The organism is Flavilitoribacter nigricans DSM 23189 = NBRC 102662 (assembly GCF_002646595.1).
GTDB classification, from domain to species: Bacteria; Bacteroidota; Bacteroidia; order Chitinophagales; family Saprospiraceae; genus Flavilitoribacter; species Flavilitoribacter nigricans.
This window is the reverse complement of sequence record NZ_PDUD01000038.1, coordinates 1-57,671: the sequence shown is the minus strand read 5'-3', so window position 1 is coordinate 57,671 and position 57,671 is coordinate 1. Positions and strand designations below refer to the sequence as shown.

The following is a 57,671-nucleotide window of genomic DNA, read 5'->3' as shown; positions in this document are numbered from 1 at the left end:
TGTACGACGAAGAACGCTCATGCTGTTGCCCCATGTCGCAAAGCCGGAGCATTATCCCCGTCTGCTGCGGGAAACCGAAAGTGAGGACGCAGTGTGGCGGGCCGCGGCTTTTCGGTCCATCCGGGTACTGCTCCAACGGTACTTTATTCCCAATGCGGTTGCGCCGCTGATCCAAAGAATGGAAAAGGCCGATGCCAGTCTGCAGGCAGCCTGTATCCAAACGATGAAACCGGCTCTCGGCAAGGAGAACTACCAGTATGTGATCAGGCCCCTGTTGAGCGCCCTGCAGCACCCGGCTCCGGAAGTCCGGGTGGCGGCCATCCATGCGCTGGGGGTATTTCGGTACGAAGAGATCGAGGAGGAGATCGAAAAGTTGAAGGCGGATCCGGAACCGGTGGTCAGTCAGGCCGCCCGGGCGGTCAGAAACAGGCAGAAAGCAAATCCGAAAGTGATTTATGAGGAGGGGCTTTCTCTTTTTATCACCTTTATTTACATTTTTGTGATGGTGCTGGCGGTGAAAGGATGTCTGCTGGCAAGCGGTAGTGGATAGTCTCCCGCTGACGGTAGCTGTAATCCAGTAGAAAGAAAGTTTAATCATTGAATATATGCAACAATACCCAAACGGCGCGCACGCTCTGATGATCGCATTACAAACGCCGGGGCCCAAAGGACAGATGGGCGTTCCGGTACTGCTCTGGGGACGACCCGGGGTTGGTAAATCCAGTTTTCTGGAAAGCCTGGCCCGGCCCGAATTCCCCGTGTTGACCCTGATCGCTTCCATTCACGATCCGACGGATTTTTCGGGTCTGCCGATCCACCACGAAGGGAAGGTCCATTACGCTATTCCCGAATGGGTGAACCGTTTTGAAGCCGGTGGTGTGGGGCTGTTGTTCCTGGACGAACTGACCACCGCACCGCCTTCCGTGCAGGCCGCACTGCTGCGGGTCGTACTGGAACGAAAAGTAGGTTTTCATCCGCTTCCACCCGCCGTGCGGATCGTGGCCGCCGCCAATCCGCCGGATCTGATGACCGGCGGCTGGGAATTGTCTCCACCTTTGCGCAATCGCTTCGTTCACCTGCAGTGGGATCTTATCACCGAGACTTATCTGAATGCCCTGGAGTCGGGTTTCCCGACAGCGGAGATGCCCGGGATCGACCCGGTGGCCCACGCGAACCTGCTCCCGGAATGGAAGCTGCGGATCGGCGCTTTCCTGAAGCGGTCGCCCAATTTGCTGCACACCACGCCCGACAGTGATCCCTATGCTTTCGCGAGCCCCCGTTCCTGGGATTTTGCGGCCGCCCTGCTCACTTCCTGCGAACTACTGGGAGAAGCTCCCGTACAGGGGCAGGCCGGCAGTAAGGATTGTCTGGAACTACTGAAGGGCTGTCTGGGAGAAGGTGTGGCCATTCCGTTCCTGGAATTTCTCAAAAATCTAAAGTTGCCGGATCCGGATGAAGTACTGGATGGAAAGATCCGGGTCAAGGTAAGCGATCTGAATGACGGAGAGGTTTACGTCCTTTTCGGCGGATTGAACCGGGCACTCCAGCGTCGCTTCGATCAGGACGATCTGATCGATGCTACCCTGACCTATTTTGACCTGACGCAGGATATTTTCAACGACGGCCGGCGGGATCTCATCTATGTATCCCTCAAGCAGATCAGCCGGGAGGGCTTGCTCATGAAAGCCATGGCCGCCGCCCAGCGGGAAGGGCCGAATGTTTCGAAAAGGATCATGGACGCGATACAGTCCCTCTTTTCGGACGAAGGGCTGAAGGAGTTCATCCATGTTTTCGAACGTTGATCCTATTTAACCGTCTTAACGTCCAAATATCCGACAATACATGACTCCCGAAGCACTCATCCGTTTTGCCCGGGCCTATTGCGCCCAGAAATTGCCGTGGTTTGCGCCGGCCCTGTTCCAGTGCCGGATCCACCTGACGGAACAGGTGAAGATCGCGGCTATTGATCCTAATTTCAATATTTATTTTAATCCCCGGGCGATCGAGGCTATTGACGGATCTACCGACCGGGACGGAAGCCTGGCCCAGATCGGCTTTTTGTGGATCCACGAAATATCGCACGTACTGCGGGAACACTATCTGCGGTCTAAGGAAAGGAACGCCCGGCCTTACCTCTGGAACGTCGCCGCTGATCTGGAGATCAACGACAGCGACTGGAAGGGTCTGACGATGCCCAGGCGGTTCCCGGGACTCCTGCCGTCCCGTTTTCAAATGCGGAACGGCCAACTGACGGAATATTATTACCAGATGCTGGGGGGTAAAGGAGAGGCCGTAGTGGCCAGTTTGGCGGGAATACAGGAGGTCGATGGCAATTGGGATTGGCCGGATGAAGGAAGTGGGGTGCACGGGCACTCGCGCCCCTGGGAAGTCCGGCATACAGACGGTCAGCAACTGGATGAAATGGAAGTGGATATGGTACGCCGTTCGGTAGCCATGGAAATGAAAAAGAGTTCGGGTATGGGCAGTATGCCCGGCAACTGGAGCCGCTGGGTAGAAGATAAACTGCAACCCCGGGTCGACTGGCGGCAGGTGCTCCGTCACCGGATGAGCGTGGCCATTAATCAGGGCGTCGGCAGCCGCATCGATTACTCCTACCGCCGACCCAGTCGCCGGCAGGCTGTTTATCACCCCATTTTGCCTCCCTCACTCGGCGGCGATATGAGCGCCCGGATCACCTGTGTGGTGGATACGTCCGGTTCCATGGGGCCGGAGGAACTGGGCCAGGCGGTGGGAGAGGTCTGTGCGGTACTGGAAGCTTTTCAGATACCGGTGACGATCATCCCCTGCGACGCCCGGGCTTACGAACCCATTATGATCGCGACGCCTTCGGATTCTTTCAAACTAAAGACCCTCAAAGGCGGTGGCGGAACGAATATAATCGTGGGCATCGAGGCGGCGCTGGCCGGCAAACCGGCACCCGATAGTGTACTGGTGCTGACGGACGGTTACACGCCCTATCCGAAGCAGCTGTATAAGACCCCGGTGGTCTTCGGGATCTTCACCCGGGGCCGGCAGGCCAGTGTTCCCAAACCGCCCAATCCACCCTGGAAACCGGATACGGTGGTAGAAATACCCCTGAATGGAAATTAATGTTATTTTAGGCATCAAATTTCCTTACATGACTTCCAATCGCACCTTTTGCCTGACCCTCTTTTTTGCCCTTGGCATCATTAATCTGTTTTCCCAAAGCGCACCGCCCAATATCCTGTTGATCATGACGGATGATCAGGGATACGGAGACCTGGCGTACCACGGTAATCCGCAGATCCATACACCGGCCCTGGATAAACTTGCCGCCGAAAGTGTCCGTTTCACCAATTTCTACGTGAGCCCGGTTTGCGCACCTACCCGTTCGAGCCTGATGACCGGCCGGTACAACATTCGCACCGGCATTTTCGATACCTACTGCGGCGGCGCGATCATGGCTCCGGAAGAAAACACCATGGCCGAGATCTTCCGCGATGCGGGTTACGCCACGGGGCATTTTGGGAAGTGGCACCTCGGAGACAATTACCCTTCCCGTCCCCACGATCAGGGTTTTATGACTTCCGTCTGGCACCAGTCGGGTGGTTTGGCCCAGGTAGGGGATGTGCCGAATTACCACCGTCGGGACAGTGCTTACTTTGATCCCATCCTGTGGAAGAACAGTGAAAAATATCCAACCAAAGGTTATTGTTCCGATGTCTTTACGGACGAAGCGATCCAATTTATGCAGGCGCACCGGGACGGCCCTTTCCTGGCCTATCTGGCGTTCAATGCACCGCATACGCCCCTGCAGGTGCCGCAAGAATATTACGATCGCTATAAGGATATGGAAATTGATCCCGAGGTCTTCCGGAATAAGGGAGAGTACGTGCACGATATTTCCGCCAACCACCAGGAAGCGGCCAGAGGCGTATACGCCATGGTCACCAATATCGATGACAATATCCAACGACTGATGGACGCCCTGGAGGAACTCGATCTGGCCGAAAATACCATTGTGATCTTCCTGACGGATAACGGTCCCCAGCAGTATCGCTATGTCGGCGGCTTCCGGGGAACGAAAGGGACCGTGCGCGAGGGCGGCATTCACGTACCCTTCTACATGCGACTGCCGGAGGGCATGGCGCAGGTGAATACCGTGGAGCAGACAGCGGCTCACATCGATGTCTTGCCCACTTTGGCGTCCCTCTGTAAACTGGATCTCCCGGAAAATACCCCGCTGGACGGACGGAATCTGTCTGCTTTCCTGCAATCCGCCGAAACGCCCGCGCTCGAACGATCCCTGTTTTTCGAATGGCAACGCTCTTATCCTGAATTGTACCGCAATATGGCCGTCATCCGGGATGGTTATAAACTGATGGGGTTTGTCGGCGGAGATGCCGACATCAGTGAGTTTGAGCTTTACAACCTGGAAGAAGATCCCTACGAGGCCCGGAATATCGTCGAAGAAAAGCCGGTCATTGCCCGCTGGCTGAAAGCCGAACTGGATCGTTGGCACGCAGATATCATGGCGAGCCCCCATATCAATGATCTACCGCGGATCGTGGTCGGCAGCCCGCACGAAAATCCAAGTCTGCTCAATCGCAACGATGCCCGCGGCCTCCAGATCATCTGGGCCCAGCCGGACGTGTACGTGAGTTGGGATGTCACGGTTGCCCGGGCGGGAGCCTACCGGGCGAAAGTACATTTTACTGAAACCCTGCCGGAACGGGGGCGCTTCATTCTTCGTATCGGCAACCGCACTTTTACCAAAGAGCATTCCGGTGGCGAGGTGAACGAACTGGTCTACGAAAGTCTCCCGCTCGTAACGGGCGATTTTAAGATCGACGGCTGGTTTACCGCACCGGGCGGTAAACTGCTGACGCCCTTCTATCTGGAACTGGAACGACTGGAACATGAATGATACCCTCTACGATGCGGTGATTATCGGTTCGGGACCGAACGGACTGGCGGCGGCCGTAGAGTTGGCCCGCAATCAGCAAAAAGTACTGGTGCTGGAAGCTTCCGATCAGATCGGTGGTGGTACGCGCACCGCGGAACTGACCCTCCCCGGATTTCAGCACGATTATTGTTCGGCCGTGCATCCGCTGGGCGTATTGTCTCCCTTCTTCAGCAGTCTGCCGCTGGAGGATTACGGTTTGGAATGGATCTACCCGGAAGCCTCCGTGGCGCATCCGGTAGACGACGGGCCAGCGGTCCTCTTTTACCGGGATCTGGCCCGGACGATGGATAACCTCGGTTCGGATGGGAAGGCCTGGGAAAAGCTGGTGCGCCCCTTTTTGCGGGATCCCGATAGCCTGCTGCGGGATATTCTCGGTCCTCTGGGCTTACCCGAAAGCCCGCTGCAACTGGCGCGCTTTGGTATGAAGGCCATCTGGCCCGCCGAACAACTGGCCCGCTACCTGTTTCGGGAAGAACGCACCCGGGGATTTTTCGCCGGGCTGGCGGCGCACAGTGTACTGCCCCTGGACAAGGTATTCACCTCGGCGATCGGGCTCGTTTTTGCTGTGAGCGGCCACGTGGTCGAGTGGCCGGTAGCCGCCGGTGGTTCGGCGCGTATCAGTCGGGCGCTGGCGGATTATCTGATCGATCTCGGAGGGGATATTCGCACCGGGAGCTGGGTCCGGGAACTAGAAGATCTGCCGGAAGCCCGGGTTTATCTTTTCGATACGGACCCCATGCAATTGGCGGAGATCGCCGGCCCCGTACTGCCGCCCGCTTATGTCCGGCGTTTACAAAAATACAATTATGGTCCGGGGTCCTTCAAACTGGACTGGGCACTGGACGGGCCTATCCCCTGGAAAGATAAACGCTGTCTGGAAGCTTCGACTGTGCATCTTGGCGGTACGCTGGCGGAGATCGCTACCAGTGAACGCGACGCCTGGCTGGGGCGGCACAGCGAACAACCGTTCGTATTGCTGTGTCAGCAGAGTCAGATTGACCCGCTCCGGGCACCGCAGGGCCAGCACACCGGATACGCCTATTGCCACGTGCCTTTCGGGTCCACGGTAGATATGACCGAAGCCATCGAGCGGCAGGTGGAGCGTTTTGCTCCTGGCTTCCGGGACCTCATCCTGGATCGCCACACGATCAATACCCGGGAACTGGCTTCCTACAATCCAAATTATTTCGGCGGTTCCATTTCCGGCGGCAGCAATGATATCACCCAGCTGTTTACGCGTCCGGTAGCCCGTTTCGATCCCTATACCACCCCCAATCCGCGGATCTTCATCTGCTCGGCATCCACCCCTCCCGGCGGCGGCGTGCACGGGATGTGTGGTTACCATGCGGCGCAAAGCGCTCTGAAGCGGCTGGCGCGTAGTTCTACCTGACGCGAAGTGGATTAGTACTGACGTGCTTATAAACGTCAGGATTCCCAAATTGCTTCGATCAGCACAGATCATTGGGATCGGGAATGTTAAGGTCCTTTCTCCGACGAACACACCACTTTATATATAGGTTTTATTAATAAATCCAATGCGCGATATCTGAATGGCGTGTGGAAAAGAATGGAGTGGAATACGCTGCCTGCGGCAGGGATATTCGCCAGGTTTTATTGTGGACCTTTGGGGTCGACCGATGTGCCATTCGGAAACCATCGACGCATATTTTCAAATTGTAGAATTATAAAATAGAGCATTAGTATGTCAACCAAATTAGAAGGAAAAAAAGTAGCATTTTTAGCAACTGACGGTTTTGAACAAGTAGAATTCACCAAGCCCTGGGCGGCAATGAAAGATGCCGGGGCGACCGTAGAACTCATTTCTTTAAAAAAAGGAAAGATCCAAGGTTATAATCATACCGAAAAAGGTGATCAGTTTACTGTCGATAAATCGATCGATGAAGTGAAAGCTTCCGATTATCACGGGCTGGTACTGCCCGGAGGTGTCCACAACCCGGATACCCTGCGTACCAACAAAAAGGCCGTGCAGTTTACTAAAGATTTCTTTGAACAACACAAACCGGTAGCTGCTATCTGCCACGGTCCCTGGATCCTCGTGGAAGCAGGTGTCGTTCGCGGCCGCAAAATGACCTCCTGGCCCAGTCTGAAAACCGATATTGAAAATGCCGGCGGACAATGGGTAGATCAGGAAGTTGTAGTGGACGAAGGACTGACCACCAGCCGGAAACCCGAAGACCTGGATGCCTTCTGCTCCAAAGCAGTAGAAGAGCTGGCGGAAGGAAAACACGCCGGGCAGGTAGCCTGATCCGAGTGGATCACTACCATTGCGATCTGATCGCAATTGATTCCCCAAGCTGTTAAATTTAGTATTGTTTTCTCAGCATTTGACCTTTTCCGGTTTAACCTGGAGAAGGTCATTTTTTTTGAGATGCTGAGCCGGGAGCTTTGCCGGCCAGTAACAGGACGGCCTCGTAGGGTAAGTCGATAGATCCGCCAAAATCCCTGATCGCTGATTCCACTTCCCGAAACAACTGTTCCTTAATGCCGGTCGGTAGATTGTGCTGGTAGGAAAAAGTGTCCATCAGCCGGATATAATCCGCAGCGGCCAGTCGGTGAGTGTGTGGATAGGCGAAAGCCCGCACGGGGCCGAAGTGAGGCGATGCGGCAAAAGAATCTTCCAGGCTACCACTTTTGGATTCGAGCGACACGTACTGTCGGCCGATCTCCGGTGGGATGACCCGGTCGTAGATATCATCCAGTGTTTTGCGCAGGGTATTATTCTGGTCGCGGTGTTTGCTCACATTTTTAATGATGGCCAGGGTGCCGCCGGCCCGCAGTAGAGCCGCTGCCCGTTCGAAACGGGTAGCCGGATCCAGCCAGTGAAAGGAAGTAGCACATACCAGGGAGTCGTATCCGGTTTCCGGAAGCGGCAGCGCTTCGAAGGCGATCTGTTCGAAGGAAACGTGAGGAAAAGTCCGGCAGTGTTGCCGGGCGATCCGGATGAGGTCCGCTCCGATGTCGACGGCGTGCAGCGCGGCACCCAGGGGAGCCAGTGCCCGCGTGAGCTGCCCGGTACCGCAACCGACTTCCAGAATGCGGGCGGTAGGGGAGAGCGGCGCTTCGCGAATATAAGTGGAGATCAATTCCGGTGGATAGAGCGGTCGGAAACGATCGTAATCAGCGGCAACTTTGGAGAAGGTCAGTTTTCCGGATTCGTTGAGGAGCATAGTGCAGGATTTGTTTTAAGGCCAGGGTTGGTGGCAAAACATCTGCTTCGGAAAAATAGTTTCCGCGGCGACCTCTTCCGGTAATATTTGGGGAAAGAAAAGTCTCCGCTGGCCGCAAATAAATTAGCCACAAACCGGCACGATATCCTGCTGCAAAGGTGAGACCCTTTTGGCGGCTTGGAAGCTTGTGCGGTCCGTGGCTAAAAGCAACCTCAGTTGCCTTATCGTTTAGGGAAGACTAATGGGTTTCCTCCCGGCCAGGAGACTAATCTCTGAATTCTTCTTTAGCCTCTACCTGACGGAGTGCTGCCTGTACGGCGTTTTTCTGTCTGGTCAGCAGGCTGCGGGTTGATTCGGGCAGGCCACTTTCTTCCAGAATGTCATCATACTCATTGATGCAGTTTCTCTCACCGGTGATGCAGGTTTCCAGGACGGACTCTTCCTTATCAAAGGACAGTGCCGTTTTGAAGTCGATCCAAGCGCGGTGCATAGTACCTTTGAAGGTACCTTCCGCTTTGGGCGTGCCGCCCAGGTTTCTCACTTCATTCTGCAATTCGCGGATGAAGCCTTCACGTTCGGTGACCTGATGATTGAAAAAACTAATCAGCCGGCTTTCGCGAACGTTTTCGGCCGCTTTCCGGTAGCCGCGTACGGCGTCGTGGTTCTTTTCGATTACATCATTGAGTTCTTCGATGATCTCATTGTGGTTTTGCATAGGAAAAAATTATTTGGTTAAAGAATGGTTGAATTTGATGGGGCTCTCAATGATGGTTTATGGCAGCGTAATACGGATTACACTGCTTTTTTGTTGATCCCGTATACTGCGAGATCGTTCAGTTCTTCGTTGCAGTTGCTTTCCTGATCGAGGATCTCGTCCAGCATGACCGCGATCTTTTCGTGACCCAGGGTCTTGGCGTATTGCACGGAAGTACCGTAACCGGAGATCTCATAGTGTTCGATACGCTGAGCGCACGCAATGAGACCGGCATCCTTAACGGCTGCTTTCGCATCTTCGCTGATCAGGCCTTCACACTCCTTGATCAGTCCCTCCATGGCGTCGCATTTCGTATTGCCGGGATTGATATCCATCTGATCGCAGATATCTTTCAGGGTAGCGAATTGCTGTTTGGTCTCATCCAGATGGCGGGAAAATGCCTTTTTGAGTTTGGAATCACTGGCGGTTTTTACCATTTTCGGTAAAGCTTCGATAAGCTGTTTTTCAGCTGAGTATAAGTCCTTGATCTCATGGACGAACAACTCCTGTAAGTTTTTCATAAAGATTTTAATTGAAATTAGTAAGGGTATTTCAATTGGGGCGGGAAAACCGGAGCAGACGACAGTACGTCACCGGGTAGAAATGGTGCGGGCAAACCCGTCCAAACAGCCGGTCGGCAGCATTATCGGTCTCCGGTATTTACGAAAGGAATAGTTCTGCAGAATATTTTTTCGTCTCTCTATATACCTCAATACGGAGCGTCGTGTTTGTTTTTATGCTTTATTTCATACCCGGGAATACGTTAAAGTTTGGCGCAATCTCGCATTTAGATCACTCCCGGACCAGGCGGTACGGGGCTTTAGAGCCGGTTTCCAGGGTACCCGAATTATTCTTAAATTGCGGATATACAGCAGGTGAGGAAAAATTATAAATCACCAAAATTTACTGTTATGTATGCGATTTATCACGACCTTTGGATCGAAGCATCTGCACCGGCTGTATACGACGCCGTCACTTCCCCGGATCATCTGGTCAATTGGTGGCCGCTCCGCTGTAGCGGTAAACCGCAACCGGAAGCCGAATACAATTTTTACTTTACTCCGGAATACGATTGGTACGGTGAGGTGATCAAGTGTACGCCCGACCGGGCTTTCCACATCAAAATGACCCGATCCGATGAAGACTGGGATCCGACTGCTTTCGGTTTCGATCTGGAACCGGCAGGAGCCGGAGTGCAGCTCCAATTCTGGCACAAAGACTGGCCGGCCTGCAACCACCATTTTCGTCGCTCTTCCTATTGCTGGGCAATCCTCCTGCAGGGGCTGAAGCAATATGTTGAAAAAGGTATCATCGTTCCCTTCGAAAACCGCGAATAAACACAAAACTTCACCCCAACACATTAACACATCAACACTTTCACACGTCAAAACGTCAAAACATCAAAACATTTCAATGAAAATGCCTAACTATCGCCAAATTATCCTACTACTCACCCTGCTGCTCAGCAGTCAGGTATTTCTCGGCGCACAGGACAACATCCGCGAACAACTGGAGGCCATCGCTATTATCGATCAGAAGGTCATGATGCCCATGCGCGACGGGATCCGACTGGCCACGGATATCTACCGGCCCAAAACGGACCAGCCCGTACCCATTATCTTTTCCAAAACACCTTACAATTTCAATTCCTGGGGCGACGGAGAAGAACGGACCCGCACTTACCAGCGCGCCATCGAGGCCGTGAAGCGCGGATATGCCTATGTGGTACAGAACGAACGGGGCCGCTATTTCTCGGAAGGCAAATGGGACATCCTCGGGCCACCCACAACGGACGGCTACGATGCGTTCAGCTGGATGAAAAACCAGGAATGGTCCAACGGTAAGATCGCCACGCTTGGGTGCTCCTCCACCGCCGAATGGCAGATGGCGGTTGCGGCCCTCGATCATCCCGCCCACGCGGCCATGGTACCGCAAGGTTACGGAGCCGGAGTCGGTCGCGTAGGCCGTTTCCACGAACAGGGCAACTGGTACCGCGGCGGTGCCCAGCAGATGTTATTTACCGCCTGGCTGTACGGCGTACAGAACGATGAGTTCCGGCCCCGCATTCCGGAAGGCGCTACCCAGGAAGACCTGATCCGGATCTCCCGTTTCTTTGATCTGGCTCCGGAAATGCCGCGGGTCGACTGGTCCGAAGGACTGGCCCACCTGCCCGTGCAGGACATCATCAAGAACCAGCACGGTTCCAAGGGCATCTATTTCGATATGATCCGCCGCAAACCCAACGACCCGGCTTGGTACAAGGGAGGATTGTACCACGACGATATGCCCTTCGGCGTACCCAGCTTCTGGTTCGCTTCCTGGTACGATGTCTCTACCGGTCCCAACCTGGAACTCTATAACCACGTGCGCAATAATGCCAAGGATCCCGAAGTGGCCAACAACCAGTACCTGGTGATCGCGCCTACGCTGCACTGCGCGTATACGCGGGCTACGGAAAATACCATTGTCGGCGAACGCAGTGTGGGAGATGCCCGCCTCAATTACGACGAACAGATCTACGCCTGGTTCGACTACTGGCTGAAGGGCGAGAAGAACGGTTTCCTGGAGGAAACGCCCAAGGTGCAGTACTATACCATGGGCAGCAATAAATGGCAACACGCGGACACCTGGCCGCCCGAATCGGCCAAGATGACGACCTATTATTTCAGTAGCGGAGGCCAGGCCAACAGCCTCTACGGTGACGGCCGGCTGAGCCTGCAACCTACCAAAGGCAGCAAGCCGGATAAATTTGCCTACGATCCCATGAATCCGGTACCGTCTTACGGCGGTAACGTCTGTTGCACGGGCAACGCCGTCCAGGGCGGTGCTTTTGATCAGCAGGTCATGGAGACCCGGCACGATATCCTGGTCTATACCAGCGAGCCGCTCGAAGAAGGGATCGAGGTGAGCGGATTCATTGAGAGCACGCTCTACGTTTCTTCCGATGCCAAAGACACGGATTTCACCATCAAGATTATTGACGTCTATCCCGACGGAACGGCCTACAATCTGGATGAGACCATCCAGCGGGCCCGCTACCGCGAAGGCTACGATCAGGAAGTTTTTATGAAAGACGGCGAAGTGTACAAACTGGAAATGACGCCGATGTCGACCAGCAATTACTTTGCCAAGGGGCACCGCATCCGCGTCGAGATCTCCAGTAGTAATTTTCCGCGTTTCGAGCGAAACCTGAATACGGGCGGCAATAATTACGATGAATCCAAGGGCGTGATCGCTCACAATACGATCCATCATTCGGCGGACCATCCTACGCAGATCCGTCTGCCGATCGTACAATCGAGTGCAGCTTCCCCGACTTCCAGCCGGCGGGACTGATCCGGAAGGTTTATGCTTTCGATGGCTATTGCTATTGCCATTGCCATTGCCATTGCCATTGAAATTGCTATTGCCATTGCCATTGCCATTTGTAGTGTAGCCATCCGACAGGATAAGAGCTTTCAAAACGTTTTATAAAATTTAATCCGGCAGCTCGCCGGCACCAATTGATTATGACTATTGTATCTGCACCTAAACTGGAAAAACTCCGGGCCCGGGCCCGGCAGCACATAAATCTGCCTTACCTCCTGTATGGGCTCATCGGTCTGTTCGGGTTCGCAGCCTGTGCGCCGGAGGCTGAAGAAACGGACGGCAACCCGCCCGCCCGGCCGAACATCGTGTTCATCATGACGGATGACCACGGTTACCAGGCGATGAGCGCCTACGATGACCGGTACATCCAGACGCCGAATCTGGATCGCATCGCGGAGGAAGGCGTGTTGTTCACCAATAGCTTTGTGACCAATTCCATTTGTGCGCCCAGCCGGGCGGTGTTGCTGACCGGTAAACACAGCCACCTCAACGGACAGATCGACAACCGAGTGCGCTTCGACAGTTCGCAGGCTACTTTCCCGAAATATCTGCAGGCTGCCGGCTATCAGACCGCTCTGGTCGGAAAATGGCACCTGCGGAGCGAACCCACCGGTTTTGATCACTACGAGCGGCTCATCGGACAGGGCAATTATTACAATTCGGATTTTATTGAGAACGGAGAACGCAAACAGTCTGCGGGTTACGTCACGGATGTGATCACGGATAAAAGCATCAACTGGCTGGACAAGCGGGATCCCAACAAACCCTTCTGTCTGCTGGTGCACCACAAGGCGACCCACCGCATCTGGATGCCGGACACCGCACTGCTGAATGATTTTGCCGGGGTGGAATTCCCCGTGCCGGACAATTACTTCGACGCCTACGAAGGCCGGGAAGCGGCCACCTACCACGAAATGGGGGTGTTTAAGGACATGGACATTGTCTATGACCTGAAGATGCTGGATAAGGAAGGTGAGTTCAAGACCCGCTACCGCGCGGCCTACGAGCGCATGTACGGACGTATGAACGACGAACAGCGGGCCGCCTGGGACGCCTTCTACGACCCGGTCATCAAGGATTTTATGGCAGCAAAACTGGAAGGAAAAGACCTGGCGCTCTGGAAATACCAGCGCTACATGCAGGATTATCTGAAGTGCGTGCGCTCGGTGGATAACAATGTCGGTCGACTGCTGGATTATCTGGATGACAACGGACTGGCCGAAAACACGCTGGTGGTCTACACTTCGGACCAGGGATTTTACCTGGGAGAGCACGGCTGGTTTGACAAACGCTACATGTACGAGGAATCCCTGCGCACCCCGCTGGCAATGCGTTTCCCCCAGAGCCTGAATATCAGTGGTAAAAGCCCGGCGCTGGTTCAGAATATCGACTACGCGCCCACCTTTATGGACCTGGCCGGACTGGACGTACCGGAAGACATGCAGGGAAAATCGCTGATCCCGCTGCTGCAGGGCGACTCAACCGAGTGGCGGCAGGCCATCTATTACCACTACTACGAATACCCGAATGAACACGGTGTGAAGAAGCATTACGGCGTGCGGACCGACCGCTATAAGCTCATCCATTTCTACGGCGATATCGATACCTGGGAGTTGTACGACCTCCGGGAAGATCCCCACGAAATGAATAACCTTTACGGAGAGCCGGCCTACGAATCGGTAGTGACGGACCTCAAATTGCGGATCGATGATCTACAGGAAACCTACGCCGTGGATCTGATGTAGGCTAAAAAAACAACTCCCCGGCCAGGAAGGGGCCAGGGAGCCATGGTTGATGGAAAGTCAACGGAAGAAGTAAAACCGGGTGAGGAGTGGTGATCTCCGTATGGAGGCCACTCCTCGTTTATTTCCGAAAGTGTGGATGATCCGGGGTGCGCAGATGCAGGCCCGGGCGGATCGTGATCCGCATAGCAAAAAGTAGTTTAACCCATCCGTGGTGGCGGATGGGTGCTGTGAATTGCTTGGGTGCTGTGTTGACTGAGGTGGGGTTCGGATGGGGTGGATTGTATGTTCCGATTACTGAAGTTGTTGTGCGGATAAAGTTGAAAAAAAAGCAGGAGGACCATTCCCCTGTAAAAAGTCGTCCCCCTACTTTGTAAAATGTCTCGAAACGACTTACCGTTTCGATTTCAACAGTCCCTATTTCTTTACTGGTGTTTGATCTGTTTATTTGGGAGGCGATAAAAAGGTTACCTAGAGGCGCTTAAAAAAACTTAAAAAATCCGTTTTTCGGCTTCGGCTCAGGGGTAATTGTGAGCCGTCTTTAAGTTTTACACTCGCGCTGTCGCCATTACAGAAACCAGCCAGATATTTCAAATTCAGAGCGTATGAATGATGAATACGGACAAAATAATCTGCGTTCAGGATCTTCAGGGCCAGCTTTAATTTCTTGCTGATCCTGCATTTTTGCCCGTCAGCCAGGTAGATATCGGTATAACTACCTTTTGCTTCCAGATACATGATCTCCTCGATTTGAACAAAGATCTGTTCACCGGCAACCGTTAGCAGAATTTCCGGATAGTTGATCTGAGGAGGCATGGTATTCATTTTCTTTTCATAACACCTGCAAGATATTCCATACTTGACCCTTTTTCATGGACAAATAAAGCATCTTGTCTGAAAAAAAATACCCGATTGATTTCCTAAGTGTTTGATTAATAGTGTTTTAAATAGGGAGTGTTGTCTGGATAAAAATTGAGAAAAAAAGAGGGGGGACCTTTAAAAAGAATCTTAATTTTAGAAAAAGTAGTTTTGTTTCATGCAGAGGAGGTTTGGGTTCATAACTCGTCGTTTGGGTTAGAAACGATCTTTTGTCAGAGTTTTCAAAGAACAACCCTGACAAAAGTGGGAAATCCTCCGGGCAATCATCTGGACAAATTTTGCATACTACTGGATAAATTTTGCATCCGGCTAATTTTTATACCCGGAAGAGGCTTACAATTTAATAAAAAGCCCGGAACTTTCGGGTTTTACGGTCAGGTGTTTTCAAATTGTGCAGAACTTTTTCCGGCACAGCTGACTAAGGGAGACCATTCCGGCGGAGATGGCGGGAATGCTCCCGGGGAGGGTGGCCAAAGTACTGCTGAAACGCCCGGGAAAAATAGTTTGGATCACTGAAGCCGACGGCATAGGCCACTTCGGCTACAGACAGGCCTTCCGTGGAAAGCAAGCCCGAAGCCCGGTCCAGTCTGATCTTTTTCAGGAACTGCAGCGGCGTCAGCCCGGTCAGTGCTTTTAGTTTTCGGTACAGCTGGGAATGTCCCAAATGCACAGCGGCTGCGAGATCCTGCACATTCAGTTCCGTATTATCAATTTGCTCCATCACCGTTCCCTTCAGTCGGCTGAGGAACAAAGCTTCCTCGTTTTCCTCCGCAGGGGACTGGACCTGATCCAGTAAGCCCGAGCGTAAAAAGTGTTGTTGCAGATTTTTACGCGATTCCAGCAACTGCTCGATCCGGATCAGCAATTCCTGTTCGTCAAAAGGTTTGGTGAGGTATACGTCTGCTCCCCGGTTCAGCCCGTCCAGCCGGAATTCCCGATCGGCTTTAGCGGTAAGGATGATGATTGGGATATGACTGGACCGGTGATCGGATTTCAGTTGCTGGCAGAGATCGTAACCGTTCATTTCGGGCATCATGACGTCACTGATGATCAGATCAGGGATGCTCGACAGGGCTAATTCGAGGCCCTTTTTACCGTTGGATGCCTTCGTGATCTGGTAACGCCCCTCCAGGCAGGTCTGCAAATACGTGATCACATCCTTATTGTCCTCTACGATGAGGATCTGGGGCAGTTCCTCCCGGCCTTTTGCTCGATTGATCTCCGGTGTTACTGCTGTCGCTTTCCCTGAAAGATCGATCCGGTCGGGTGTTTCCCGGGCGGCCTCCCGGCGTATCGGTAGAATTACCCGAAAGGTGGTGCCTTTTCCGGGAGTGCTGGTCACTTCGATCCGTCCGTCCATGAGGTGAACCAACTGTTTGGTCAGGGCCAGGCCAATGCCGCTGCCGCCGTATTGCTGGTGGTAATGGATCTGAGACTGGTAAAAACGATCAAAAATATGGGGCAACTCATCCCTGGGGATCCCCCGGCCGGTATCAGCTACTTTCAGCACGAGCCAGTTATCTGCTTCCTGTTCCCGGGTGCTGATGCTGAATTGGATGCTACCGCCTTCGGGCGTAAACTTAATGGCATTGGACAGCAGATTGTAAATGATCTGCTGCAGTTTTTCACTGTCAAAATCCATCAACAACTGATCCGGGATCGTTTGAAAGATCAGGTCGATATTTTTACTTTCCGCACTGGAGTCAAAGGACTCGGAGAGGTAGCGTGCAAAATGAATGACGTCGGCCTGTACCAGCTGTAATTCCATCTTGCCGGCCTCCAGGTGGGAGAGGTCCATGACGTGATTAACCAGACGCAACAGACTGTGTATATTCCGGTTGATCAGTTCTTTTTCCCGTTCGTGCCCGCGGATCTGGTCGCTCATGCCCTTGATCACCGTCAGGGGCGTGCGCAGTTCGTGGGTGATATTGGTGTACAGTTCGCTTTTTAAATGGTGCAGTTCCCGTTGCCTTTCCACTTCGGCGTGTTCCTGTTCCTGGATGAGCTGACTTTTTTCCAACTCAAATTGGGCCCGCTGTTTTTCCCGGCGGATCACAGCCTGCCGGTAGGCCAGGCCGATGGAAAAGACCACCAGCTCAAAGGTCGCCCCGATCTCGAAACTGCGGATCGAAAAATCGACGTTCTGCAGCCGGTCGATAGCGGTGATCAGAATGCCGAGGCCCATAAAGATCAGACCGGCCACTACGAAATATCCTTTCCGGTCGCGGGTCCGGTACAGAAAGAAGGTAAACACCAGGCTGGTCCCGACGAAGGCAAAAATGTAGGGAAGGGTCACCCGGTCCGACACGAGATAACTAAAATCAGTGCTGATGATCAGATACAGGTCCAGCAGCAGTACCGGCAGCGCCAGCCAGCTGAGCAGACGAAAGAAACGGTCCCAGAAGGGGAGGAGTTGCTGCAGATCGAGGAACGACCGGAAGAAACTCATGTAGCCGACCAACGCGCCGTAGAGGCTCAATTTGACCAGGTAAACATATTCCGGATGATCGGGGATCAGGGTCGGGATCACCAGATCGTGGATATCGCCGTTTGCGTAGGCCACGTAGATCCCGATACTGACCAAATAAACGGCGTAGTGGGCATAGGTTCGATCCCCGGAATACACATTCAGGATCAGGGTATAGATCAGCATCATCAGGCAAAAGCCGAGGAAAAGCGCATTGGATTGTTTCTTTTGCTGCAGCGCGTGAAAAAAGCTCACGGCGGATTCCAGACGCAGTTCCGGATCCGGCGGTACGGAACTACGGTCACTGCGCAAACGGATCAGCATAGTACGGCTGCTTCCCGGAGGGAGATCAAATTTGACAAGATTAGCCTTAAGGATGGGCGCAAAATCTCGTTGTTCAACGGGGATAAAAAAGCCGGTCAGGAAGGTATCAACCACCGATTGCCCGTCCAGGACAAATACCTCGGCCCGACTGATGGAGATGGTTAGCCGGAGAACCCATTCTTCCAGACGCCGGTCCGGTACCTGATTGGTGATATCGAATTTAAGCCAGTAGTATTCCTGTCCGCGCAGGCTGTCGCGGAAGGCCGAAAGCGGAACGAAGTCGTCCCTGCCCGTTACCTGCGCGGGTGATAACGGCTGTTTATCCTCAGGCATTACCCAAACTTCATTGGAAATAAGCTGAGGATCCGGGTGTAGAACGGGATACACTTCACTTCTTACCAACTGGGCCCACAGTGTTAATACCAGGGTCAGCCGGAACAACATGACGTTCTTCAAATTGTTAGAATTGCGCTCAGAATATGGTCTTAATGCCTAGGGAAAGGACTTTATGCAAATGTGATGCTTAATATTCGGCCTGGTTCAAAATACTTAGCGGACAATAATTGGAGGGACGGAGATTTGATAGTAGTTTTATACCAAAGCCATTTTTCAAACTACTCATGCAAGATAGTAAAATTATCGGACTGCTTAAGAATCTGGAGCCCAAAGAGTTCAGGCTACTCCATAAATACTTGCGATCTCCTTTCTTCAATTACAGTCCGTCTCTGGTCGCCCTGTACGAATATATCCGCAAGTATTATCCGGATTTCGATCATCCGGCGGTGGATCGGCGCAAGGCCTTTTCCCGCCTGTTCCCGGAAGAGACGTATAACGATAAGAAGATGCGGAATCTGCTGCACGAATTTTTCGGACATCTCGAAAACTTCCTGGTGCAACTGCACGTCCGGGATGAACCGCTTACCCGCAAGAAATTGCTGGTCGAATCCCTGGAAAAAAGAGGATCCTACGAAACCTTTGCCGGTAAGAACCGGGAATTGATCCGGGAGATCAGCGATCGGCCTTACCGGGATGTGAATACCTACTGGGAGTTGTTGAACCTGGAGGAACAATACTATTTTCATCCGGCAACGGACAAGGTGAAAAACGGAGAGGAAAGCCTGGTAGCGATCCTGGAAAACATGGATCATTACTTTATGGCCAATAAACTGCGACTGGCCAACGAGGTGCAGGCCCGCCGGAAAGTAGTCCGCCAAAAGATCCCGATGCAGTTTGTGGATGAGGTATTGAAGGTGTCCGGAGCAGACCGTGGAGCCAATTCGGTTATCCATTTTCACGCGCTGCTGTATCACCTCAATGAGACCGAAGCGGAGGAACAGTTTTACGCCCTGAAAAAAATGTTCCTGGAAAGTATGGAAGCGCTGGGGTTCAACGACCGGCAGGTTATTCTGTTCCAGTTGCTGAATTACGCCATCCGGAACGGCAACCAGGGCAAAACGGATCTGCTGCGGGAAGCATTCGATCTGTACTGGTTCGGTCTGCAGCATAAGCTGTTGTTCGAGAACGGCAAGTTGACGGACAGTTCCTACACCAACATTGTGTTTCTGGGGGGTAAGTTCGGCCTACTGGATAAAGTGGAGCGCTTCATCAAAGAGCATTCGCAGGATCTGGATGAGAAGGTGCGGAGTGATGCCGAAAATCTGGCTATGGCCAATCTGCTGTTCCTGAAAAAGGCCTATACCCGGATCGACGATCTGATCGGCAATGCGCGTTTCGATTCGATCTTTTACCAACTCCGGGCAAAACTCATTCTGCTGCGGGCGCTGTACGAATCCTTTGTGACGGACGACAGCTTTTTCGATCTGCTCCAGGCGCGCATCGATGCGTTCGATAAGTTTTTGCGCCGCAATACGCAGTTGAGCGGCATCCAGCGGGAATCCTACCTGGCTTTCATCCGGCAGTTAAAAGCAGTCGTGAAGGTGAATATGATGCCCTCCAATCAGGCAGAACGGGAGGATCTCAAAAACAAGATACTACAGATCGAACTTATTCCCAACAAGGAATGGCTGCTGGAAAAGCTCAACGCTTAAAGGATAGGTGAAAAATGACTACGGGCCCGGTTTTAAAAACCAGGCCCGCAACTATTTGGACCTTTACGGATCTTTATCTTTAAAACAGAACGGCACCGATATCGGGGTAAATCGCGGGGCCGATCTGCCACTGGTCCGTATCAGGATATGCGCGGAAGTTACGGAATCACGATATCCTCGATACCGATCACCCCGTCACCGTCATCGGGGGGCGTATCGCCGTCTCCACCTTTGATACGGATGAGTTGTCCTTTTTTAATTTTGGCATTTTGAAAGTCCTTCAGTGAGGTTTTGGGGGTAGTGATGCTGATCTGGGTTTTCATCAGGCAAAAGGTTTTTAGGGGCTGTCTCGAACGACTCAAGACAGTCCTGGGTTGATAAATGGAAAATGATGGTAATCGGTAGTTGATTGAAGGTGAGTAAATTGGGAAGCTATCCCGGCTGTCTACCGCCAGCCTCTTTGTCAACCTTCACCATCTAGATTTGAAGGTCTTGGGAAAGGTTACCCCCGATTAGGAAAAAATCTAGTAACTTCATCCATAGAAACATGCCCAATAATATTAGCGTATGAATAGTACCCAACCTGACTTTCTCTCCATTGTGCGAAGTGGTGACGCAGCGGGGCTGCGATCCATTTATCAGGAATTCTTACCAAGGGTGGCCAGACACATAATGAATAAAGGTGGAAGTTTCGATGATGCCAAAGACGTTTTTCAGGACGCCATCATCGTGTTGTACGAAAAGGCCCGCCAACCCGATTTCGAACTTACCAGTGGATTCTATACCTTTCTTTTTGGCGTTTGTCGAAATATTTGGGGCAATCGTCTACAAAAAAAGTCGCGTACCGAGGTAACTATACCCGACGATGCCAAATACAAAAGCGACACGGATACCGAGGAATTGATCTTCCAGGCCGAGGAAAACCGCCTCTTCTGGGATGCATTTAAAAAACTCGGAGATGATTGTCAGCGGCTTATGCGACTGTTTTTTGAAAAGACCAAGATGGAGGAGATCACTTCATTGATGGGCTACGGAAGTGTTAATTACACCAAGAAAAGAAAGTTCGTATGCAAGGAACAACTGGTTCGCTTCGTTAAAGAGGACGAACGCTTCGAAGAACTCGCACATAAGACCGGTTAAATTGACTTTGTCATTTCCCTCCCGCTGGCAAGAATACGAACTAGTATCTGACGACGACCATTATCATTTTCTTTTGTCTACACACCAAGCTTTTATCTGCTTTAGTCCCTAAAAGATTATAGGATGGAAAAGGAACAATTATATGAGACCATTGAGGCTTACCTGGAGGGTGAGCTGACTGGTGAGGAGTTAGCCGCTTTCGAGCGGGAACTCACTACCGATCAGTCCCTGGCCAGGGAAGTGGCCCTGCACCGCAGCCTCCAGAATCAATTGGGCGATCAGCCCAAGATGGCGCTCCGAACCACCCTGGATGCTATTGCTAAAGATTTTCCCGAATCGGATCTGGATGCCGGCGATCAACCCCAATCGCCCAACGGCACCGGAGGAAGTACCGGCGGCTTACCCTTCTGGATGTGGGGCCTGGCTTTCTTCCTGGTCATCGGCGGCGGGGTTACCTGGTACCTGCTGACCATGGAGGATGAGACGGTCAGTACCCTGTCTACGGAGGACCCTCCCGCGGAGGAAGATCCGGCAACGACGGATGCTGAGACCAATACTGCTTTATCCGAAGCGGGAACGGAAGAGGAAACGCCCGCTGAAGAACCGGCCGCCAGTGCGGCCACGCCGGCCACGCAGGGTGCTGCTGCCCGGCCCGATGCCTACGGCACCAACCGGGAGCTGGAACTGCTCATTTCCGATGAGCCGCCTTCCCGGCGTTACTCCTTCACCGAAGGCGATCTTACGTACAATCCGGGCTTCATTACCTTTAGTGGTAAACTGACTACTTCCCGGTCGGTTGAGGAGGGTTTTTACCTGAATCTCTATTCGAACCAATATCCGGATAACCGTCTGCTCCGCGGAAAAATGACTTTCTCCGAAGTGAAGGAGAATGTTCCGCAGGCCTTCGCCGGACCGAAGGACTACATAGCCGCGTATACCGGCGAAACGAACTTATCTCCGGCCCTGTATTACGGGGTGATCACTACCGGTGACAGCAGCATCGCGCTCTGGGTCGGTAAAGTACGGGTAGAATAAAAAATAGGGGAGACGAGCGCCGGGGGTAATTGCCTCCGGCCCGTCTCCTCCATCGTTTATCTTACGACCATGACCTGTCGGCTCACCAATTCCGCATCTACTCTTAACATCACAAAATACATTCCGGCGGGAAGACCCTGCGCGGAGAGTTTGCTTTCCTGCCAGCCTCCGGTGTGCTGACCGGGTTGATCCAGGCGGCGCATTTCCCGGCCGTTCACATCCAGTAGACTCAGACTCACGATCTCTGCCGACTCGGGCAGGTAGTATCGCACGGTACTTTCCTGCACTACCGGATTGGGGGCGATCTGCAGATCGACGGGGGCGTGTTCCGGCGCCGGAGCAAGTTGTTGATCCGTAAGCGTACGCGCCGCGTATCCAGCTTCATCCTGCCCGGTAGTGGTCGCATTGCTTCCGGCGGAGCAGTTTTGCAGGGAGGCGATCATACTGCTGCCCTTACCGGCGGAAAAACCCGGCAGGAAGCTGATCCCCTGGGAGGCGTGTAACACCACCTGCCCGCCCGTAGTAACGGAACCGGAAGCAAAAATGGTCTCCGCGTTTTCGTAGACGCCGGACATGATCTCCTGGTCCATCAGCATCAGTTCTTCTTCCGTGCATCCTCCGGGATCACTTCCGTTGGGATTGGGAGAAGTGACCCCGTCGGCCTGACAACCCGGTGAGGTCAGCAATTGACTGCGGACTTCCGTCAACGCGGATCGCATGCGGTCCGCCTGGCCCTGGGTAAAGGTATTCTGACAGGTATTGGAGGTATAGTCCATGTAGTTCTCGTAAAGGTCATCCTGATCCGTCTGGAACGGATTATTGGCGCTGGTATCATCGGCATCGGTGAAACAGCTGTTGTCCGGTTCTCCGCAGGCTCCGAAGCTGGTGCGGCTGTCCGGTGGCGTATCGCAGACCCGGTCGCCGTTCAGCAGGCAGTCGCCGTTGGGGCAGCCTCCCTGAAAGGTGTGGTAGAGCCCGAGATAGTGGCCGAATTCGTGGATGTGGTTTTTGGAGCCCATTTCCGAGGTACCCCACAGATAAGAGAGTGATACGACCCCGTTGTGGACCTGCTGGTAGGTGGCCGGGTAGTACGCATATCCGCCGTTGTTGCAGTTCACGGGATCCTGAGCGGTCCCTGTGCCGCGGCAGATCTTGCTGACCAGCCAGACGTGGGCGTAGTGGGTTACCGGAAAGGCCTGCCCGTCCTGCATATCCGTCCATTGCTGCATTTCCGGATCTTCCAGATCGGCATTGAGCTCCGAGTATTCGTCGCTTTCGTAGCGCAGGATGCCGGTGGTCGGCTGTCCGTAAATGTCGGTTTGAGCCAGGCAGAACTCGATGCCGACGTCTACGCTTTGTACGGCCGGATGGTCGTTATGACCGCTAGCCTGGAAATTTCCGGAATTGCGAAATGCCTGGTTGAGGTGGCTCAATCCCGCCAGGATCTGTTCATCCTTTGGGTTGGAGATCCCGTCGCCCGGATTGGGTTCGGAAGACCGGTGCAGCACGTGGATGACCACCGGAATGGTCAGGATCTCCTGCACGGCGGCCGCCGTACTACGGGACCGTTTGCGCACACGGGCGATCTCACGAACTTGCTCGTATAGTTTTCGTTCGACTAATTCCTGCTGGGTGGCAAAAGCCGGTTCCCGCAGCTGGCGCTCGTGGATGGGATCGAAGGCACAGTTCCCGGAGATGGTATTGGAAGGATGTGGGGTAGTACCCACAGGCGTAGGCTCCACGGGCTGAGCCCATAGAGGGTCTGCAGATAGCATAACAATGGCTATCAGCAGAGATAAAAATCTGGCTGTCATGTGTAAGTGTTGTTCTTGTGTTTGCTTGGTTTAGAAAATGGGGAATAGCCTAATTACCCATCCCGCAGGATGAGTAATTACTCTTTGTCGTTCCAATTCCAGTTCAATACTGAAAAGCGTTACCTATGCAGGGCTACTGCATGGCAGATAGTAGAATAAGGGAACATATCCTCATCACGGTTCAAAATGAGGAGGTAGGCTCTGATCGGTAAGTATCAAAACCCAGCACCAGGTAAAAAGTGCTGTTTAGGAAGGGGTAAAATGTTCGTACCTTTAGTAATGACTATGAATATCTAAGTGTATGGTTCAGCTAACAAATATACGCGAACATTGCTCCCGGAGATAATAAATGGCCAAGTAAAAGCAAAAAATGACCGTTTATTACACTTCTGTGATCTCCTCCGGGAAAATTTGCCCTATTTCTTATGCAAACGGTTGCAATCTGGCCCTCCCGGGTGAGGCAGTGCTTTCCGAAACGCAAAATTTCGATCGGACGCGGAGCCGGTAAGCCGAGCCCGGCATCCGATCGAAAGGGACTTTATTCGCCAACCACCATGAGTTTTTTGGTGATCTGACGTCCCTGATAGCGCAACATCAGAAAGTACATTCCGGCCGGGAGATCGTCCCGGTTCAGGTATAACTGTTGTTGATGGGTTTCCTGGGAATTTGGAAGAGAGAATTTACGTAACTGCTTACCATTTAAATCGAGCAGCATCAGGTCTGCCGAGGAGGCGTTTTCCGGTAATTGATAACTTATTTGGGTTTGAGCACTAAAGGGGTTAGGTGCGATATTCAAATTCATAACGCCTAAATGATCGGCGGTGTTCGCCCGATCCTCCAAAAGTCCGGATTCGGCAACGGGCTCTTCCTCCACGATCGCTCCGGTCTGACAGTCTCCGATCGTCGCCTGGAATTGCGTACCGCGATCCACTTTAAAACCAGGCAGCAGCACCACCATCTCGGAAGCCCGGAAAGTGACGTCCGCATTATTGGCTACGGCTTCGCCCGCGTAGATCATGCCGACATTATCGTAGTTGCCGGAGGTAATGGTCCCGTTGATGAGCTCGAGTTCTTCGGAGGTGCAGTCGCCGGTGCCCGTGTTGCCTCCTCCGTTCGGATCACTTCCACCGCCATTGTTGCCTCCGGAATTGGTGCCCGACAGGCAGAGATTATCCAGATACAAATTGTTACCCCAGTAGAATCCGTAAGTGCTATTGGTCAGATCTGCCGTTTTTGCCCGGATGCGGATCAGAATGTTCTGCCCCAGAAACTGGTCCAGCGCAATACTTTCGGACCGCCACTCACTGCAATCGGAGGGGATGAAAAAAGCATTGAGGTCACTGGCCCCGCTGGCTACCCGCTGGGCGGTCGACAGATCACGACCGGTCTTACTGTAGACGTCCGTGTAATTCAGTCCGCAATCCGTAGAAACGGCAACTTCCAGGACGGTATTGAAATTGGAGTAGTAGGTGGCGTAGGCCACGTCGAACTGAAAAGCCGCCGAGCTGGCGTTCTTCAGGTCGATGGTCTGGGTGAGGATATCCTCCGTAGTGGTCTGGCTGGGGAAAGCCCCCCAGGTCTGCAGCCCCAGTACAAAATTACCTCCGTCGGAGCAGGTATTGATCGGGAAGGACTCGAATCCTACACCGTTGTCCGGATTGCTGATCACCCAGTCCGGCGTTAGTTGCCCGGATTCCAGATCCACGCAGAACGGCAGGCTGGTCAACGGTTCGGCGTACTGGAAGCGCTGGACCTGTACATTGTTATTGGTAAATGGATCGGGCCCGCCATTGGAGGACAGGATCTGGATCTTCAATTCATGTACACCGGAACCGCTGAATCCGATCTGGTCCAGAGTGATGCGGGCCGTCTGATCGGGCTGGATATTACCGGACCAGTTTACATTCGGCTGGGGGAATCCGTCCAGGCTAACACCCAGTACCAGACTGGTAATTGGCTGATTGCCGTTACTTTCCACTTCCACCACGGGTGCAAAATCAGTTGAACACAAACTTTGAGCAGGGTAGAGGATACTGACGAGTCCGGCTTCCGCGCCGTCCACGGGAATACAGGCCTGCGAGTTCAGCAGACTGCCGCGGGCGCCGAGCAGCGCCGACCGCATCCGTTCCTTTTGCCCCTGAGTGAAGGTGTTCTGGCAATTGTTGGAACTGTAATCCATGTAGTTTTCGTAGAGATCGCCGACATCGGTCTGGAACGGGCTGTTCGGACTATCCGCATCGGTGGAGCAGCTGTTCACATCCGAACCGCAGGCATTGTAGGAGGTGGAAGCGTCCGGCGGCGTATCGCAAACACGGTCCCCGTCGGCCAGGCAATCGTTGTTGGAACAACTGCCCTGGAAGGTATGGTAGAGGTTGAGATAGTGCCCAAACTCGTGGATATGGACCTTGGAGTTGTCCTCCGAACTTCCCCAGTAGCGGGCGCGATTGATCACTCCGTTACTGACGCTGCCGTGGTTGCCCGGAAAGTACGCATATCCCGCCACACTACAGGAACTGCTACCCGAGGAACAGATCTCATTGACCAGCCAGACATTCGCATAGTCCGAACCCGGATAGGCGTTGCCGGACTGATCGGCCACCCACTGCTGCATCTGCGGATCATCCGCCTCCATATCCATATTGGAAAAACCATCATTGGCGTAGCGCAGGATACCCGTGCTCGGATTGCCGTTAATGTCGCGTTGGGCGAGGCAGAACTCGATACCCACATCTACACTTTGCAGCGCGGCGTGGGACTGGCGACCGTTCCCGGCGTAGGCACCGATGTTGCGGTACGCCTTGTTCAGGTGCTCGATACCGGCGATGATCTGCTCGTCGGTCGGGTTGGAAGGTCCGTCTCCCGGATTGGGTTCGGATGCCAGGTGCACAATGTGGACCACGACCGGAATGGTCAGGATCTCCTCGGCGGCGCTACTCCGGCCCGCTCCGCGGTTTTCCAGGATATCCCGGGCGTTGTTGTAGAGTAGTTTTTCAATGGCCTCCTGGCGGAGCCGGAAAGGCTCCTGTTGCATTTTTTGTTCGTAGGCCCGCGTAAAACCGCAGGAAGAAATGGAGGCCGGAGCAGTTTCCGGATCCGGTGCGACGACCGGACCGGAACGTTGCGCAAAAGTTGAATTAAAACATAGGGATGCCAGTACTGTTATTACCAGCTGTAATAAAAGTGTAGATTTGGAATCTGTCATTTCCAAACATCAGTTTTGTCGTTCTCATTAACCGTCTTTTTGTGGACCGGGGAGGGACATAGGTGTTTCAGCTAAATTAATCGGGGCATTATATAGGGATGATCTGAGAACCTATACGATTAATTATTCACCAAACTTATTGCGACGGTTTACCTATCAAACAAGACCGATAAAACGATGCTGGATCGGATTTATTGTTTTATGAATCGGCCCTGGTAGATCCCCCCTTCGGAACGCACCTGTAGGAGGTAAGCGCCGGCCGGCAGATCCCCAACAAAAACGGGCATTTCCGGCGTCCATTCGACGGAACGAATAAATTGACCGTTCAGGCTGTGCAGCGAAAGCCGGCCGGAAAACCCGGGAAGATCGCGTAAGTTCAGCAGGTCCCGTACCGGATTGGGGAATACCCGTACGGTACCGACCGGTACCGGCTCGTGCGTATCGGTACTCAGACTGTACTTGAGGATCAGGCCGTTACCCCCCGTAGCGTACAGGACCTCAGACTCCTCCAGCGTGATCTCGAAGATACTGGTATCGCCATCGTAAGCCGTGGTCCAGGTTTCTCCACCGTCCATGGTTTCGTAAAGGTCCCCCGCCGCACTACCGGCGAAACCCCGGCTGCCGTCGAGGAAAAGCGAACTGATCATGAGGCCGGGCATATTGTCATTTACGATCTCGGCCGTGAACCGCCAGCTGTTCCGTTCCTGGTCGTCATCGAAATAGAAATCGGTAAGCCGTACGAGCTGATTTTCACTGGCCGGCACGTAATTTTCAAAGCGGTTATTGAAGAGGAAAGTGGTATCCGGATGCGGCGCGGCGAAACTGGTATGAGCATTATTATTGGGCAGGTCGAATACCCAAAACGGCGCCCAGCCGGCACCACCGTCTACGGTGCGATATCCGTAAAAGGAATAGGTGGTGAAGCCGGAAACGTTGCCGGTCAGATAGCCGGTATCGGGATGGGCAAACTGCAGGTCTTCCATCAGCACGGTGCTGCCGATCTCCAGATCGGTTGTGTCCCAGGTGTCGCCGTGATCGGGAGAATAGTAGACAGTTTCATCGTCGAAACCGACCGTACCGGCCCCGCCGGCAGCGATCTCGGGAACTGCGAAGATCGCCTCCCAGTCCTGACCGCCATTGATACTGCGGTACAGGCGACCTTCAAAAATGGTGCCGGCTCCGGCGAGGATGGTATCGGCACTGACCATCAGTACCGAACGGAAATCTTCCTTGATCTCGCCGGTATTGGCGGCCGTCCAGCTGCTACCACCATCGGTGGTGAGCAGGATGGTACTGTTGTTGCCGACGGCTGCGCCGCGCATGGCGTCCAGAAAATCGATAGCGTAGAGGTCTTCGTTGGTATTGGTAGGTAATGGGGTCCACTGAGCCATAGCAAAATGGGTGAAAAACAGGCCTGATAACAGCAAGATGATCTTTGGGTTGAACATTTGAAATGGGTTGATTGGTATTTGATAGAAATACGGAAAGCAAGACCGGGCCTGCACCTCGGGTGTCCAGGCCGGATTGACTATCCGACTTGCGTCTGCTAGACCAATGGGAGTGGGGAAAGGGTTGGGTGGTCGCTTGCCGCTTACCGACCAACGGTAAGCGACAGGCGACGGAAAGGGGCTAACCGACGGTCAAAGCCGACCGATTGCGGTTAGCGAGGTTTTACTTCAGCGAGCCGATCATATCTTCCGGACGTACCCATTCATCGAATTCTTCGGAAGTGAGCAGCCCGAGTTCAATGGCGGCTGCCTTGAGGGTAGAATCATCCGCGTAGGCCTTTTTGGCGATCTTGGCGGCATTGTCGTAACCGATCTTGGTATTCAGGGCCGTTACCAGCATCAGGGAGTTATTCAGGTGTTCCTTGATGCGTTTGCGGTTGGGCTCGATACCCACGGCGCAGTTGTCGTTGAAGCTGACGCAGGCATCTCCGATTAGCCGGGCCGACATCAGGAAATTAAAGATCATGACCGGCTTGAATACATTTAGCTCGAAATGTCCGGTCATGCCGCCCACGTTGATCGCAACGTCATTACCGACCACCTGGGCCATGGCCATGGTGAGCGCTTCGGACTGCGTCGGATTGACCTTGCCGGGCATGATGGAAGAGCCCGGTTCGTTGGCCGGAATGATGATCTCTCCGATGCCGCTGCGCGGGCCGCTGGACAACATCCGGATATCGTTGCCGATCTTCATCAGGGAACAGGCTACCGTTTTCAGAGCGCCGTGCGCTTCCACAATGGCATCGTGGGCCGCCAGGGCTTCAAACTTGTTCTCGGCAGTCACGAAAGGAAGACCGGATATTTCGGCGATCTTGGCCGCTACCTGCTCCGAATAACCTTCCGGCGTATTGAGACCGGTACCTACGGCTGTACCGCCCAGAGCCAGTTCGCTCAGGTGGGCCAGCGTGTTGTTGATGGCGCGCAGCCCGTGATCCAGCTGGCTGACGTAGCCGCTGAACTCCTGACCCAGCGTCAGTGGCGTAGCGTCCATGAAGTGTGTGCGGCCGATCTTGACCACTTCCATCAGTTCTTTGGATTTAGCGGCCAGGGTATCCCGCAGTTTTTCGATGCCGGGGATAGTAGTCTCTACGAGTATCTGATAGGCCGCAATGTGCATGGCGGTGGGGAAGGTATCGTTGGAAGACTGGCTTTTATTGACATCGTCATTGGGGTGCAGCACCTTCTTTTCGTCGGTGAGCTCGCCGCCCTGCAGTACGTGTCCGCGGTTGGCCACGACTTCGTTGACGTTCATATTCGATTGGGTACCGGATCCGGTTTGCCATACGACCAGTGGGAACTCTCCGTCCAGTTTACCCGCCAGGATCTCATCGCACACTTTCGCAATGAGCTGGGCTTTATCCTGGGACAAAACACCCAGATCGTGATTAGTCAGGGCGGCCGCCTTTTTCAGGATAGCGAAAGCGCGGATCACCTCCTTGGGCATTTTCTGGCCGCCGATTTTGAAGTTTTCGGATGAGCGTTGGGTCTGGGCGCCCCAGTACTTATCGGCCGGTACATCTACATAACCGATACTGTCTTTTTCTTTTCTAAAAGCCATAATTTTATTTTTTGTGACCGAAGTGATCGCCACCCGCCAGGCTGGACTGGAGCCGTAAGCATAAAAGGTTTCAACCACTGCATCCTTTTGCTCGGAAAGGTCGAATAGGAATATACGGTTTTTCGCAGCGCGAATCTACCGGATTTGGTAGATAGCTCCGAAGAAAACGGGAACTTTCTGGTGATAGTACCCGAAAAATAAACGCCCGAAGGGGCCCGGTGTTTCAAACGATCGGCGGAAATCGTTCCCCAGGGAGAAAATTTGGGACCAGTCCGTTTTTGGTAGCGCAACCTTGTTTTACTCCAAGAGCGGGAAAATGGACATGATCCCGATCAACAGCAGCACCGGATAATTGAAACGGAATCGATACCGTAGCAGTAGAAAGGAAAAAGAAGGGAATTGTTTGTGTTGTCTTGGCTAAAATTTCGATCTTGCCTCAATTCGAAAGTAACTGATTTTTATACCAAAATATACCATTTTGCATCGATCCACCACTGGCCTGCTCCTGCTTTTCTGCCTGCTGATCTTTTCCCAATGCGCCGATCCGGCGGAAACTCCGGCTACTTCCGGGCCGCCCAATATCATTCTGGTAGTAGTCGATGACCTGGGCTGGCGGGATGTCGGCTTTATGGGATCCACCTACTACGAAACACCCCACCTGGACTCTCTGAGCCAGCGCAGTCTGGTGTTCACCAACGGCTACGCCGGTGCGGCCAATTGTGCGCCCAGTCGGGCCTGTCTGCTGTCCGGGCAAAATACGCCCCGGCACGGGATCTACACCGTCAGCCCTTCGGACCGGGGGAATAAGAAAACGCGGAAGCTGATCCCAACGCCCAACACCAAAACCCTGGCGGACTCAGTACTGACCCTCGCCGAAGTATTGCAATCCAACGGCTATGCCACCTGTTCGATCGGGAAATGGCATGTAGGGGACGATCCGACCACGCAGGGTTTTGACATCAATGTCGGGGGAACGCACGCCGGGCACCCGAAAACCTATTTCAGCCCGTACCAGAATCCCAATCTGAAGGACGGACCGGAAGGAGAGTACCTCACGGAACGGCTGTCTTCGGAAGCGGTACACTTCATCCGCAATCACCGCGAAGAACCCTTCTTCCTGTACCTGCCGTACTTCACCATCCATACGCCGCTGCAGGGCAAACCGGGACTGGTCGATAAATACGAGGGCAAGAAGATGAGTGGCGGTCAGGGCCGCAATCCGCACTACGCGGCCATGATCGAGACCATGGACTCAGGCATCGGCTTCATCATGCGTACCCTGAAGAGCCTGCAGCTGGAGGAAAATACCATCATCATTTTCACTTCGGACAATGGCGGCATTTCTTATCTGTCCCGTCAATCGCCTTTGCGGGCCGGAAAGGGCAGCTACTACGAAGGCGGTATCCGGGTGCCCTTCATGGTCACCTGGCCCGGTCGGGTAGAAGGCGGCCGGAAGTCCGATGCTCCGGTTACCCTGATGGACGTATATCCGACCGTGCTGGATCTGCTGGATCTGGAAAAACCGGCGGATAAATTACTGGACGGGATCAGCCTGAAAGACCACATCCTGGAGGGCGATGCAATCGCCGAGCGACCGCTGTACTGGCACTTTCCGATCTACCTGCAGGCTTACCGCAAGGGCGAGGACCAAAGCCGGGATTCGCTGTTTCGGACGCGCCCCGGCACGGTCATGCGCCTGGGCAACTGGAAACTGCACGAATATTTCGAAGATGGCGCCCTGGAACTGTACAACCTGGAGGACGACCTCGGAGAAACCAACGACCTTTCCGCCACCAATCCGGAAAAAGCCGCCGAATTGCACCAGATGATGCAGACCTGGCGGGAAAGTACCCAGGCTCCGGTACCAACGGAGCTCAATCCGGATTACGATGCGGATTTTCGGCCGCAGGGCAGGCGATAGAGGATTCTCCGCAGGCAAAATCCGGGTGTGAATTGCGCGGAAAGAAGGGATCGGAACTTTTTTTTGCTCCCGCAACTTCCGGGCGAAACCTTATTGCCCGATACCTTAAAGGCTTAAAATAAATTATTAAATTGTGCCCTCTAGATCAGAAGATATGCAGGGATTACAAAAGATAGTCGATGGGATCAACCGGATCAACGAACGGATCGGAAGAGCCGTTTCCTGGCTGACCACCGGACTGGTGGTGCTGGTGGTGACGGACGTTATCTTCCGTTATCTTTTCAATACGACCAAAGCCTGGACCATCGAACTGGAATGGCATCTGTTCGCGCTGATCTTCCTGCTGGGTTCGGGATATGCGTTTAAGCACGACCGGCACGTAAGAGTTGACCTCTTTTATTCCCGCTTCGGAAAACGGGATCAGGCGATGGTCAACCTGGTCGGCGGTCTGATCTTTCTGGTTCCCTGGTGTATACTGGTGATCTACAGTTCCTGGGGTTACGCCATGCAATCTTTCCGGATCGGGGAAGGATCTCCCGACCCGGGAGGTCTGCCGGCTCTGTACGTGATCAAATTCGGGATCACCGTGGGTGTGTTCCTGCTGTTGCTGCAGGGGATAGCCAATATCCTGCAATCCTATCTCGAAATCAAGGAAGCGTCTTCCGAAACGACCGAATAAGAAAAACCATCCATGGCAATACTTGCTATTATCCTGTTTATCAGCATTTTCCTCCTGATCCTTTACGGTTATCCCGTAGCGCTTACCTTGGGCGGGCTTTCGGTGATCTACGCCTTGTGCTTTCTGGATCCGGCTGCTTTTTCCGCACTGCCTCCGCGCATCATGGGGGTCATGAGCAACTATGTGCTGCTGGCAGTACCCCTGTTCATCTACATGGGGATCATGCTCGAACGATCGGGGCTGGCGGAAAGCCTGTTGGAGACCATGGCCATTCTTTTCGGCAAGATCAAGGGAGGCCTGGCGATCTCGGTGCTGATCGTGGGTACGATGCTGGCGGCCTCTACGGGAATTGTGGGAGCGACGGTGATCACTATGGGACTGATCAGCCTGCCGGTTATGCTCAAGCGGGGCTACCAGCCGGAACTGGCTACGGGGACGATTGCCTCATCGGGTACGCTGGGGCAGATCATTCCGCCCTCGATCGTATTGGTCCTGCTGGGTAGTGTGCTGAACGTTTCGGTTGGTAAACTATTTGCGGCGGCGCTGGTACCGGGTATGATCCTGGTGGTGGCTTACATCATCTACACCCTGATCTTTGCGCATCTGCGCCCGGAACTCGCTCCGAGTATCCCGCCGGAGGAGATCGAACAATTTAAGAGCAAGGATTTCGGTAAGAAGGTAGTTAAGGCTTTTGTATTGCCCATCCTGTTGATCGTGGCCGTGCTGGGATCGATCTTTGCCGGTATCGCTTCGCCGACGGAAGCCGCGGCCGTGGGGGCGCTCGGTGCTTCCATCCTAACGATGATCCAGGGCAAATTCAACCTGGAAACCCTACAGTCCGTCATGCGGGAAACTACGCATCTGACCAGTATGGTATTCCTGATCCTGCTGGGCGCAACGACCTTTTCGTTTGTCTTTCGCGAGATGCAGGGCGATATTTTCCTGGTGGACCTCATCCGGAATTCCAATCTTTCGCCGATGATCTTCCTGTTGCTGGTGATGGCGATCGTATTTGTGGCCGGATTTTTCATTGATTTTATTGAGATCATTTTTATAATCGTACCGGTAGTGAGCCCGATCTTTGTGGAACTCAATATCGATCTGATCTGGATCGGAATTCTTCTGGCCCTCAATTTGCAGACCTCCTTCCTGACACCTCCATTTGGCTTCTCGCTTTTCTATCTGAAGGGCGTCGCCCCGCCGGGAGTGACTACGGGACATCTGTACCGGGGGATCATTCCCTTTCTGGTGATCCAGTTGCTGGTGCTACTGCTGGTCGTCTTTTTCCCGGATATTGCACTGATCCTGGTTCAGTAATTTCCCGATCCAAACCCAAAACAACTGAGGATGTCCAAGCCGCTGATCATGGTTATCGATACGCGTACGGGAACGCTTTCCGACGCAGCATCTACTTATGCGCTGTTCCAGGAATCCGCGGCGGACCTGTCCGTTACCCTGGACATCCATCGTGCTGCTGCCGACGCCATTATACCCATCGTCGCCTTGGCGGCTTCCCACCGCGAACTGCTGGGGGTGATCCTGTTGCGATCCCCGGAGGATCCAGTCCCTTCCCGGGAGCTGGAGCATTATTTCGAAAAGACCGATTTCCCCGTGGTAGAGTTGTTCCTGAACAGCCGGGGCCAACACCGGCGCATCGATAAACCCGAAGCGGACCGGAAGATCATCCGGACGATCTACGGCCGCCGCGAACGCGGGGTATTCTGGTCGATTCATTTCCTGTTGCACGCCAATGACTATCCCTACGAAACCCTTGCTTACGGTACGCTGGATTCGCAGATCGGTGATCTGATGCTCCCCGCCGGGGCTGGTCCGCATCCGGTCGTGATGCTGATCCACGGCGGTTTCTGGCGGGACGGCTATTACCGGGACAGTATGCACGGCATTGCGGCGGATCTGGCCAAAAAGGGCATCGCGGTCTGGAATATCGAGTACCGACGGGTAGGAGAGAGCGGCGGCGGTTTCCCGGAATCCCACCGGGATGTGTTGCTGGCCCTCAACCAGTTGCAGGAACTGGCCAAAGCCCATCCGCTCGATCTGGAGCGGGTAGCGGTGGTTGGCCATTCAGCGGGAGGGTATTTGTCGGTTTGGGCCAGTAGTATTCCGCAGGGATCACTGGCGGAAATTATGCCCGAACCGCAGGTGCCGGTTCGTCTGGGCATTTCACTGGCCGGGGTGACGGACCTGGATGAAGCTTACAAACACGGGGGCGGAGAAGAGGCCGCAACCCATTTTTTGAAATCTGCCGCTGAAGACCCATCTCTCCGGCAGGCGCTGTCCGTCGGGTATCTGCACTACGCAGCGGATACGGAACTGATCCTGGCCCACGGCAGTCTCGATGTCTACGTCCCGGTAGAACTCAGCGAATATACCTACGAGATCCTGCAGCAACGCGGCATCCCGGCCGAACTACTGATCTTCCCCGATACGGACCACAATGAGTTCGTCGATCCGGCTTCCAAAGAATGGCAAACGATCGCGGACCGGGTGGTCGGGGCATTAAAAAAACGGTAGACAGGATTTGGATCCCATCTACCGTTTTCCGGTAGTGCATATTGGAGGCCCAAGTAAGGTCCGGATCACTCCATCCTTAACACACTCTTACCGTCCACCTTCTCCGGTATCGTGGCCGTATTTATCCGAATACTTTTTGTACAACCACTGCTGGCGAGCGTCCATCTGGATCTTGCGACCCTGGATGTAAGCCTGCTCCACTTTGCTGGTGCGCATGTCCAGCAGGTCGCCTTCCACAATGAGGATCATGGCGTCTTTCCCCGTTTCCAGGCTACCCGCACGATCGGCAATGCCCAGCGCTTTAGCGGGATTCAGCGTCATGGCTTTGATCGCTTCTTCGTAATCCAGACCGTAGGCAACCGCCGTACCCGCATAGAAAGGCATGTTCCGGGCCGCATAACCCGCACCGCCGCTGATGATGATCTCAATACCCGCATCGGAAAACTCCTTCGCCATCTTGTAGGGAAAGATGGTGTCTTCATGATCGTAAGAGGGCAGACCGTGGATATCGCTCAGGATGACGGGGATCTTGTTTTCCACCAGGAAATCCTTGATGAGCAGGGCTTCGTAACCGCCGTCCACCACGATGCGCTGGACACCGTGCTTCCTGGCCATTTTCACCGCCGAAATGATCGCTTTAGCGTCATTCGTCCCGATGAACAGCGCTTTGGATCCGTCGAATAAGCCCTGCATTGCTTTCAGCTTCAGGTTGATGATGTCCGGATTGCCGATCCGACCGTAGGCGGCAGCATCGGTGAACAGCTGGTCCACCTCACTTACCGTCTTGTCGTAATTGGGATTGGGTCTGCTGTTGGTCTCACCCATCCACCAGCGGGGACTGAATTCCTTATTGGGCCAACCCATGTGGATGGCGTCATCCGTGTGGTAGGCGGCGTCTTCCCAGTTCCAGGCATCCAGTTGTACCACGGAGGAAGAACCGGAGATCACTCCGGATCTCGGCGCCGTCTGGGCCAGCAGAATACCGTTGAAACGGAAGGTCGGGATCAATTCGGAATCGGTATTGTACGCGACGATCGAGCGAACGTTTGGGTTGATATCTCCCTGTTCGGCAAAGTCGGCCGTAGCGCGTACGGAACTGACTTCCACCAGGCCCAGATCAGAAGAGGTGAGTACCAGTCCGGGATAAATGTGTTTGCCGCTGACGTCCATGACTTCGTAATTGCCCTGATCGGTCACGCTGGTGCCGGCGGGGCCGACAGCGGTGATCTTCCCGTCGGCAAAGGCAACGATCCCGTTTTCGATTACGTCACCGGTGCCGGTGTGGATGGTTGCACCCTGCAGCAAAATGGGTGTGTCCTGGGCCGGTGCGGGAACCACCCGGGTTTGAGCCGTCCCGTTCTTACCCAGGAACAGCGCAATGATGATCAAAAATGATATATGGAATTTTTTCATAGTTATTTCTTTCCAAAATTTAAGATTGGGAAATTAGGATAAAGGAAATTGGGACGTTTGTACATTCCATTCTCCGTACTAATTTCCTTCGTAAACGTGTACATCGTCACATTCCCAGTGGTGGCGGTACGTGGCCCGAGCCGGACGGGTGCTGCCACCTTTGGATTTGGCATCCCTCATTTTCTGTACCAGACGGGCCCGCTCTTCGCGGATCTCCTTTTTCATTTCCTGATCTTTCTCCATATCGTAGAAGACGGTGCCGTCTACGATGGTTTTTTCCGCCTGGGCGTAGATGGACAAGGGGTTGTCCGACCACAGCACCACATCCGCGTCTTTACCCACTTTGATACTGCCCATCCGATCGTCGAGGTGGAGCAGGGTAGCGGGGTTGATGGTTGCCATTTTGAAGGCTTCGTAGGGATCGAGATCCCCGTACTTGACCGCTTTGGCCGCTTCCTGGTTCAGACGGCGCATCAGAGAGGCATTATCCGAGTTAACGGCGGTAACCACGCCTTCGCGCATCATGATGGTCGAGTTGTAGGGGATGGCGTAACGCACCTCCCATTTGTAGGCCCACCAGTCGGAGAAGGTGGAGGCACCCACGCCGTGTTCCGCCATCTTGTCGGCTACTTTGTAACCTTCCAGGATGTGGGTGAAGGTATTGATGCGGAAGTCGAACTGCTCGGCAACCTTCATCAGCATGTTGATCTCCGATTGTACATATGAGTGGCAGGTAATGAAGCGCTCTTTATTCAGGATCTCCAGCATGGTTTCCATGGCCAGGTCCTTTCGTGGCTTTTCGGCTTTAGCTTTGGCGCTGGCCGAAAGCGCATTGTAGGTTTTCCATTTCTTTTCGTAGTCCCGGGCGCTCTGAAAAGCATCCACGTACACCTGCTCAACCCCCATCCGGGTCTGCGGGTAACGAATGGAGTTGTCGCTGCGGGAGCGTTTCACGTTCTCACCGAGCGCAAACTTGATGAATCCATCGGCATTGTCGATCTTCATCGATTCGGGAGCATGGCCCCAGCGCAGTTTGATCAGGGCGGACTGTCCGCCGATCGGGTTGGCCGATCCGTGCAGGATCTGAATGGCCGTCACGCCACCGGACAAAGCCCGGTAGATCTCCTGATCTTCGGAATCAACTACGTCCCCGATGCGCACCATGGAGGAGTTGGTCGCCCGGTCGTTGATGGAGCTGGCACCGATGTGAGAGTGTTCGTCGATGATGCCCGGGCTCAGGTGTTTGCCGGTACCATCGATCACGCGGGCACCGCGGGCAGCCAGGTTTTTGCCGATCTGAGTGATCTTGCCGTTTTCCAGCAATACGTCGGTATTTTCGAGCATGCCGGCTTCTTCCATGGTCCAGACGGTAGCATTTTTGATCAGGATATTTTCCTGTTGGGGGACTTCCTTATTGCCGTAGGCCACAAAGGGATAAATGACCTCACCCAGTTCGGGAGCCTTATCGCTGCCGCCGCGACCACCGCGTTCGCCTTTGGCTTCCAGCGGGTCAGCGTAGTTGGCCGACCAGTCTACCCAGGCACCGTTGGACATTTGTCCAGTACCCGCCAGGGATTTGTCCTGGATCCAGCCGGAAAGCGAGATCATGCCGCCTTCCTTATCCTTGGGATCAGGATTAAAGCTCAGGCTCACCATTTCTTCGTCGAGTGAGAGATTGACCTTTACATCGGTGGTGTCGTTGACGACGATCTTAGCCTGCGGGCGACCGGGTTTGCCGGAAATTTCCAGGTCATAGCTGTCTCCGCCCAGAGCCAGAACGTACTGTCCGCTCAGATCGGGAGCTACCATATCGTTGAGCTTGTAAGGCTTACCCTGGATCCAGTTCTCGTAGATGGTGGCATCCTCGTCGAATACGTTGCCCGAGGTAATGATGAAGTTGGCCACCATGCCTTCTTTCAGGCTGCCCACCATATCGGCTACACCCATTAGTTTGGCGGGTACTTCGGTCAGGGCCTTCAAAGCGGCATCTTCGGACAGACCGTAATCGATCGCTTTTCTCAGATTACTCCAGAAATCAGATTTTTTGGAAAGGCCATCTACGGTCAGGGCAAAGTCGATGCCCGCTTTTTCCAGGTAGCTCAGGTTGGCCGGAGCGAGTTCCCAGTGCTTCATGTTTTCCAGACTGACCTTGTACGCATCGATGGGATCGTCCACATTGTAGGCATCCGGGAAGTTCAGGGGAACGATCAGGGAGGCTCCGGTGGCTTTTACCTCATCCAGGCGCTGGTAGCTGTCGCCACCGGAACGCATGATGTATTGTACCCCGAATTCATCTCCGAGTTTGTCCGCCCGCAGAATGTTCACCCAGTTGTTGGCTTCAAAGATCTGCGGCATAGACTGGGTGTTGTTCCAGGCCTGAAGCGAGAGATCCGTAAAGGGTTGTACGGCGAAACTGCCGTACCATTCGGCATCCAGGTAAGTTTGTTTCAGAAGCGAAATATACCCCATGGCCGAAGAGGGATAATTCTGCCGGGAAGAACCCTTATTGAAGGAGTAGTGGGCGGCCGTTTTCGGGTCCAGTACGACCTGGTTGGGCGTATTGTCCGCCAGGGTAACCAGGGTAGAAGTACCCCGGGCCAGACCGTCGGAACGGAAACTCAGCACCGAACCGAAACCCAGATCGCGCCAGCCCTTGGCATCACGGTCGTTAACGGTGAAGACCTCCGCTGCGTTGAATTCGGACTTGATGGCCTCATTGCCATTGTAGGCACCGGCGGTATTGGATTGTATCTGCTCGGCACCACCGAATCCGCCACCGCGCGAGCGCTCGGCTTCGGGCATACCGTAATTCGTATACATGTCAATGAAGGAAGGGTAAATGAATTTTCCTCCAAGATCGACAGTCGTATAACCCTGAGGCACGCTCAGGCCCTTGCCGACCCCTTCGATCTTTCCGTTGCGGATGAGTAAGGTGGCTCCTTCTACTTTGGTATCGGAGCTGGTAAAAACGGTTGCATTGGTAAAAGCGTAGGCTTTTGACCGGACGTCCTGTACATCATTTACCGGAAATGTTTCCTGCGCCTGCAACAGGCCGGACATCCCCACTAAATAAAGCAGGAGTAGAGTGAGTTTTTTCATACTAGAAAATGTTAAGTGTTTAGAGCAACAAAAAATGAACTAAGAGCCTATCCAAAAACCATCCTTTGGTCTTAAAATAACCATTTATGGAACCTCATTTCGTCATTCCCTCCTTCCGTAGCGCTGCTACGAAACTCGAAAATGACTTCGTGAGCACCCAAATCTGGTCATTTTCGACAGCAAAAACGGTTTCTGGATAGGCTCTAAGAGCCAACCGGAACGGCGCAAGCCGACTAATTGGGGATCATAACAGATAAACCAGAAAAACTAAAAACGATACGTGTAAGGTTACCCTGCGATCAGGCAACCAGGCTTTCCTCTTTAAGGCATTCAAAAACCAGCTTGTAGAATTCGGGGTGGGACTGCCAGGTCTGACCGGTCACCAGTCTGCCGTCCTTGATGGCCTGGTGCTGGCCAATGAAAGTGCCTCCGCAGGATTCTACTTCAAACTTGACGTGTTCGTAACAGGTGATCTGCTTTCCGTCCACCAGGCCGGCCGTCACCAGCAACTGGATGCCGTGGCAGATGGCAAAGATAAATTTACCCGCTTCGGCAAATTCCTGGACGATCCGGATCAGACGCTTATCATTGCGCAGATATTCCGGAGCGCGACCACCGGGGATCATCACCGCGTGGTAGTCGGCGGTATCGACCTGGTCAAAACTAATATCCGATTCCACCAGGTAGCCCTGGCGTTCTACGTAGGTATCCCAACCCGGCTCAAAATCGTGGATCACCAGGTTCATGCGCTTCTTGCTGGGGGCGGCGATCACGGGCTGGTACCCGGATTCCCGGAAACGGTGGGAGGCGTACAGTACCTCGAAACTCTCTCCGGCGTCGCCGGTAATGATGAGTATTTTTTTACTTGGCATTGGTTTTCGTTTTATTAAATGTGTTGAAGTGTTGAGGTTGTAATGTGTTAATGTTGGTGGTCGGCTAGGGTTGATCTGAAAATTGTACTGACGTCCTTTCTGGTGCTGATGGATCAATGGTTTTACTCAATTGTTTTGCCGGATGCTAGGGATAGGAATACCTTCCAAATCAACCTTAAAACATTTCCACTTTAGCACGTTCACACTTTCTAAAGTCAACACCCTAACACCTCAAAACATCAACACATAATAACATTTCCACCTTAGCACTTTCACACCTTCTAACATCAAGTCAGAGAATCATAATACATCCGTTCCGACAGGTTCGCCCAATTGTTGGACTGTTGCTGAAACGTCTTGTATGATTCATACACCCGTTTGGTAAACGGATCCTGATCGGTCATTTCCTTAATAACTTGCTTCGTTTGATTACGCAATTCGCTGATGACATCCTCGGGGAAAGGGCGAATATCTACACCGGTTTCGATCATAGCGGCCAGCGTTGTTGCATTTCTCGCTTCCATGGTGGAAAGCACCCAGATATTCATCTGGGCCGCAGCGGTACGCAGGATGGCCTGCAGATCAGCGGGTAAGGCTTCGAATTTTTCCTTATTAAAGAGCAGTTCCAGAACCGTGCCCGGTTCGTGCCAGCCAGGATAGTAATAATATTTAGCAATTTCCTGGAAACCCATCAAATTGTCATGAAAAGGACAAAGCCATTCGGTGGCGTCGATCACGCCGCGTTCCAGGTTGGTATATAGTTCGCTGCCGGCCATCAGTACCGGCGAACCGCCGATCCGTTCGAATACTTTACCGCCCAGGCCAGGAATCCGCATTTTCAGGCCCTTGAGATCGGCCAGACTGTTGATCTCCCGGTTGAACCAGCCGCCCATTTGCACGCCGGTATTGCCGCCGGGCATGGGGAGCAGATTGTAGGGCGCGTACAGCTCTTCCCACAATTGCAGCCCACCGCCGGAGATCATCCAGGCGTTGGCCTGTTGGGCGTTCATTCCGAAAGGTACGGTGGAAAAGAACGGAGCGGACGGCAACTTTCCGGCCCAGTAATAGGCCGAGCCGCTGGCCATTTCCGCACCTCCGGTACGTACTGCGTCGAAAGCTTCCAGGGGAGGAACAAGCTCACCGCCGCCGTACACCTGGATGTGCAGGCGGCCACCGGACATCGCTTCCACCGAATCGGCAAACAACTGGCAGGCCTCCCCGATGATCGGAAAGTTCGGTGGCCAGGTGGTCACCATTTTCCAGTTGTGCCGCTGGCCGTCGATCGCGCCCACCTGTTGCCGGGACTGGGCGAAGTTCTTACCTAAAAAAGTACGCAGGAATACGGGCAGGCCGATAGTGCCGATGGCCAGACTCTTAAAGAAGGATTTCCGGTTGATTTTCATGGAGGAAATTTAAGAAAATTTGTTATTCCAAAGTTAGGGAAAGCCGGCCAAATAAAAAAAGCGGGACCAAAGGCCCCGCTCCTTAAAAACTCAAATCATTAATGTTATTCTAAAAACTCAACTCTAGTCGATATCGGTATTCGGTTTCCGGTGCACGGCACCGGACCCGCTTAAATGATCGTTGAGATCCCCTCGTTCACCTGATCATCCTTGATCATGAAGTCGGGTTCGGCGATCATATGAGCGATGGTGTCACCGATCTGCGTTGTTCCGTAAGTGATGCGTGGAGAAAGTTCGGGGGTACCGATACCTTTTTCCAGCAGGGTGGTTACTGCGGCGCGGATCACTTTAGCTTCTTCGAACAGCTCCAGACTATCCAACAGCATGGCTGCGGACAGAATAGCCGCCATGGGGTTGGCAATATCACTGCCGGCCGCCTGCGGGTACGAACCGTGGATCGGCTCGAACATAGAGGTGTGCAAACCGATGGAAGCGGAAGGCAGCAGGCCCATCGAGCCCGCAATCACACTCGCTTCGTCGGAAAGAATATCTCCGAACATATTGGAGGTAAGTACTACGTCAAACTGCTTGGGCCACTGGATCAGCTGCATAGCCGCGTTGTCCACAAACATGTAGTCCAGTTCGATATCCGGATAGCCGGTGCTCAGTTCCTGCACCACGTGGCGCCACAGCCGGGAGTTTTCCAGCACATTGGCTTTGTCTACCAGCGTTACCTTTTTGCGTCTTTGACGGGCGTGCTGGAAGGACAGATGGGTAATGCGTTCGATCTCTTCCCGCTTGTACAGGCAGGTATCGAATGCCGAGCTGTTGTCTTCGGCCCGTCCCTTTTCTCCGAAATAGATACCACCGGTCAGTTCGCGGAAGATAACGAGGTCCACATCCTTCACTTTGTTCTCCTTCAGCGGAGAAAGGTGGAGGAGGTTGGAATAAGTAGTTACCGGCCGGATATTGGCGTACAGTCCCAGTCCCTTACGCAGGGCCAGCAGGCCTTGCTCCGGACGTACCTTGGCGTTGGGATCATTGTCGTACTTGGGATCACCGATGGCGCCGAACAGTACCGCGTCGGCGTTCATACAGGCTTCCAGCGTCAGGTCGGGTAGGGGAGAGCCGGTCTTATCGATGGCGGTCGCACCTACATCCGCAAAACAGTATTCGAAATAATGATCGAAGCGGTCTCCGACGGCATCCAGGGCTTTGATGGCTTGCCAGGTAACTTCCGGTCCAATCCCGTCGCCGGGCAATACGGCTATCTTCTTTTTCATAATTGTTGGTGGTTATGCTCTTTGGGCTTCGTAAGCCTTAATCTCATCTTCTAAGCTCAGTAAATAATCGATATCGTCGTAGCCATTGATCAGGCACATTTTCTTGTAGGGATCGATCTCGAAAGAGGTCGACTGGCCGGTAGCTGCAATGGTGAAAGTCTGAGCTTCCAGGTCTACAACAAACTCAGCCTGGGGGGCGTTCTCTATGGCCGTAAAGATATCGTGCAGGAATGCTTCCGATACCTGTACCGGCAACAGGCCGTTATTCAGGGCGTTCCCGCGGAAAATATCCGCAAAGAAGCTGGATACCACTACCTTGAAGCCGTAGTCGTACAGCGCCCAGGCGGCGTGTTCGCGACTGGATCCGCAGCCGAAGTTCTTACCGGCTACCAGGATGGTCCCGCTGTAGGTCGGATTGTTCAGAATGAAATCCTCCTTGGGCGAGTCATCGGAATTGTAGCGCCAGTCGCGGAAGAGGTTGTCACCGAATCCATCGCGGGTGGTCGCTTTCAGAAAACGGGCGGGAATGATCTGATCCGTATCCACTTCTTCGATGGGGATCGGCACCGCCGTTGAATTTATCTTTTTGAACTTGTCCATGATATTTTTTGCTGGGGAGCGGGCGGGTAACCGTATCGACAGCTATCTGCCCCCTCCAATTTTTTAATTTAGTGCTTCCCGTACGTCAACGATACGGCCTTCGATGGCGGTAGCGGCCGCTACCAGCGGACTGGCCAGGATGGTGCGTGCACCCGGTCCCTGACGCCCTTCGAAGTTCCGGTTGGAAGTAGAGACACAGTATTTGCCTTTGGGCACTTTATCCTCGTTCATGCCCAGACAGGCCGAACAACCCGGCTCGCGGAAGTCAAATCCCGCTTCGCGGAAGATCTGATCCAGTCCCTCTTCCTGTACCTGGGCCATTACCTGCTGCGATCCCGGTACGATCATGGCGTTGACGTGTTCGGCTTTTTTCTTGCCGCGTACGTAGTCGGCCACCAGTCGCAGGTCTTCGATGCGGGAGTTGGTACAGCTGCCGATGAATACGTAGTCGATGGATTTACCCAGCAGTTGTTCGCCGGCTTTGAGGCCCATGTACTCCAGGGATTTGGCGAAAGTGGTCGGATTGTCCACGTCCTCCATTTTCGGGATATTACCGGTGATCTTAATACCCATACCCGGGTTGGTCCCGTAGGTGACCATGGGTTCGATGTCTTCGGCCGGGAAGTTGAACTCCTTGTCGAAAACGGCGTCCTCGTCGGTAAACAGCGTTTCCCAGTAGGCTTTTTTCTGATCGAACGCTTCGCCTTTAGGCGCAAATTTGCGTCCCTTCACGTATTCGAAGGTCTTTTCATCCGGTGCGATCAGACCGCCGCGGGCACCCATTTCGATGCTCATGTTGCAGATGGTCATCCGGCCTTCCATAGACAGTTCGCGGATAGCCGAGCCGGCGTATTCCACGAAGTACCCGGTTCCACCGCTGGCGGTCAGCTTGGAAATGATGTACAGGATGATATCTTTCGCCAGTACACCTTTGGACAATTTACCGTCCACGGTGATGCGCATCCGCTTCGGACGCTTTTGCAGCAGACACTGGGTAGCGAGTACCTGCTCTACCTGGCTGGTACCGATGCCGAAAGCGATGGTGCCGAAAGCGCCGTGCGTAGAGGTGTGACTATCGCCGCAAACGATGGTCATACCCGGCTGGGTGATACCCAGCTCCGGCCCGATCACGTGTACAATACCGTTGTGGTGGTGCCCCAGTCCGTAATAGTCTACGCCGAACTTTTCGCAGTTCTCGGCCAGTTTGTTGACCTGGAAGCGGGAGAGTTCTTCATTGATGGGCAGGTGTTGATTCTTGGTCGGTACGTTGTGGTCGGCGGTGGCTACGGTCTGTTGGGGCCGTGCTACCTGAATACCGCGCTTTTCCAGGCCCGCGAAAGCCTGCGGACTGGTTACCTCATGGATGAACTGCTGGTCGATATACAACACTTCGGTTCCACCCTCCACCTGGGCCACTACGTGGGCATCCCAGATCTTATCAAAAAGTGTCTTGCTCATGATTGTGATCAAATAATGAAATTGACAAAATAAATATATAGGTAGACGGTTGAAGGCCGACGGTTGAAGGTCGACGGTCAACGGTAAATTCTGGTGAAATTTGGTTAGTAAGGATTGGTATAAAAAGAAGCCGTACAAATATAATGACTATATCAATGACAATAAAAACGAAAGTATTACGAATACCGGATTTTTATCGCCATCGATACGGTCACTCTTACTAGTATGTTATACTGCTTAAAATTAGCCTTACGCAGTAGCACTACTCAATTTGGAGTTGATCAGTTTGCTCAGATCGTCATCCGAAACTTCTTTCTGGCGATCGGCGATCTCCAGAAATCCGGAATAGACTACATCGAGTTCTTCCTTGGTGAGGTTGTGCCCGATGTTTTTGGCGCGGTAGGCGATTGCCGCCCGACCGGAACGTGCCGTCAGTACGATCTTGGAATGATCTACTCCTACCTCTAACGGATCGATGATCTCGTAGGTTTCACGCTTTTTGATCACGCCGTCCTGGTGGATACCGGAAGAGTGGGCAAAAGCATTCGCGCCGACGATCGCTTTGTTCGGCTGTACTGGCATGCCCATACGCTCGGATACCAAACGACTGATCGGATTGAGCAGTGGAGTATTTATCTGATTCACCAAATTCAGGTGCTGGTGTTGTTTCATGATCATGACCACCTCTTCCAGGGAAGTGTTGCCGGCCCGCTCGCCGATACCGTTGATGGTACATTCGATCTGGCGGGCTCCGTTCTGAGCGCCGGCGATGGAGTTGGCGGTAGCCAGTCCCAGGTCGTTGTGGCAGTGGGTGGAAAGGATCGCCTTGTGGATGCCTTTCACGTTCTCCCGCAGGTAGCGGATCTTGGCGCCGTATTCTTCCGGCAGGCAGTACCCGGTCGTATCCGGAATGTTGAGCACGGTAGCTCCCGCCGCCACTACGGCCTCGATCACCCGGGCGAGGAACTCGTTGTCGGTGCGTCCGGCATCTTCCGCGTAGAATTCCACATCCTCTACAAAGCGCTTGGCGTGTTTGACCGCCATGACCGCCTTTTCAATGATCTTTTCGGGCGTGGTCTGTAGTTTGAATTTTATGTGGGATTCCGAGGTGCCGATCCCGGTATGGATCCGTGGGCGTTTAGCGTTCTTTACGGCGTCGGCAGCTACTTCAATATCTTTGGCAACGGCCCGGGACAGGCCGCACACTACCGGTTCGTTCACCGCTTTGGCAATCTCTACCACCGATCGGAAATCCCCCGGGCTGGATATCGGAAAACCAGCCTCGATTACATCTACTCCCAGTCGCTCTAGTTCTCTGGCTATTTCTACTTTCTGTTCGGTGTTCAGTTTGCAGCCCGGCACTTGTTCTCCGTCGCGCAGGGTCGTATCAAAAATGTAAATCCTATTGTCGGCCATGAATGGATTTTTTTAAAAAAGCTTATGTTTGTTTGCCACTTTGTGGAGTCACAAGTAAGTTAGTCGCAGGTCACAGGTCAGGTTTGGAGTGGACTTACGACTGAAGACTCACAACTTACGACTTTAGTATCTCAAATATATTCAGGACAGAGGGAGATCTAAAAACTAAAATTAGAATTACTCCAAAGTTTCAGCCGAATACAGTTTTTGCAAATGGCTGAACAACAGGGTTTTAAAAAATATAGAACTACAATGCCTAAACAGAAGACAGATGATCTCATCCAGTTGATAAGGTCGCTCACTCGCGCGGAAAAACGGCATTTTCGCCTCTTTGTGCGCCGCAACCAGTCTTCCGATGAGATCCTTTTCCTGCAGTTGTTTGATGTCATGGACCGGCATAAGGAATACGATGAAGCATTGATCCTACGCAAACTGCCCGCAATAAAGAAGAGTCAGTTATCCAATTTAAAGGCCCATTTATACAAGCAGCTGCTCACCAGTCTGCGCCTGTTGAACAAAAATTACAACGAGGATATTCAGATCCGGGAGACGATCGACTACGCCCGGGTGCTGTATAATAAAGGTCTGTACCGACAGAGCCTGGATATTCTGGATAAAGCCAAGGCGCGGGCCCTGAAGTTCAAGTTCAGCAGCCAGGCACTGGAGATCGTCGAGTTTGAAAAACTGATCGAAGGCCAGTACATTACCCGCAGCATTGAAGGCCGGGCCGAAGAACTGACGGAAAGCTCCATCCACCTCAACCGCGTCAACGAACAGACCCACTTGTTTTCCAATCTGGCGCTGCAACTCTACAGCCTGTATATAAAGGTGGGCTATGTCCGTAACGAAAAGGATCACTTTTTTGTCAAGGAGTTCTTCCAGTCGCATCTGCCCGCCGTGGGTTACGATGATCTGGAGTTTTGGGGAAAGGTCTACTTCTGCCAGTCTTACGTCTGGCTGTACCACATGACCCACGATTTTCGAATGAGTTACCGCTACGCCCAGAAGTGGGTCGATCTTTTCGACGACAACCAGGATATGATCACGCTGAACCTGCCTCTTTATTTAAAAGGTGTGCATAATCTGCTGGGATCACTTTTCAATGCCATGTACTACGATCGCTTCGTAGACGTGCTTTCCGAACTGGAAAGCCTGCCGGAGCGCTTCCCGGTCAAGCAGGAGAAGAACACGGAAGGCCTGTATCTGCTTTTCCGCTACGTCCACAGTATTGAAAGGCACTACCTGGAAGGTACTTTCACGGAGGGGCTGTCGCTGGTGCCGGAGATCATCGAACTGATCGAATCCGACGAGTACAACTGGGACCACCACCGCGAACTCATCTTTTATTACCGCATTGCCTGCCTCTACTTCGGCAGTGGTGACAACAGTAAGGCCATTGATTACCTGAACCTGATCATCAACCAGCGAAATCCGGATTACCGCGAAGACATTCAGGCTTTTGCCCGTATCCTTAACCTCATCGCTCACTTCGAACTGGGCAACGCCCAACTGGTGGAATACCAGGTCAAATCGGTCTATCGGTTCCTGGCCAAGAACAAGGACCTGCAGGAAGTCCAGCGCGAGATCTTCCGTTTTTTGCGCAAAACGCCCAAGATGCGGGCTTCCGAACTCCGCAAGGAATTCATCCGGCTAAAAGAAAAGCTCGTAAAACTGGAAAGCGATCCCTTCCAGCGTCGGCCCTTCCTGTACCTGGATATCATTTCCTGGTTGGAAAGTAAGATCGAAGACCGTAACGTTCAGGATATTATCCGCGAAAAATTTCTGCAGCGCCAGAAAGTGGCCCGCTAAAGTTAAATATCCCAAAATATCGGGCGGAAAGCGGATAGATTCATAAAAATGCCGTCCAATGGATATAAACAAAACCGCATACTGCATAAAGTATAAATTGCGCTGCGGGAGGGGATAAGTGGAGATAAATAAACAATATATGTTAAAAATGAGGGTTTAAAGGGGGTATTCGGCTTTTCAAAAGCATTTGAAAATTACAGTTATTATTTTTTACTATGTCACAAATTTGTGAGTATTTGTTTGTGCTGGCCTTATCCTTATCCTAAATTTGAACCATAAGCAATACTTCAGGATATCCGATATAGCGAAGTATTTTCCCTCAGACCGAATCACTCCTTACTAAATTACAACTAAAAAACACCGCACTATTCCATAATAATGCGGTAAAGCTTTGTAGCGCAAACTTAATGCGGTATTTTTATATACCATATTATCTGCAAGTTATAGACATCAATACAAAAAATAGGCGATCCAAAAAGCATACCATTGGTATTTAGAGCAACTCCCCACACGCAATTACCCAATTGTGCGCTCAATTGATTTTTAAAAGCAAGTAAACACAAAAGTCCGAAGACAGCGCTCTTGGGATGACGGTGGATTGTCTTATACCCGGACAAGCCCGTCTTCCCGAAGCCGGATACAAGAGAAAAGGTAAAACATGGATTCACTTAAAGAACTAGCAAGGATTATTCAAAATAACCGATTGGAGCAGGTTGATCTGCTCGGGTCGGAGGGTAAGGATGCCTCCAAGGTCAGCGAGTTTTACGAAGCGCTGCTGGACGGGCGGTTCGACGATGATGACGATGCGGCCGACTATTTTTTCGATGCGGATCGCAATCACTCCAGTTATCAGAAGCTGAAAAGCCGGACCAAAAGCACCCTGCTCAACCATGTCTTTTTTCTTAACGAGAACAATTCCGATTTTTCCAATCGCCAGCGGGCCTATTTCCGGTGCTACCGCTACTGGGCTGCTTCCAAGATCCTCTGGGGACTGTACGGCCGTCAGATCGGTTCGAACATCGCCGAGAAAGTACTGAAACAGGCCAAGTTCTTCGACTTTTCCGACATCGTAATGGATGTGGCGAAAAACCTGCGCATCACTTACGGTACCCGGGAAGGGAACCAGAAGCGGTTCGACGAATACAACCAACTCTATAAAAAATACCACCAGATCAATTATTACGAGGACCTGGCCGAAGAATACTACACCGAACTGAGTATGGGCCTGGTTAAGGAAAAAGGGATCGACCGGGAGCGGCACCTGAAAGCGAAGGCCTACTACGCCGAGCTGGAAGAGGTAATGCAAAAGTATGATGCCTACCGCCTGCACCTCAGTGGTAATCTGATCCGGATCATCGCCCACACCAGTGTGAATGATTACGAGAATACGATCCGGATCTGTGAAGAGGCGATCACCTTTTTCGAAAAGAAAAAATACGCGGCCCATTTACCGCTCCAGGTATTCTACTACCAGCTGATCGTGTGCCACACCCAGCTGAAACAGTACAATGCTGGAAAAAAAGCTGCGGAAAAGTGTCTGGACCTCCTGGAAGAAGGATCCTTCAACTGGTTCAAGTACCAGGAGCTGTATTTTATTCTCAGCACGCATACTCAGAACTATCAGCAGGCCTACCGGGTCTTCCTGAATACGGTAAATCACCGGCAGTACGATAAGCTGCCGGCCAATATGAAAGAGATCTGGAATATATTCGAGGCCTTCCTGCAGGCGCTCTATCACCTGGAGAAGGTGAAGGAGGAAGACGGGAACGACCACTTGAGTAAATTCCGTTACGGTCGCTTTATCAATGCCACTCCCCACCTCAACCGGGATAAACGCGGAATGAATATTCCGATCCTGGTGGCCCAGATCCTGACCCTGATCATTCACCGCAAATACACGCGGGCGATCGAGCGGATCGAAGCCATTGAGAAATACTGTAGTCGTTATCTGACCAAGGATGATACCTACCGCAGCAACTGCTTCATTAAGATGCTGTTGCAGATCCCGGCCAATAATTTTCACCGGGTTGCTGTGGAACGGAAAACGGCAAAATATCTGAAGAAATTACGATCAGTCCCCCTGGATATGGCCAAACAAACGCACGAAATCGAGATCATTCCCTACGAGGAACTCTGGACCATGGTGATCAGCTCGCTGGATACCAGTTTCCGTTCCGGGAAATCCCGTAAGGAAAGAAGTTTCGCCGGTCGAAAATCCAGGGCTGCTTCGAGTTAAAAATAACCAATCCTCTGAAACCCGTTTGAACCCCCTGATCTTCGCGATTTTCTCGTCTCCTTTACTAAATCTGAACCTGACACCCAAGTTTATTCTAAATCTATCCGGCAACGGAATGGAGTAGTGGTTTTATGCCGCTGCCAGACGGTTGTACGGTCTCGTTTTTGCCAAAGCGCGGAAGCAGTTATGTATATATTATTATTGAAATGTGAGATTTTTGACAGATCTCAGGATGTGATGATATTTTGCATAATTTTAAATCGAGTAAAGTGCTGTTAATCAGATTGTTGTAGAGTTGTAAATTCAAAACACAAGTCTGAATTACCTGGGTTTAACTCGTTTTTTGTCCTTGTTTCCGTTGTTATTTGGCAGTAATTTGTCAACACAAACTTTTAAATAATCTCATGTAAAATTTTTTAAAACGACAATTATCATGAAACAAATTTACACAAATGCCCCATCCGGTATTTCCCGGATCTCAACCAGAACTATGTCCGTAAACGGTCAATCAAAAGGCAAAAAGATCATCGTAGATATCATCGGCCCCAAAAAAGGCAAAAAATAAACCGGTCTTTTTACTTTAGTTCTGACCTAAGACAGGATCCCGAACTTCCCCCGTGGAGGTTCGGGATTTTCTTTTGGCATGAATGCTACCGCACCGGACTGCTGTCGAACTTCTGTACAGCGCCGGATTTTTTTAATAAAAACCAGCTTACTATCGGCTAAATTTCAATTTTGGGAGATTTTTGAAAATCGTAAATTATTGAAAAACAATTAGTTGATTGATTTAGTATTTAAAAGTGGTGGTGAAATAGATAGGGGTTGGATGTGTAATTTGTCCTAGATTATGAAGGAGAGGGCCCTTATCTTTGTAATGTACTTAATAAGAAAGAGAAAAAGTTCTACCCTTACTATTAAGATACTTTATGTGACCATGTTTTGATTAAGTGCAGACTACCGGGCGGGAGAGCCCGCGCCGGTAGTTCGGTTTTGCGGGAATCAATGGTCCGCCAGGTTTCGGAAATTAAGCTCCGTAACCGGTCAGTTTCGGCTCTGCAAGGAGGCGATAAAGAGACAGTTTTTACTGACTGTCAGCTGTTTGCCGATACTGATTACTGTTTTGAGTAAGATGGTTGTACCTAAATATGTTGGGCTGGGGCAAAAAATGTCCCAGCTTTTTTTCTTACTCACAATTATAGGCTAAACTTCGCATGAAACAAAAAAATAGCGCGGGAGAGTTGTTCTGTCTGATGAACAACCTCCCGTTTTTTTTTAATATGTCCTAAACAAAAGGGAGCATTTATTGTAAAAGCTTGATTTTTCTTTTATTTTTGCTACGTTGTTCCAGTTGAACAAACATTGTCCTCATCCTCAATCTACCCTTATCTTGATGCTGTAAGGCGCCATAACGGTGTTTTTATGCAGCCCTGATTCCGATTTATTTTAAGAAATGTGTGCTGTAAGCTATTGTGGATCACAGAGATATAAATTTTTCTAGCTAAGCAATAAGTTCATTCAGTTTATAACTGAAGACTATATATAAAAAGACGACGACCACCCTGTCGGGCAACCGGCAAGGTTTTTTAACATTTTTATACTACTAATTACTACAAATCAAATCATTATTCTCATGAAGCAATTCTCCTCTAAGGGGTTAGCTTTAGGTAGATATTGTATGTTTGTCTTACTGGCATTCGTATTTTATTTACCCACCTCGCAAGCCCAGAAAGTAGAAAAGCTCGAACAAGGCGCCAATGGTAAGGCCGAAACACCGCTGAATACGGTGGACTGGGTTACCGGTAACGTCAACGAGCAAAAAGCGCACTTTGCCGAGTGCATGACCATTCCCTATCATTTAGAACTTTTGGATCTGGTACCCGGAACGACCTACTGCGTCACTTTGGGTTACGATACTAAGCGGGGAGATCGGCACGCTATTGACTTCCTGACCTCATATCGGGCCGATGTAGTCAATGAGCATACCGATATTTTCGGCCATCCGCATAATCCGGATGTTATGCCCGAATTGATCGATCCGCTGATCAACACCAACCTGGAGGGATTGACCCTTACCGAGCAACAAATTGCTCTGCCGGCTCCCTCTTTCCCGATGGCTGGTGTAACTCCGGTCGATCCGAGTACGCACTATCAGAATGCAGTGGTCGGTGCCGGTGAAGATTACATTTCTCTCTGGAACGGTACTTTCGTCGGTATGCCTTGCATGCAAACGGAATCGGACCTGAATACCGATAATGCTTTTGCCGGAGTGAAAGTTTGCTTTCAGGTAGACGCGAATGAAAGCACCGTAGTATTAGCCTGGGGTGGTCATATCGCCGCTTCGGAAGTATGGGGAGAAGGTACTTCCGCTACCGATATTACGGGTAGCCCCTACCATATGTTCGTTGCTGCCTGTGGTAATGATGATTACCAGGGTAACGTCAACGGCCAGTGTACCATGGGTGAATTGACCGCTGCTACCGGCGACCTGGACGGTTGCGGTAATAAAGAAGTACAGCTGCAGGCAAGTGCCGTAGTTGCACCGGCCGAATGTTTCGTTACCGGTCCTAATCCGATCTGTGGCGATGATGAGGGTTTCTATACCGCCACCCTGCCTGCGGGCACCGGCACGATCGTTGCCGTAGACTGGGAAATCACCGAAATGGGTGGTGATGTTGCCAACTTTACTACCACCGGCAACAACAGCGCTTCGGATAACTCCGCACCATATACTATAGGTGTAACCGGTGTAAGCGGTGGCACTTTCACACTGACAGCCACGATCACCTACTGCCCCGACGGCTTGGTGTGTAACGGTATGGGCATGTTGGAGGAAGTGGTTTGCGTGCGCGAGGTGATGGTCACCGAGCCTCCGACCGTTTCCGTGGATGATGACTTCGAACTTTGTGTCGATGACGATCCGGCAAAACTAACCGGTTCTCCCACACCCCTAGGGAATGGTGATTTGGGTTGCTTTATGATGGATGCGTCAACCCCGGCTCCCGGTGCTTTGACCGATATCGGTATGGGTATGGCTACCTTCGACCCCGCAATTGCCGGCGTTGGTACCTATATTATTGCCTACCAATATACCACAGCTGATGGTTGTAGTGCAGAAGACTATGTGACGATCACAGTGAATCCACTGCCGGTAATCACCGGTCCTGCCGCTATTTGTGATAATGATGATGAAGCTGAATTCTCCGGTGACGGTGACGGCGGCTCTTTTAGCATAGATCCGCCTCTGGCCGGTTTCGTTGATAACGGAGACGATACCGCTACCCTGACTCCGGGTATCGATGACGAAGGATCTTACACTATTACTTATACGAATGAAAATGGTTGTGAAACTTCCATTCCTTTTACCATTTACGATTCTCCGGTAGTGAGCCTTACCGGTCCGGAAGAACTCTGCGAAGAAGATGATCCGGTATTATTTACCGGAAGCATTAATGGCGGCAGCGGCGTCGGTGGTACGTTCTCCATCAACCCGAATACCGGCGGCTTTGCGGATAACGGTAACGGTACGGCTACCCTCGATCCCAACCTGGCCGGCGACGGTGAATACACCATCACCTTCACCTATACGGATAATAACCAGTGTACCGATGACGACACGTTCGTCGTGACGGTCAATCCGACCCCCGAAGTGGCTATTAGTCAAACCGGAGTCCCCTGCGATGATGAAACCCTGACTTTTACCGGCATGGTCAACGGCGCGAATGCGACGGGTGGTACATTTACAATCAATCCGGCACCGGCCGGAACCTTTACGGATAATGGCGACGGCACGGCCAGTTTCACCAATGATCCGGTAAATGATGTTGGTGTCTTTACCATTACTTTTGCCTTTACGGATGCCAACGGCTGTTCCGCTGAAGTAGACCTGATGCTCGATCTGGAGCAGTGCTGCATGTTTTTCGCAACTTGTGCGCTGGATGACGCCGTGCAAATGGTGGAATACTGCGACTACGATGCGTTCCTGGCGGATAATCCGTTCCTGACCGACATTACTGACGTATTCTCTATGGTTACCGACCGCCCCTGCGGGGATTTGGTCATGGTGGCCGACGATGTTGTCGGTGGTACACTTTGCCCGGATGGAATTTCCGTTATTCGTCGTTACTTCCTCTTTGATGACCTGAACGAAAACGGTGAATTTGATCAGGGGGAAATGTTCGTACAGTGTAACCAACAATATCTGATCGAAGATAATACCGCACCGGAGATCACTTGCCCGGTGGGTATCCTAGGATTGCCCTGTGATTTCGTTCTTGATCCTCCCTACACCACCGTATCTGGTTTTATAGCGGCGGGCGGTACCGTATTTGAGGAATGCTCTGACGTGGCAGATATGACCATTGATGTCGAAGAGCAAATGACCGGAGATATCTGCAGTGGTCGCACACTGACCCGCATCTATACGATCACCGACGAATGTGGTAATGTTTCCGAAAGCTGTGAGCAGAACTTTAGCTGGCTGCCGCCGGCAGAAGCCACTGCTACTGCACCGGAATTTGATGACGAGATCAGCTGTGCCGAAGCGGTTGCATTCATTGCACCTAGTGTGGTATTCAGCAATGGCCAGACCGATGACTGTGAGATATCCGTAACCGTTCAGCCGACCGTTATACCTGACTTTAATCAATGTGACGGAGGAACCATAACGGTTTCCTACAGCTCTTCGGATCAATGTGGCCGGCCACTTGAGCTGGGGCCGTTTGTGATCGATGTATTACCGGCTCCTTTCCCGACCATCGGAGAACCGGACCTGCCGGCAAGCCTGAGCTGCGCTGACGCCTTTGCGTTTGACGAAGATGATGCCGGACTGGTACTGTATGATAACAATGAAGATGGCGTTTGTGAGATCAGTGGTTCACTGACTCCGACGATCGGACGCGATTTTGACAAGTGTGGCGGTACGATCTTTGTGGCTTACTCTGGAGTTATCTGTGGTAATGCCATCAATACCATCACTTACGAGATCGAGGTTGAGCCAGCAGCTGCTCCCGAATTCGAGTCTGAGCCGGGAGACATTACTGTTGATTGCATTGATGATGTAGTAACCAATGATCTGGCCTATGATAATGGTGAAGACGGCGAGTGCGAGATCAGCGGAACCGTAACTTCTACGCTCGAAGAGGTAGTGCCTTATGACGGTTGTAACGGTTCTTTCCGCGAAGTTTGGACCTACACGGATGAGTGTGGCCGGACCATTGAGGATTCTCGTCTCGTCACGATCAGCCGTGCGGTTTCCGTATTGGCAGAAACGGTAGAAGACGTAGTTTGCTCCAATGCTACCGAAGTCTTGATCTCCTACGCGGTTGCCGGTGAGCCCGGTATTCCCGACGAATATATGATCGATGCGGACGCAGCGGCCGAAGCTGCCGGATTTGCGGATGTAGACTGGACGGCCCTGCCGGGTTCTCCGCTGACCTACTCCATGTCCGGAGATACCGAACCGGGTATTTACAACTTCGTATTTAAAGTACGGGATTCTGACTGCCCTTCTTGTATAGCGGAAACTCCGTTCACTATCGAAGTAGTACCGCCGGATTACAATCTGGTCTGTGTTGGCCAGGTGAATGTCAATCTGCAGGATAACTGCCAGGCTACCCTGGACTGGGACGATGTACTGAATGGTACTTTCTTCTGCCTGGATGAGTCCGACTATGAGATCATCGTAGAAGATGGAGACACTTCCAACGGTGGAACCGTTGATGAGTGTGGCAAATACAAATACTCCGTAACCGGACCGGAAGGTGAGTCTATCTGCTGGGGCTATGTACTGGCCGAAGACAAGCAGGCTCCGGTACTGGAATACTGCCCGGAAGATGTATCCGGCTGGGATACTTATAACTACGGCTACCAGGAATTCATTTGCACGGATATCGATAAACTGTTGCTGGACGGCCCGGTAACTTACGTACTGGATGCGGACGGTAACCTGATCGAAGGTTCCATTTCTTCCAAGCACGCCAAGTGGCTGTTCAAGCACGTTTCCGGCTACGCTAAGTTCACCGACAACTGCGGTGACATCACCGTAACGGTAACGGATGAGGTGATTACCGGATATGACCCTAACTGCGATGACGTAGTGATCCGCCGGAAATTCACGGCTGTGGATTCCTGCAAAGAGCTGGCATCTCCGGATGTATGCTACCAGGATATCATCATCGGCAAGCCTTCTCTGGACGACGTTTACTGCCCGAAAGATGCTGAGCTGGACTGCGAAGACGACATCAAACTGGACGCTAAAGGTAACCCTCATCCCGATGAGACCGGCTATCCTTGGTTGTACCAGGCTTTTGACGTTGACTACGTAAAAGGTGAAGACGACTGGGCAGACTACGAGCACAAAGCTTACCTGAACCAGACTTTCTGCAACCTGGGTGCTTCTTACACCGACGGTGAGCGGATCGAAGTTTGTGAAGGAACTTACAAAATCGTTCGTACCTGGGAGATCCTCGACTGGTGTGTTGAGGGCTACGCCCGGGTTCGTGAGTGCAAGCAAACCATCAAAGTGGGCGACCTGTCCAAGCCGGTGGTAAGCTGCGAAGAAGTGGATTACGACAACGACGGTCACAAAGACCTGCGTACGTACTCTACCGGTCCTTACGACTGTACTGCTGCTTTTGCAGTACCGATGCCGGTGGTGGAAGACAACTGCTCCAGCTGGGAAGTACTGACTGAGATTGTTGGTTTCTCTACTGACGGTCCTGTTGTTGCTACCATCGCTCCTGGTGCATCTCGCTATGTATCCGGTATTCCTCTGGGTTGCCACTTCATCAAGTACACGGTTACTGATGCTTGCGGTAACAAAGAAGTGATCTTCTGCGCCTTCCAGGTAGAAGACCAGGTTGAGCCGATCGCAGTATGCGACGACGATCTGAACGTATCTATCGGTGGCCAGGGACTGGCTCGCGTATACGCTGACGACATCGACGAAGGAAGCTCTGACAATTGCGGACCGATCC

37 protein-coding genes and 1 pseudogene (1 of these 38 running past the window's edge) are annotated in these 57,671 nt (G+C 52.5%); 20 read left to right on the top strand and 18 right to left on the bottom strand.

What is annotated here, in order from left to right; all coding sequences use genetic code 11:
• The 6 genes from CRP01_RS30985 to CRP01_RS30960 all read left to right on the top strand — a co-directional run.
• Positions 1–550: the 3' portion of a HEAT repeat domain-containing protein gene (locus CRP01_RS30985; RefSeq protein WP_099153954.1), read on the top strand. 821 nt of this gene lie to the left of the window's left edge; only the last 550 of its 1,371 coding nucleotides appear in the window; the start codon falls outside the window, past its left edge; the stop codon is at positions 548–550.
• Between the two features lie 55 nt (positions 551–605).
• Positions 606–1,802: an AAA family ATPase gene (locus CRP01_RS30980; RefSeq protein ID WP_099153953.1), complete on the top strand. Its 1,197-nt coding sequence runs from the start codon at positions 606–608 to the stop codon at positions 1,800–1,802.
• 40 nt (positions 1,803–1,842) lie between these two features.
• On the top strand, positions 1,843–3,111 hold the full coding sequence (locus CRP01_RS30975; protein WP_099153952.1) for a vWA domain-containing protein: 1,269 nt from the start codon (positions 1,843–1,845) through the stop codon (positions 3,109–3,111).
• Positions 3,112–3,139: 28 nt separating this feature from the next.
• On the top strand, positions 3,140–4,909 hold the full coding sequence (locus CRP01_RS30970) for an arylsulfatase (RefSeq protein WP_099154016.1): 1,770 nt from the start codon (positions 3,140–3,142) through the stop codon (positions 4,907–4,909).
• Positions 4,902–6,338 carry a phytoene desaturase family protein gene (locus CRP01_RS30965; RefSeq protein WP_099153951.1) on the top strand — a complete coding sequence of 479 codons (1,437 nt, stop codon included), beginning with the start codon at positions 4,902–4,904 and terminating at the stop codon, positions 6,336–6,338. The genes CRP01_RS30970 and CRP01_RS30965 overlap by 8 nt, the downstream gene beginning before the upstream one ends.
• Positions 6,339–6,650: 312 nt before the next feature.
• Positions 6,651–7,214 (top strand): type 1 glutamine amidotransferase domain-containing protein, encoded by a 564-nt coding sequence (locus CRP01_RS30960; protein ID WP_099153950.1) that lies wholly within the window; start codon positions 6,651–6,653, stop codon positions 7,212–7,214.
• Positions 7,215–7,323: 109 nt separating this feature from the next.
• Here CRP01_RS30960 and CRP01_RS30955 read toward each other — a convergent pair whose 3' ends face one another.
• The 3 genes from CRP01_RS30955 to CRP01_RS30945 all read right to left on the bottom strand — a co-directional run bounded on the left by CRP01_RS30955 (position 7,324) and on the right by CRP01_RS30945 (position 9,411).
• Positions 7,324–8,136, bottom strand: a complete 813-nt coding sequence (locus tag CRP01_RS30955; protein ID WP_099153949.1) for a class I SAM-dependent methyltransferase — start codon at positions 8,134–8,136, stop codon at positions 7,324–7,326.
• 265 nt (positions 8,137–8,401) lie between these two features.
• On the bottom strand, positions 8,402–8,851 hold the full coding sequence (locus CRP01_RS30950) for a ferritin-like domain-containing protein (protein WP_099153948.1): 450 nt from the start codon (positions 8,849–8,851) through the stop codon (positions 8,402–8,404).
• 77 nt (positions 8,852–8,928) lie between these two features.
• Positions 8,929–9,411 carry a YciE/YciF ferroxidase family protein gene (locus tag CRP01_RS30945; RefSeq protein ID WP_099153947.1) on the bottom strand — a complete coding sequence of 161 codons (483 nt, stop codon included), beginning with the start codon at positions 9,409–9,411 and terminating at the stop codon, positions 8,929–8,931.
• 390 nt (positions 9,412–9,801) lie between these two features.
• On the opposite strand from CRP01_RS30945, the gene CRP01_RS30940 reads away from it, so the two are divergent.
• The 3 genes from CRP01_RS30940 to CRP01_RS30930 all read left to right on the top strand — a co-directional run bounded on the left by CRP01_RS30940 (position 9,802) and on the right by CRP01_RS30930 (position 14,004).
• Positions 9,802–10,227, top strand: a complete 426-nt coding sequence (locus tag CRP01_RS30940; RefSeq protein ID WP_099153946.1) for an SRPBCC family protein — start codon at positions 9,802–9,804, stop codon at positions 10,225–10,227.
• 82 nt (positions 10,228–10,309) lie between these two features.
• Positions 10,310–12,226, top strand: coding sequence for a CocE/NonD family hydrolase (locus tag CRP01_RS30935; RefSeq protein WP_099154015.1), 1,917 nt, complete (start codon positions 10,310–10,312; stop codon positions 12,224–12,226).
• A 197-nt stretch (positions 12,227–12,423) separates the two neighbouring features.
• Positions 12,424–14,004 carry a sulfatase family protein gene (locus CRP01_RS30930; RefSeq protein WP_394337780.1) on the top strand — a complete coding sequence of 527 codons (1,581 nt, stop codon included), beginning with the start codon at positions 12,424–12,426 and terminating at the stop codon, positions 14,002–14,004.
• A 468-nt stretch (positions 14,005–14,472) separates the two neighbouring features.
• Here the strand turns inward: CRP01_RS30930 and CRP01_RS30925 are convergent, their stop codons facing one another.
• Positions 14,473–14,817 (bottom strand): LytR/AlgR family response regulator transcription factor, encoded by a 345-nt coding sequence (locus CRP01_RS30925; RefSeq protein ID WP_170110614.1) that lies wholly within the window; start codon positions 14,815–14,817, stop codon positions 14,473–14,475.
• A 481-nt stretch (positions 14,818–15,298) separates the two neighbouring features.
• A complete protein-coding gene (locus CRP01_RS30920; RefSeq protein WP_143473600.1) occupies positions 15,299–18,127 on the bottom strand; it encodes an ATP-binding protein in 2,829 nt (942 codons plus the stop codon).
• Between the two features lie 164 nt (positions 18,128–18,291).
• On the opposite strand from CRP01_RS30920, the gene CRP01_RS30915 reads away from it, so the two are divergent.
• Positions 18,292–19,719 carry a hypothetical protein gene (locus tag CRP01_RS30915; protein WP_099153942.1) on the top strand — a complete coding sequence of 476 codons (1,428 nt, stop codon included), beginning with the start codon at positions 18,292–18,294 and terminating at the stop codon, positions 19,717–19,719.
• A 158-nt stretch (positions 19,720–19,877) separates the two neighbouring features.
• On the opposite strand, the gene CRP01_RS42525 is transcribed toward CRP01_RS30915, so the two are convergent.
• On the bottom strand, positions 19,878–20,042 hold the full coding sequence (locus tag CRP01_RS42525) for a hypothetical protein (protein ID WP_170110613.1): 165 nt from the start codon (positions 20,040–20,042) through the stop codon (positions 19,878–19,880).
• A 244-nt stretch (positions 20,043–20,286) separates the two neighbouring features.
• On the opposite strand from CRP01_RS42525, the gene CRP01_RS30910 reads away from it, so the two are divergent.
• Both CRP01_RS30910 and CRP01_RS30905 read left to right on the top strand, forming a co-directional pair.
• Positions 20,287–20,859 (top strand): RNA polymerase sigma factor, encoded by a 573-nt coding sequence (locus tag CRP01_RS30910; RefSeq protein WP_099153941.1) that lies wholly within the window; start codon positions 20,287–20,289, stop codon positions 20,857–20,859.
• A gap of 123 nt (positions 20,860–20,982) precedes the next feature.
• The gene (locus CRP01_RS30905; RefSeq protein ID WP_099153940.1) at positions 20,983–21,894 is read left to right on the top strand and encodes an anti-sigma factor; all 912 of its coding nucleotides are present in this window, start codon (positions 20,983–20,985) and stop codon (positions 21,892–21,894) included.
• 56 nt (positions 21,895–21,950) lie between these two features.
• Here CRP01_RS30905 and CRP01_RS30900 read toward each other — a convergent pair whose 3' ends face one another.
• The 4 genes from CRP01_RS30900 to fumC form a co-directional block, all read right to left on the bottom strand.
• Positions 21,951–23,708 (bottom strand): zinc-dependent metalloprotease, encoded by a 1,758-nt coding sequence (locus CRP01_RS30900; RefSeq protein ID WP_099153939.1) that lies wholly within the window; start codon positions 23,706–23,708, stop codon positions 21,951–21,953.
• A gap of 538 nt (positions 23,709–24,246) precedes the next feature.
• Entirely contained in the window at positions 24,247–26,910 is a 2,664-nt protein-coding gene (locus CRP01_RS30895) for a zinc-dependent metalloprotease (RefSeq protein WP_099153938.1), read from the bottom strand.
• Between the two features lie 191 nt (positions 26,911–27,101).
• Positions 27,102–28,358: a YCF48-related protein gene (locus tag CRP01_RS30890; RefSeq protein ID WP_099153937.1), complete on the bottom strand. Its 1,257-nt coding sequence runs from the start codon at positions 28,356–28,358 to the stop codon at positions 27,102–27,104.
• 223 nt (positions 28,359–28,581) lie between these two features.
• On the bottom strand, positions 28,582–29,976 hold the full coding sequence (fumC, locus tag CRP01_RS30885; RefSeq protein ID WP_099154014.1) for a class II fumarate hydratase: 1,395 nt from the start codon (positions 29,974–29,976) through the stop codon (positions 28,582–28,584).
• A 478-nt stretch (positions 29,977–30,454) separates the two neighbouring features.
• Here fumC and CRP01_RS30880 point away from each other — a divergent pair, with 478 nt between their 5' ends.
• The 4 genes from CRP01_RS30880 to CRP01_RS30865 all read left to right on the top strand — a co-directional run bounded on the left by CRP01_RS30880 (position 30,455) and on the right by CRP01_RS30865 (position 35,108).
• Positions 30,455–31,897 (top strand): sulfatase, encoded by a 1,443-nt coding sequence (locus tag CRP01_RS30880; RefSeq protein ID WP_222845844.1) that lies wholly within the window; start codon positions 30,455–30,457, stop codon positions 31,895–31,897.
• 133 nt (positions 31,898–32,030) lie between these two features.
• Positions 32,031–32,576, top strand: a complete 546-nt coding sequence (locus CRP01_RS30875) for a TRAP transporter small permease subunit (RefSeq protein WP_233752800.1) — start codon at positions 32,031–32,033, stop codon at positions 32,574–32,576.
• 12 nt (positions 32,577–32,588) lie between these two features.
• Positions 32,589–33,893, top strand: a complete 1,305-nt coding sequence (locus tag CRP01_RS30870) for a TRAP transporter large permease (protein WP_099153935.1) — start codon at positions 32,589–32,591, stop codon at positions 33,891–33,893.
• A 30-nt stretch (positions 33,894–33,923) separates the two neighbouring features.
• Positions 33,924–35,108 carry an alpha/beta hydrolase family protein gene (locus CRP01_RS30865; RefSeq protein ID WP_099153934.1) on the top strand — a complete coding sequence of 395 codons (1,185 nt, stop codon included), beginning with the start codon at positions 33,924–33,926 and terminating at the stop codon, positions 35,106–35,108.
• An 87-nt stretch (positions 35,109–35,195) separates the two neighbouring features.
• Here the strand turns inward: CRP01_RS30865 and CRP01_RS30860 are convergent, their stop codons facing one another.
• The 8 genes from CRP01_RS30860 to CRP01_RS30825 form a co-directional block, all read right to left on the bottom strand.
• Positions 35,196–36,521: an amidohydrolase family protein gene (locus CRP01_RS30860; protein WP_099153933.1), complete on the bottom strand. Its 1,326-nt coding sequence runs from the start codon at positions 36,519–36,521 to the stop codon at positions 35,196–35,198.
• Positions 36,522–36,599: 78 nt separating this feature from the next.
• Positions 36,600–39,620, bottom strand: coding sequence for an amidohydrolase family protein (locus tag CRP01_RS30855; RefSeq protein WP_099153932.1), 3,021 nt, complete (start codon positions 39,618–39,620; stop codon positions 36,600–36,602).
• Positions 39,621–39,919: 299 nt separating this feature from the next.
• Positions 39,920–40,492, bottom strand: a complete 573-nt coding sequence (locus CRP01_RS30850) for a DJ-1/PfpI family protein (protein WP_099153931.1) — start codon at positions 40,490–40,492, stop codon at positions 39,920–39,922.
• Between the two features lie 287 nt (positions 40,493–40,779).
• On the bottom strand, positions 40,780–41,895 hold the full coding sequence (locus tag CRP01_RS30845) for a TRAP transporter substrate-binding protein (RefSeq protein WP_099153930.1): 1,116 nt from the start codon (positions 41,893–41,895) through the stop codon (positions 40,780–40,782).
• Between the two features lie 170 nt (positions 41,896–42,065).
• Entirely contained in the window at positions 42,066–43,178 is a 1,113-nt protein-coding gene (leuB, locus tag CRP01_RS30840) for a 3-isopropylmalate dehydrogenase (protein ID WP_099153929.1), read from the bottom strand.
• Positions 43,179–43,190: 12 nt separating this feature from the next.
• Positions 43,191–43,778: a 3-isopropylmalate dehydratase small subunit gene (gene leuD / locus CRP01_RS30835; RefSeq protein WP_099153928.1), complete on the bottom strand. Its 588-nt coding sequence runs from the start codon at positions 43,776–43,778 to the stop codon at positions 43,191–43,193.
• A gap of 63 nt (positions 43,779–43,841) precedes the next feature.
• Positions 43,842–45,236 (bottom strand): 3-isopropylmalate dehydratase large subunit, encoded by a 1,395-nt coding sequence (leuC, locus tag CRP01_RS30830; RefSeq protein ID WP_099153927.1) that lies wholly within the window; start codon positions 45,234–45,236, stop codon positions 43,842–43,844.
• A 249-nt stretch (positions 45,237–45,485) separates the two neighbouring features.
• Positions 45,486–46,652: a 2-isopropylmalate synthase gene (locus tag CRP01_RS30825; RefSeq protein WP_099153926.1), complete on the bottom strand. Its 1,167-nt coding sequence runs from the start codon at positions 46,650–46,652 to the stop codon at positions 45,486–45,488.
• A 252-nt stretch (positions 46,653–46,904) separates the two neighbouring features.
• Here CRP01_RS30825 and CRP01_RS30820 point away from each other — a divergent pair, with 252 nt between their 5' ends.
• The 4 genes and pseudogenes from CRP01_RS30820 to CRP01_RS30810 all read left to right on the top strand — a co-directional run.
• Complete coding sequence (locus CRP01_RS30820) at positions 46,905–48,461, top strand: hypothetical protein (protein WP_099153925.1); 1,557 nt, start codon at positions 46,905–46,907, stop codon at positions 48,459–48,461.
• Positions 48,462–49,119: 658 nt separating this feature from the next.
• Positions 49,120–50,697 carry a hypothetical protein gene (locus CRP01_RS30815; protein WP_143473599.1) on the top strand — a complete coding sequence of 526 codons (1,578 nt, stop codon included), beginning with the start codon at positions 49,120–49,122 and terminating at the stop codon, positions 50,695–50,697.
• A gap of 433 nt (positions 50,698–51,130) precedes the next feature.
• Positions 51,131–51,262 carry a hypothetical protein gene (locus CRP01_RS43230; RefSeq protein WP_262510343.1) on the top strand — a complete coding sequence of 44 codons (132 nt, stop codon included), beginning with the start codon at positions 51,131–51,133 and terminating at the stop codon, positions 51,260–51,262.
• A 1,110-nt stretch (positions 51,263–52,372) separates the two neighbouring features.
• A pseudogene (locus tag CRP01_RS30810) lies at positions 52,373–57,671 on the top strand (hypothetical protein); the annotation flags it as partial.

Bases quoted from the DNA above. Each gene is read 5' to 3' on its own strand.
- CRP01_RS30980 (WP_099153953.1), top strand. From the start codon at position 606: ATGCAACAATACCCAAACGGCGCGCACGCTCTGATGATCGCATTACAA.
- CRP01_RS30975 (WP_099153952.1), top strand. From the start codon at position 1,843: ATGACTCCCGAAGCACTCATCCGTTTTGCCCGGGCCTATTGCGCCCAG.
- CRP01_RS30970 (WP_099154016.1), top strand. From the start codon at position 3,140: ATGACTTCCAATCGCACCTTTTGCCTGACCCTCTTTTTTGCCCTTGGC.
- CRP01_RS30965 (WP_099153951.1), top strand. From the start codon at position 4,902: ATGAATGATACCCTCTACGATGCGGTGATTATCGGTTCGGGACCGAAC.
- CRP01_RS30960 (WP_099153950.1), top strand. From the start codon at position 6,651: ATGTCAACCAAATTAGAAGGAAAAAAAGTAGCATTTTTAGCAACTGAC.
- CRP01_RS30955 (WP_099153949.1), bottom strand. From the start codon at position 8,136: ATGCTCCTCAACGAATCCGGAAAACTGACCTTCTCCAAAGTTGCCGCT.
- CRP01_RS30950 (WP_099153948.1), bottom strand. From the start codon at position 8,851: ATGCAAAACCACAATGAGATCATCGAAGAACTCAATGATGTAATCGAA.
- CRP01_RS30945 (WP_099153947.1), bottom strand. From the start codon at position 9,411: ATGAAAAACTTACAGGAGTTGTTCGTCCATGAGATCAAGGACTTATAC.
- CRP01_RS30940 (WP_099153946.1), top strand. From the start codon at position 9,802: ATGTATGCGATTTATCACGACCTTTGGATCGAAGCATCTGCACCGGCT.
- CRP01_RS30935 (WP_099154015.1), top strand. From the start codon at position 10,310: ATGCCTAACTATCGCCAAATTATCCTACTACTCACCCTGCTGCTCAGC.
- CRP01_RS30925 (WP_170110614.1), bottom strand. From the start codon at position 14,817: ATGCCTCCTCAGATCAACTATCCGGAAATTCTGCTAACGGTTGCCGGT.
- CRP01_RS30915 (WP_099153942.1), top strand. From the start codon at position 18,292: ATGCAAGATAGTAAAATTATCGGACTGCTTAAGAATCTGGAGCCCAAA.
- CRP01_RS42525 (WP_170110613.1), bottom strand. From the start codon at position 20,042: ATGAAAACCCAGATCAGCATCACTACCCCCAAAACCTCACTGAAGGAC.
- CRP01_RS30910 (WP_099153941.1), top strand. From the start codon at position 20,287: ATGAATAGTACCCAACCTGACTTTCTCTCCATTGTGCGAAGTGGTGAC.
- CRP01_RS30905 (WP_099153940.1), top strand. From the start codon at position 20,983: ATGGAAAAGGAACAATTATATGAGACCATTGAGGCTTACCTGGAGGGT.
- CRP01_RS30900 (WP_099153939.1), bottom strand. From the start codon at position 23,708: ATGACAGCCAGATTTTTATCTCTGCTGATAGCCATTGTTATGCTATCT.
- CRP01_RS30895 (WP_099153938.1), bottom strand. From the start codon at position 26,910: ATGACAGATTCCAAATCTACACTTTTATTACAGCTGGTAATAACAGTA.
- CRP01_RS30890 (WP_099153937.1), bottom strand. From the start codon at position 28,358: ATGTTCAACCCAAAGATCATCTTGCTGTTATCAGGCCTGTTTTTCACC.
- fumC (WP_099154014.1), bottom strand. From the start codon at position 29,976: ATGGCTTTTAGAAAAGAAAAAGACAGTATCGGTTATGTAGATGTACCG.
- CRP01_RS30870 (WP_099153935.1), top strand. From the start codon at position 32,589: ATGGCAATACTTGCTATTATCCTGTTTATCAGCATTTTCCTCCTGATC.
- CRP01_RS30865 (WP_099153934.1), top strand. From the start codon at position 33,924: ATGTCCAAGCCGCTGATCATGGTTATCGATACGCGTACGGGAACGCTT.
- CRP01_RS30860 (WP_099153933.1), bottom strand. From the start codon at position 36,521: ATGAAAAAATTCCATATATCATTTTTGATCATCATTGCGCTGTTCCTG.
- CRP01_RS30855 (WP_099153932.1), bottom strand. From the start codon at position 39,620: ATGAAAAAACTCACTCTACTCCTGCTTTATTTAGTGGGGATGTCCGGC.
- CRP01_RS30850 (WP_099153931.1), bottom strand. From the start codon at position 40,492: ATGCCAAGTAAAAAAATACTCATCATTACCGGCGACGCCGGAGAGAGT.
- CRP01_RS30845 (WP_099153930.1), bottom strand. From the start codon at position 41,895: ATGAAAATCAACCGGAAATCCTTCTTTAAGAGTCTGGCCATCGGCACT.
- leuB (WP_099153929.1), bottom strand. From the start codon at position 43,178: ATGAAAAAGAAGATAGCCGTATTGCCCGGCGACGGGATTGGACCGGAA.
- leuD (WP_099153928.1), bottom strand. From the start codon at position 43,778: ATGGACAAGTTCAAAAAGATAAATTCAACGGCGGTGCCGATCCCCATC.
- leuC (WP_099153927.1), bottom strand. From the start codon at position 45,236: ATGAGCAAGACACTTTTTGATAAGATCTGGGATGCCCACGTAGTGGCC.
- CRP01_RS30825 (WP_099153926.1), bottom strand. From the start codon at position 46,652: ATGGCCGACAATAGGATTTACATTTTTGATACGACCCTGCGCGACGGA.
- CRP01_RS30820 (WP_099153925.1), top strand. From the start codon at position 46,905: ATGCCTAAACAGAAGACAGATGATCTCATCCAGTTGATAAGGTCGCTC.
- CRP01_RS30815 (WP_143473599.1), top strand. From the start codon at position 49,120: ATGGATTCACTTAAAGAACTAGCAAGGATTATTCAAAATAACCGATTG.
- CRP01_RS43230 (WP_262510343.1), top strand. From the start codon at position 51,131: ATGAAACAAATTTACACAAATGCCCCATCCGGTATTTCCCGGATCTCA.